Annotated in this window: 59 protein-coding genes (1 of these 59 cut by a window edge); 35 read left to right on the forward strand and 24 right to left on the reverse strand. The window is 62.7% G+C overall.

Going from position 1 to position 55,798, the window contains the following annotated elements; translation table 11 throughout:
* The first annotated feature begins 357 nt into the window (after positions 1-357).
* The 4 genes from F2P46_RS27140 to F2P46_RS27155 all read left to right on the forward strand — a co-directional run bounded on the left by F2P46_RS27140 (position 358) and on the right by F2P46_RS27155 (position 4,400).
* Positions 358-585 carry a sulfurtransferase TusA family protein gene (locus F2P46_RS27140; RefSeq protein WP_054268154.1) on the forward strand — a complete coding sequence of 76 codons (228 nt, stop codon included), beginning with the start codon at positions 358-360 and terminating at the stop codon, positions 583-585.
* A gap of 205 nt (positions 586-790) precedes the next feature.
* Positions 791-1,540, forward strand: coding sequence for an electron transfer flavoprotein subunit beta/FixA family protein (locus F2P46_RS27145; RefSeq protein ID WP_166896127.1), 750 nt, complete (start codon positions 791-793; stop codon positions 1,538-1,540).
* 40 nt (positions 1,541-1,580) lie between these two features.
* On the forward strand, positions 1,581-2,513 hold the full coding sequence (locus F2P46_RS27150; protein WP_166896129.1) for an electron transfer flavoprotein subunit alpha/FixB family protein: 933 nt from the start codon (positions 1,581-1,583) through the stop codon (positions 2,511-2,513).
* Between the two features lie 96 nt (positions 2,514-2,609).
* A complete protein-coding gene (locus F2P46_RS27155) occupies positions 2,610-4,400 on the forward strand; it encodes an acyl-CoA dehydrogenase (RefSeq protein WP_166896131.1) in 1,791 nt (596 codons plus the stop codon).
* A 162-nt stretch (positions 4,401-4,562) separates the two neighbouring features.
* Here F2P46_RS27155 and F2P46_RS27160 read toward each other — a convergent pair whose 3' ends face one another.
* On the reverse strand, positions 4,563-5,147 hold the full coding sequence (locus tag F2P46_RS27160) for a glycine zipper 2TM domain-containing protein (RefSeq protein ID WP_166896133.1): 585 nt from the start codon (positions 5,145-5,147) through the stop codon (positions 4,563-4,565).
* 170 nt (positions 5,148-5,317) lie between these two features.
* Between F2P46_RS27160 and F2P46_RS27165 the strand changes: the two genes are divergently transcribed.
* The gene (locus F2P46_RS27165; protein ID WP_166896135.1) at positions 5,318-7,342 is read left to right on the forward strand and encodes a hypothetical protein; all 2,025 of its coding nucleotides are present in this window, start codon (positions 5,318-5,320) and stop codon (positions 7,340-7,342) included.
* Here F2P46_RS27165 and F2P46_RS27170 read toward each other — a convergent pair.
* Positions 7,333-7,749, reverse strand: coding sequence for an NINE protein (locus tag F2P46_RS27170; RefSeq protein WP_166896137.1), 417 nt, complete (start codon positions 7,747-7,749; stop codon positions 7,333-7,335). The genes F2P46_RS27165 and F2P46_RS27170 overlap by 10 nt on opposite strands.
* A 243-nt stretch (positions 7,750-7,992) precedes the next feature.
* Here F2P46_RS27170 and rpsP point away from each other — a divergent pair, with 243 nt between their 5' ends.
* The 10 genes from rpsP to F2P46_RS27220 all read left to right on the forward strand — a co-directional run bounded on the left by rpsP (position 7,993) and on the right by F2P46_RS27220 (position 17,085).
* A complete protein-coding gene (gene rpsP, locus F2P46_RS27175) occupies positions 7,993-8,253 on the forward strand; it encodes a 30S ribosomal protein S16 (RefSeq protein ID WP_166896139.1) in 261 nt (86 codons plus the stop codon).
* A gap of 33 nt (positions 8,254-8,286) precedes the next feature.
* Complete coding sequence (gene rimM / locus F2P46_RS27180) at positions 8,287-8,829, forward strand: ribosome maturation factor RimM (protein ID WP_166896266.1); 543 nt, start codon at positions 8,287-8,289, stop codon at positions 8,827-8,829.
* A 23-nt stretch (positions 8,830-8,852) separates the two neighbouring features.
* On the forward strand, positions 8,853-9,599 hold the full coding sequence (trmD, locus tag F2P46_RS27185; protein ID WP_166896141.1) for a tRNA (guanosine(37)-N1)-methyltransferase TrmD: 747 nt from the start codon (positions 8,853-8,855) through the stop codon (positions 9,597-9,599).
* Positions 9,600-9,864: 265 nt separating this feature from the next.
* Complete coding sequence (rplS, locus tag F2P46_RS27190; protein ID WP_054266855.1) at positions 9,865-10,251, forward strand: 50S ribosomal protein L19; 387 nt, start codon at positions 9,865-9,867, stop codon at positions 10,249-10,251.
* Positions 10,252-10,318: 67 nt separating this feature from the next.
* The gene (locus tag F2P46_RS27195; protein WP_166896143.1) at positions 10,319-10,984 is read left to right on the forward strand and encodes a CoA pyrophosphatase; all 666 of its coding nucleotides are present in this window, start codon (positions 10,319-10,321) and stop codon (positions 10,982-10,984) included.
* A 228-nt stretch (positions 10,985-11,212) separates the two neighbouring features.
* Entirely contained in the window at positions 11,213-12,190 is a 978-nt protein-coding gene (locus F2P46_RS27200) for a CobD/CbiB family protein (RefSeq protein WP_166896145.1), read from the forward strand.
* 309 nt (positions 12,191-12,499) lie between these two features.
* Positions 12,500-12,844, forward strand: coding sequence for a DUF3579 domain-containing protein (locus F2P46_RS27205; RefSeq protein WP_166896147.1), 345 nt, complete (start codon positions 12,500-12,502; stop codon positions 12,842-12,844).
* 124 nt (positions 12,845-12,968) lie between these two features.
* Positions 12,969-13,418, forward strand: a complete 450-nt coding sequence (locus tag F2P46_RS27210) for a CBS domain-containing protein (protein ID WP_166896149.1) — start codon at positions 12,969-12,971, stop codon at positions 13,416-13,418.
* A gap of 82 nt (positions 13,419-13,500) precedes the next feature.
* Positions 13,501-16,206: a pitrilysin family protein gene (locus tag F2P46_RS27215; protein WP_166896151.1), complete on the forward strand. Its 2,706-nt coding sequence runs from the start codon at positions 13,501-13,503 to the stop codon at positions 16,204-16,206.
* Between the two features lie 99 nt (positions 16,207-16,305).
* Positions 16,306-17,085 (forward strand): SDR family oxidoreductase, encoded by a 780-nt coding sequence (locus F2P46_RS27220; RefSeq protein ID WP_166896153.1) that lies wholly within the window; start codon positions 16,306-16,308, stop codon positions 17,083-17,085.
* 214 nt (positions 17,086-17,299) lie between these two features.
* On the opposite strand, the gene F2P46_RS27225 is transcribed toward F2P46_RS27220, so the two are convergent.
* A complete protein-coding gene (locus F2P46_RS27225) occupies positions 17,300-17,635 on the reverse strand; it encodes a transposase domain-containing protein (protein ID WP_166896155.1) in 336 nt (111 codons plus the stop codon).
* A 93-nt stretch (positions 17,636-17,728) separates the two neighbouring features.
* Here F2P46_RS27225 and F2P46_RS27230 point away from each other — a divergent pair, with 93 nt between their 5' ends.
* On the forward strand, positions 17,729-18,445 hold the full coding sequence (locus tag F2P46_RS27230) for a hypothetical protein (RefSeq protein WP_166896156.1): 717 nt from the start codon (positions 17,729-17,731) through the stop codon (positions 18,443-18,445).
* 220 nt (positions 18,446-18,665) lie between these two features.
* Here the strand turns inward: F2P46_RS27230 and F2P46_RS27235 are convergent, their stop codons facing one another.
* Entirely contained in the window at positions 18,666-19,406 is a 741-nt protein-coding gene (locus F2P46_RS27235) for a GntR family transcriptional regulator (protein ID WP_166896158.1), read from the reverse strand.
* A 390-nt stretch (positions 19,407-19,796) separates the two neighbouring features.
* Between F2P46_RS27235 and F2P46_RS27240 the strand changes: the two genes are divergently transcribed.
* From F2P46_RS27240 to F2P46_RS27255, 4 genes are all read left to right on the forward strand, one after another.
* A complete protein-coding gene (locus F2P46_RS27240) occupies positions 19,797-22,577 on the forward strand; it encodes a TonB-dependent receptor (protein ID WP_166896160.1) in 2,781 nt (926 codons plus the stop codon).
* Positions 22,578-22,680: 103 nt separating this feature from the next.
* Positions 22,681-23,181 (forward strand): hypothetical protein, encoded by a 501-nt coding sequence (locus tag F2P46_RS27245; protein ID WP_166896162.1) that lies wholly within the window; start codon positions 22,681-22,683, stop codon positions 23,179-23,181.
* A 24-nt stretch (positions 23,182-23,205) separates the two neighbouring features.
* Complete coding sequence (locus F2P46_RS27250; RefSeq protein WP_166896164.1) at positions 23,206-23,436, forward strand: hypothetical protein; 231 nt, start codon at positions 23,206-23,208, stop codon at positions 23,434-23,436.
* 451 nt (positions 23,437-23,887) lie between these two features.
* The gene (locus F2P46_RS27255) at positions 23,888-24,541 is read left to right on the forward strand and encodes a hypothetical protein (RefSeq protein ID WP_166896166.1); all 654 of its coding nucleotides are present in this window, start codon (positions 23,888-23,890) and stop codon (positions 24,539-24,541) included.
* Between the two features lie 124 nt (positions 24,542-24,665).
* Here F2P46_RS27255 and F2P46_RS27260 read toward each other — a convergent pair whose 3' ends face one another.
* From F2P46_RS27260 to F2P46_RS27315, 12 genes are all read right to left on the reverse strand, one after another.
* A complete protein-coding gene (locus F2P46_RS27260; protein ID WP_166896168.1) occupies positions 24,666-24,956 on the reverse strand; it encodes a type II toxin-antitoxin system RelE/ParE family toxin in 291 nt (96 codons plus the stop codon).
* The gene (locus F2P46_RS27265) at positions 24,944-25,228 is read right to left on the reverse strand and encodes a hypothetical protein (RefSeq protein ID WP_166896170.1); all 285 of its coding nucleotides are present in this window, start codon (positions 25,226-25,228) and stop codon (positions 24,944-24,946) included. Before F2P46_RS27265 ends, F2P46_RS27260 begins: the two co-directional genes overlap by 13 nt.
* A gap of 235 nt (positions 25,229-25,463) precedes the next feature.
* Entirely contained in the window at positions 25,464-26,792 is a 1,329-nt protein-coding gene (locus F2P46_RS27270; protein WP_166896172.1) for a tetratricopeptide repeat protein, read from the reverse strand.
* A gap of 185 nt (positions 26,793-26,977) precedes the next feature.
* The gene (locus F2P46_RS27275; protein ID WP_166896174.1) at positions 26,978-28,084 is read right to left on the reverse strand and encodes a sn-glycerol-3-phosphate ABC transporter ATP-binding protein UgpC; all 1,107 of its coding nucleotides are present in this window, start codon (positions 28,082-28,084) and stop codon (positions 26,978-26,980) included.
* 1 nt (position 28,085) lies between these two features.
* On the reverse strand, positions 28,086-29,402 hold the full coding sequence (locus F2P46_RS27280; protein WP_166896176.1) for an MFS transporter: 1,317 nt from the start codon (positions 29,400-29,402) through the stop codon (positions 28,086-28,088).
* 17 nt (positions 29,403-29,419) lie between these two features.
* Complete coding sequence (locus F2P46_RS27285; RefSeq protein ID WP_166896268.1) at positions 29,420-30,238, reverse strand: carbohydrate ABC transporter permease; 819 nt, start codon at positions 30,236-30,238, stop codon at positions 29,420-29,422.
* Complete coding sequence (locus tag F2P46_RS27290; RefSeq protein ID WP_166896178.1) at positions 30,238-31,104, reverse strand: carbohydrate ABC transporter permease; 867 nt, start codon at positions 31,102-31,104, stop codon at positions 30,238-30,240. The genes F2P46_RS27285 and F2P46_RS27290 overlap by 1 nt, the downstream gene beginning before the upstream one ends.
* Positions 31,104-32,363, reverse strand: coding sequence for an ABC transporter substrate-binding protein (locus F2P46_RS27295; RefSeq protein WP_166896179.1), 1,260 nt, complete (start codon positions 32,361-32,363; stop codon positions 31,104-31,106). The genes F2P46_RS27290 and F2P46_RS27295 overlap by 1 nt, the downstream gene beginning before the upstream one ends.
* A 16-nt stretch (positions 32,364-32,379) precedes the next feature.
* Positions 32,380-33,390, reverse strand: coding sequence for an SIS domain-containing protein (locus F2P46_RS27300; RefSeq protein ID WP_187362586.1), 1,011 nt, complete (start codon positions 33,388-33,390; stop codon positions 32,380-32,382).
* Positions 33,383-34,495 (reverse strand): N-acetylglucosamine-6-phosphate deacetylase, encoded by a 1,113-nt coding sequence (gene nagA, locus F2P46_RS27305; RefSeq protein WP_166896181.1) that lies wholly within the window; start codon positions 34,493-34,495, stop codon positions 33,383-33,385. Before nagA ends, F2P46_RS27300 begins: the two co-directional genes overlap by 8 nt.
* Positions 34,492-35,226, reverse strand: coding sequence for a GntR family transcriptional regulator (locus F2P46_RS27310; RefSeq protein WP_166874143.1), 735 nt, complete (start codon positions 35,224-35,226; stop codon positions 34,492-34,494). Before F2P46_RS27310 ends, nagA begins: the two co-directional genes overlap by 4 nt.
* Positions 35,227-35,228: 2 nt before the next feature.
* Positions 35,229-36,101, reverse strand: a complete 873-nt coding sequence (locus tag F2P46_RS27315; RefSeq protein ID WP_166896183.1) for a BadF/BadG/BcrA/BcrD ATPase family protein — start codon at positions 36,099-36,101, stop codon at positions 35,229-35,231.
* Between the two features lie 520 nt (positions 36,102-36,621).
* On the opposite strand from F2P46_RS27315, the gene F2P46_RS27320 reads away from it, so the two are divergent.
* Positions 36,622-36,852, forward strand: coding sequence for a hypothetical protein (locus tag F2P46_RS27320; protein WP_166896185.1), 231 nt, complete (start codon positions 36,622-36,624; stop codon positions 36,850-36,852).
* Between the two features lie 43 nt (positions 36,853-36,895).
* Here F2P46_RS27320 and F2P46_RS27325 read toward each other — a convergent pair whose 3' ends face one another.
* From F2P46_RS27325 to F2P46_RS27335, 3 genes are all read right to left on the reverse strand, one after another.
* Positions 36,896-37,798, reverse strand: a complete 903-nt coding sequence (locus F2P46_RS27325) for a head GIN domain-containing protein (protein ID WP_166896187.1) — start codon at positions 37,796-37,798, stop codon at positions 36,896-36,898.
* A gap of 291 nt (positions 37,799-38,089) precedes the next feature.
* Positions 38,090-38,335, reverse strand: a complete 246-nt coding sequence (locus tag F2P46_RS27330) for a hypothetical protein (protein ID WP_166874133.1) — start codon at positions 38,333-38,335, stop codon at positions 38,090-38,092.
* Positions 38,336-38,493: 158 nt separating this feature from the next.
* A complete protein-coding gene (locus F2P46_RS27335; RefSeq protein WP_166896189.1) occupies positions 38,494-38,754 on the reverse strand; it encodes a hypothetical protein in 261 nt (86 codons plus the stop codon).
* Positions 38,755-38,940: 186 nt separating this feature from the next.
* On the opposite strand from F2P46_RS27335, the gene F2P46_RS27340 reads away from it, so the two are divergent.
* From F2P46_RS27340 to F2P46_RS27390, 11 genes are all read left to right on the forward strand, one after another.
* Complete coding sequence (locus F2P46_RS27340) at positions 38,941-39,858, forward strand: LysR family transcriptional regulator (protein WP_166896191.1); 918 nt, start codon at positions 38,941-38,943, stop codon at positions 39,856-39,858.
* Positions 39,859-40,164: 306 nt separating this feature from the next.
* Positions 40,165-40,350 carry a hypothetical protein gene (locus F2P46_RS27345; RefSeq protein ID WP_166896193.1) on the forward strand — a complete coding sequence of 62 codons (186 nt, stop codon included), beginning with the start codon at positions 40,165-40,167 and terminating at the stop codon, positions 40,348-40,350.
* A 154-nt stretch (positions 40,351-40,504) separates the two neighbouring features.
* The gene (locus F2P46_RS27350) at positions 40,505-41,035 is read left to right on the forward strand and encodes a hypothetical protein (RefSeq protein ID WP_229509479.1); all 531 of its coding nucleotides are present in this window, start codon (positions 40,505-40,507) and stop codon (positions 41,033-41,035) included.
* A 27-nt stretch (positions 41,036-41,062) separates the two neighbouring features.
* Complete coding sequence (locus F2P46_RS27355; RefSeq protein WP_166896195.1) at positions 41,063-42,679, forward strand: ExeA family protein; 1,617 nt, start codon at positions 41,063-41,065, stop codon at positions 42,677-42,679.
* 1 nt (position 42,680) lies between these two features.
* Complete coding sequence (locus F2P46_RS27360) at positions 42,681-43,481, forward strand: general secretion pathway protein GspB (protein WP_166896197.1); 801 nt, start codon at positions 42,681-42,683, stop codon at positions 43,479-43,481.
* A 53-nt stretch (positions 43,482-43,534) separates the two neighbouring features.
* Positions 43,535-44,050 carry a molybdopterin-guanine dinucleotide biosynthesis protein B gene (gene mobB, locus F2P46_RS27365; RefSeq protein WP_166896199.1) on the forward strand — a complete coding sequence of 172 codons (516 nt, stop codon included), beginning with the start codon at positions 43,535-43,537 and terminating at the stop codon, positions 44,048-44,050.
* Between the two features lie 58 nt (positions 44,051-44,108).
* Positions 44,109-44,300 carry a YjfB family protein gene (locus tag F2P46_RS27370; protein WP_166896201.1) on the forward strand — a complete coding sequence of 64 codons (192 nt, stop codon included), beginning with the start codon at positions 44,109-44,111 and terminating at the stop codon, positions 44,298-44,300.
* A 200-nt stretch (positions 44,301-44,500) separates the two neighbouring features.
* Positions 44,501-44,779: a DUF2282 domain-containing protein gene (locus tag F2P46_RS27375; protein ID WP_166896203.1), complete on the forward strand. Its 279-nt coding sequence runs from the start codon at positions 44,501-44,503 to the stop codon at positions 44,777-44,779.
* 12 nt (positions 44,780-44,791) lie between these two features.
* Positions 44,792-46,450: a DUF692 family multinuclear iron-containing protein gene (locus F2P46_RS27380; protein WP_166896205.1), complete on the forward strand. Its 1,659-nt coding sequence runs from the start codon at positions 44,792-44,794 to the stop codon at positions 46,448-46,450.
* Between the two features lie 116 nt (positions 46,451-46,566).
* Positions 46,567-47,088 (forward strand): hypothetical protein, encoded by a 522-nt coding sequence (locus F2P46_RS27385; protein ID WP_166896207.1) that lies wholly within the window; start codon positions 46,567-46,569, stop codon positions 47,086-47,088.
* A complete protein-coding gene (locus F2P46_RS27390; RefSeq protein WP_166896209.1) occupies positions 47,049-47,468 on the forward strand; it encodes an NTF2 fold immunity protein in 420 nt (139 codons plus the stop codon). Before F2P46_RS27385 ends, F2P46_RS27390 begins: the two co-directional genes overlap by 40 nt.
* A 66-nt stretch (positions 47,469-47,534) precedes the next feature.
* Here F2P46_RS27390 and F2P46_RS27395 read toward each other — a convergent pair whose 3' ends face one another.
* The 3 genes from F2P46_RS27395 to fumC form a co-directional block, all read right to left on the reverse strand.
* Positions 47,535-47,819 carry a DUF883 family protein gene (locus tag F2P46_RS27395; RefSeq protein WP_166896210.1) on the reverse strand — a complete coding sequence of 95 codons (285 nt, stop codon included), beginning with the start codon at positions 47,817-47,819 and terminating at the stop codon, positions 47,535-47,537.
* 158 nt (positions 47,820-47,977) lie between these two features.
* Entirely contained in the window at positions 47,978-48,211 is a 234-nt protein-coding gene (locus F2P46_RS27400; protein ID WP_166874095.1) for an RNA-binding S4 domain-containing protein, read from the reverse strand.
* A 129-nt stretch (positions 48,212-48,340) separates the two neighbouring features.
* Complete coding sequence (fumC, locus tag F2P46_RS27405) at positions 48,341-49,732, reverse strand: class II fumarate hydratase (RefSeq protein WP_166896212.1); 1,392 nt, start codon at positions 49,730-49,732, stop codon at positions 48,341-48,343.
* Positions 49,733-49,848: 116 nt separating this feature from the next.
* On the opposite strand from fumC, the gene F2P46_RS27410 reads away from it, so the two are divergent.
* Positions 49,849-50,958 (forward strand): hypothetical protein, encoded by a 1,110-nt coding sequence (locus F2P46_RS27410; protein WP_166896214.1) that lies wholly within the window; start codon positions 49,849-49,851, stop codon positions 50,956-50,958.
* A gap of 359 nt (positions 50,959-51,317) precedes the next feature.
* Entirely contained in the window at positions 51,318-52,541 is a 1,224-nt protein-coding gene (locus F2P46_RS27415; RefSeq protein WP_166896216.1) for an aminotransferase class I/II-fold pyridoxal phosphate-dependent enzyme, read from the forward strand.
* 334 nt (positions 52,542-52,875) lie between these two features.
* Here F2P46_RS27415 and F2P46_RS27420 read toward each other — a convergent pair whose 3' ends face one another.
* A complete protein-coding gene (locus tag F2P46_RS27420) occupies positions 52,876-53,154 on the reverse strand; it encodes a flagellar protein FliT (protein WP_166896218.1) in 279 nt (92 codons plus the stop codon).
* A gap of 124 nt (positions 53,155-53,278) precedes the next feature.
* The gene (locus F2P46_RS27425; protein ID WP_166896221.1) at positions 53,279-54,106 is read right to left on the reverse strand and encodes an HDOD domain-containing protein; all 828 of its coding nucleotides are present in this window, start codon (positions 54,104-54,106) and stop codon (positions 53,279-53,281) included.
* A 201-nt stretch (positions 54,107-54,307) separates the two neighbouring features.
* On the opposite strand from F2P46_RS27425, the gene F2P46_RS27430 reads away from it, so the two are divergent.
* Positions 54,308-55,798, forward strand: the 5' portion of a protein-coding gene (locus F2P46_RS27430; protein WP_166896223.1) for a M1 family metallopeptidase. It continues 1,137 nt past the right edge of the window; the window shows 1,491 of its 2,628 coding nt (coding positions 1-1,491); it begins with the start codon at positions 54,308-54,310; its stop codon lies off the right edge, out of view.

The raw sequence follows: 55,798 nt of genomic DNA on the forward strand, positions 1-55,798 counted from the left end.
CCGGGGGGGGGGGCGGGGTTGGGGGGGGGGGGGGGGGGGGGGGGGGGGGGGCGGGGGGGGTGTTTTGGGGGGGGGGGCCGGGGCGGGGGGGGGGGCGGGGGGGGGGGCACGACAGTGACAGCTTAACCATACGTCACGGTACGGCGCCTACCGATTGACAAAGTCCTTCAGACGATTCTTACACGCAGCTTACAACTTCAGTTGCAGTTCCGTTATTGTCGTTGTGACCATGCAACAAGCAATTTTAATATTGGTGCGGTGCGTCAAATTTGCGGATTTGGAGTATATTTGTTGGGTGAGTAGTCTAATCCACCCTAAGAGCAAGCGATGAGCGATACAACTTTCGACAGCGAGATCATGGAATACCAGAAGGAACTCGACGCACGGGGACTCAATTGCCCACTGCCGATCCTGAAGGCCAAGAAGGCGCTCGCGGAAATGGAAACGGGCGAAGTGCTGCGCATCGTCGCCACCGATACCGGCTCCGTGCGTGACTTCCAGGCCTTTGCCAAGCAGACCGGCAATGCACTCGTTTCCCACACCCAGAACGGCCGCGAATTCATCTTTTTGATGCGCCGCAAATAAGTGCCCGGACGGGGCAGCGCACCGGCACGCCCCGCGATTTTCCTCAGACAATTTCCCAATTTCATGACAAAGACCGATGATTAGGTGTTTTCCTCTAGCTAAAAATCGCACGATCGTGCTTAAATTTGGCGGGAAAACGGTTTTTCTCTTATAATCTAGGCCACTTTAGTCAAGTCACCCTATTCATTCTTCCAAAGGCACCCCTATGAAAGTCCTGGTTCCCGTCAAACGCGTGGTCGACTACAACGTCAAAGTGCGCGTGAAATCCGACGGCAGCGGCGTCGATATCGCCAATGTCAAAATGTCGATGAATCCTTTCGACGAGATCGCGCTGGAAGAAGCGATGCGCCTGAAAGAAGCCGGCAAGGTCACCGAAGTGGTGGCCGTGTCCTGCGGCGTGACGCAGTGCCAGGAAACCCTGCGCACCGGCATGGCCATTGGCGCCGACCGCGGCATCCTGGTCGAAACGAGCGCCGAGCTCGAACCGCTGGCCGTGGCCAAGCTGCTCAAGGCGCTGGCCGACAAGGAGCAACCGCAGCTGATCATCCTGGGCAAGCAAGCCATCGATGACGACTCGAACCAGACCGGCCAGATGCTGGCCGCCCTGCTGGGCTGGCCGCAAGCGACGTTCGCCTCGAAAGTCGTGCTCGAAGACGGCAAAGTGACCGTCACGCGCGAAGTCGACGGCGGCCTGGAAACCCTGTCGCTCACCCTGCCGGCGATCGTCACGACCGACCTGCGCCTGAACGAGCCGCGTTATGTCACGCTGCCGAACATCATGAAGGCCAAGAAAAAGCCGCTCGACGTGGTCAAGCCGGAAGAGCTGGGCGTCGATATCGCCCCGCGCCTGAAGACCCTGAAAGTCGTCGAGCCAGCCAAGCGTTCGGCCGGCATCAAGGTGCCGGATGCGGCGACCCTGGTCGCCAAGCTGCGCACCGAAGCCAAAGTTATCTGATCGCGGCCTGGCCGTCTCACCTAAAAATACAGGAAAAATCATGGTCGCATTAGTCATTGCTGAACACGACAACGCCTCCCTCAAGGGAAGCACCCACCACACCGTCACCGCTGCCATCGAGTGCGGCGGCGAAGTGCACATCCTCGTTGCTGGCAGCAACTGCGGCGGCGCAGCGGCGCAAGCGGCCGCCATCGCCGGCGTGACCAAGGTATTGGTCGCCGACGCCCCGCACCACGCCGACGGCCTGGCCGAAAACGTGGCCGAGCAGGTCCTGGGGCTGGCGCAATCGTACTCGCACATCCTGGCGCCGGCAACCGCGTACGGCAAAAACATTTTGCCGCGCGTGGCCGCCAAGCTGGACGTGGCGCAGATCTCCGAGATCACCAAGGTCGATTCGCCGGACACCTTCGAGCGTCCTATCTACGCCGGCAACGCCATCGCCACCGTGCAGTCGCTTGATAAGATCAAGGTCATCACCGTGCGCACCACCGGTTTCGATTCGGCCGCGGCCGAAGGCGGCTCGGCTGTCACCGAAGCCATCGGCGCGGTTGCCGATTCGGGCAAGTCGACCTTTGTCGGCCGCGAACTGGCCAAGTCGGATCGTCCTGAACTGACCGCCGCGAAAATCATCGTTTCCGGTGGCCGCGGCATGGGCTCGGGCGACAACTTCAAGATCCTCGAGCCGCTGGCCGACAAGCTCAACGCCGCCATGGGCGCTTCGCGCGCAGCGGTCGACGCCGGCTTCGTGCCGAACGACTGGCAAGTTGGCCAGACCGGCAAGATCGTAGCGCCATCGCTGTACATCGCGGTCGGCATCTCCGGCGCCATCCAGCATTTGGCTGGCATGAAGGATTCGAAGACCATCGTCGCGATCAACAAGGATCCGGAAGCGCCGATCTTCTCGGTGGCCGACTACGGCATCGTGGGCGACCTGTTCGACGTTGTGCCTGACCTGGTCAAGCAACTCGGCTAAGACGAAAAGCATCTGCAGCAAACACCTGTAGGGTGGGCACGGGAACCCTGTGCCCACCCTACACGTCCATTGGAAGCGCAATTTTAGGAGATCAAGGTGACTTACAAAGCCCCGCTGAAAGACATGCTGTTCGTGATGAACGAACTGGCCGGACTGTCCACCGTCAACACGCTGCCCGGTTGCGAAGACGCCACCGTCGACACGGTCGAAGCAGTCCTCGAAGAAAACGCGAAATTCTGCGCCAACGTCGTCGCGCCATTGAACTACGCCAGCGACAAGGATCCGAGCTTCTGGCACGACGGCCAGGTAACCACCTCCAAGGGCTTCAAAGAGGCCTTCAAGGGCTTTGCGGAAGCCGGCTGGCAGGGTGTGCAGCATCCGGTCGATTTCGGCGGCCAGGGCTTGCCGAAGCTGGTGGCCACGCCGTGCATCGAGATGCTCAACGCGTCGAGCATCTCGTTCGCGCTGGTGGCCTTGCTGTCGGACGGCGCGATCGAAGCGCTGCTGACCGCTGGTTCGAACGAGCAGAAGGCGACCTACCTGGAGCCGCTGGTGTCGGGCAAATGGACCGGCACCATGAACCTGACCGAGCCCCAGGCCGGGTCGGACCTGGCCGCCGTGCGCACGCGCGCCGAGCCGCAGGGCGACGGCACCTACAAGGTGTTCGGCACCAAGATCTTCATCACCTACGGTGAGCACGACCTGACCGAGAACATCGTCCACCTGGTGCTGGCGCGCACGCCGGACGCGCCTGCGGGCGTGAAGGGCATTTCGTTGTTCATCGTGCCGAAGTTCCTGGTCAACGCCGACGGCTCGCTGGGCGCGCGCAATGACGCGCACTGCGTCTCGATCGAGCACAAGCTCGGCATCAAGGCCAGCCCCACCGCGGTGCTGCAGTTCGGCGACAACGGCGGCGCGATCGGCACCCTGGTCGGCGAAGAGAATCGCGGCCTCGAATACATGTTCATCATGATGAACGCGGCGCGCTTCGGCGTGGGCTTGCAGGGCATCGGCCTGGCCGAGCGCTCCTACCAGCAGGCCGTGGCCTTCGCCAAGGACCGCGTGCAGTCGCGCGACCTGGCCGGCTCGGCCGGCCCGGTATCGATCATTCACCACCCTGACGTGCGCCGCATGCTGATGTCGATGCGCTCGCAGGTCGAGGCGGCGCGCGCGCTGGCGTATGTGGGCGCGGGCATCAGTGACGTCGCTCACCACCACGAAGATGCGGCCGTGCGCGCGTCCAACCTGGCGGTGTACGAGTACCTGGTGCCGATCATCAAGGGCTGGTCGACCGAACTGTCGCAGGACGTCACGCGCGACGGCGTGCAGGTTCACGGCGGCATGGGCTTCATCGAAGAAACCGGCGCGGCGCAGCACTACCGCGACGCCAAGATCCTGACGATCTACGAAGGCACGACCGCGATCCAGGCGAACGACCTGGTGGGCCGCAAGACGGTGCGCGACGGCGGCGCCGTGGCCAAGTCGATCATCGGCCAGGTGCGCGAGACCGAGGCGCTGCTGGCGGCGCAAGAGGGCGCCGACTTCAAGGCGATCCATCGCGCGCTGGTCGACGGCAGCGTGGCGCTCGAAGCGGTGGTGGAGTACGTCGCCGCGAACATGAAGAGCGACATCAAGGGCGTGTTTTCGGGCAGCGTGCTGTATCTGAAGCTGGCCGGGATTGTGCTCGGTGGCTGGGTGATGGCGCGCGCCGCGCTGGTGGCGCAGGCCAAAATCGACGGCGGCGCTGGCGACGCGGGCTTTTACAAGGCCAAGATCGCAACGGCGCGCTTCTTTGCCGATCACATCCTGACCCAGGCGTCGGGATTGCGCATCGCGATTGTGGAAGGTAGTGCAGGGGTACTGGCGCTGACGGAAGACCAGTTCTAAGTCAGCCCCACCGCACCCGTAACTGTCGTTCCCACCACTACCTCGTCGTTCCCGCGCCAAGGCGGCCCTCGGCGGGAACCCAAGTTCCTGCCGCAGCAACAGACGGCTCGACAAACTTGGGTTCCCGCCTGCGCGGGAACGACGGTGGCGGTGGCTTTATCCCTACGACCTGCGAATCGAATTGCCCGCATTGCGCACGCGATCCCCGCGCTGCATCCCCGGCTGGTTGTTGAACCTGAACGAGCGGCGCTGGCCGTTGTCGTACTGGACATCCACCGTCCACACCGTGCGTGCATTGGCGCGTTCCTGGATCTTCTTGCCCGCATACGCACCACCGATCGCACCGGCCACGGTGGCAACCGTGCGTCCCGAACCGCTGCCGACCTGATTGCCCAGCAGCCCGCCCACGGCGCCGCCGCCAACCACGCCCAGCGCATTGGCCTGGCCATTCTGGCGCGCGCTGCGCACCGCCGTCACCTTGCCGCAGTCGCGGCACACCGCCCGCGCGTCGTTGCGACGGTCGTCACGCTCGCCGCCGCGTGCCGCCGCCAGCGCGCGGTTGTTCTCGGCCTTCGCCGCGCGCAGGCATTTCATGCGCTGGCCGTCGTTGCGCTCGTCGTTGCAGATCTCGCGGTCCTGCGCGTACTGCGTATCGGCGGCACGCAACTGCGCCGACGACGCCTGCGCCGAGTCCGTCACGCTGCCCAGCGCCAGTACCAACGCCAGCGTCAAATTGAGTTTCATCATTTTCTTCTCCTGATCGGTTTATCGTGCTCGCCAACGAGCGGCATGCCGCATTGTAGATCACTTGGAACAGCAATTATTCGTGGCAAGGATGTGCTTCGCCCGCGCCCATCTGTTTATAATCGCAAGATGGTCTTTACATCCCACGCTCGCCTTATCCAACAGGACATATCTTGAACATTCATCAATACGCAGTGCGCCTTCCGGCAGCCCTGGCCATCGCCACCCTGTTCGCCGCCTGCGGCGGCGGCGGCGGCAATCCGAGCAACGTCCCCGGCAAGGTCGACACCCCGACGCCGACGCCGACGCCGACGCCCACGCCCACGCCCACGCCGGGCGATGTCAAGCCCGATGGCTGCAAGGCCTATATCGTGGCCGATAAAACCGTCGCTGCCGGCAAGGCCGGCGGCGCCAGCGTGCTCTCGTGCGGCGGCCCGCTGGCCGATGTGAGCTGGAGCCAGGTGAGCGGCCCGGCGGTCACGCTGCAAGCGGCGCGCAGCCCGACCGTGTCGTTCGAAACGCGCGAGAAGGGCGTGATCGTCCTGCGCGCAGATGTCACCCTGGCCGACGGCGCGCGCCTGTCGCTCTCGACCGAGGTGACCGTGGGCGACGCCCCGGCCGGCAGCTTCATCAACCTGCGCGCCGACCATTCCGTGCGTCCCGGCGTGCAAACCTCGGTGCGCGCCTGGCCGACCCTGAGCGGCGGCGACACCATCGCCAGCATCGTCTGGACCCAGGTCGGCGGCCCGACCGTGACGATGGACGCCAAGGACCAGTTGCTGATGTTCAAGGCGCCCACCTCCGGCACCGACGTGGCGCTGCGTTTCCGCGCCACCATGACCACCAGCAGCGGCGTGAAGGACAGCGACGACGTGTTGATCAGCCTCGACCAGCAGGTGCCCGGCAACGCCGACACCCTGTTCAACACGCCCACCGCGCGCGTGCATCCGTACCGCCAGGCCAGCGCCTACGCGGGCGTGCTGGCCAAGTGTGCTTACGACGTCAAGGTGTACTACGATACGTCGTCCAACAATACCCTGTGCCGCGCGCAGGAGCTGCCGCCGCTGCAGACCGAAGCGGGCGTGGGCGTGGTGCCGAGCGTGGCCCAGATCATGGGCCGGGTGCTGGTGTCGCACGACTTCCTGGGCGCCAATTTCGAGCAGTTCCTGCTGACCCAGGACCCCAACAGCGACTTCCGCCGCCTGCTGGCGAGCACGTCCGCCATCGTGATTGGCTCGCATGTGCGGCCGAGTTTCTACAGCGCCGGCACCGGGGCGATTTACCTGGACGCCAACAACCTGTGGCTGAGCGCCGAGCAGCGCGACGTGGTCACCGAGGTGCCCGACTACCGCTCCGCCTTCGACGACGACCTGAACTTCATTCCGCTGGGCCGTTCGGTGAAAAACAACGAGCAGGCGCGCCGCAGCTATCCATCCACCACGCGCGTGACGCGCACCACGGAAGACTTGCTGTACGACCTGGGCCGCTTGCTGTACCACGAGCTGGCGCACGCCAACGACTTCCTGCCGTCGGTCAACCGCGCCGTCAATCCGCAGCGTTCGATCTGGGAAAACATCGCCGAGCGCGTCGGCAGCCGCACGCTGCCGTCGGACGCGCTGGCGGTGCAGTATCCGCTGCAGTCGGCCGAAATGCTGGCCATGGGGCAGGTGCTGTACCAGGGTGAGACGGCCACGGCGGCGCAGAAGTCCTACACGGCGGCCGAGATCGGCGGTTTCTTCGGCGCCGACCGCGCATCGGACGACTACGCCTACTCGGTCAACAAGGGCGACAGTTCGCGCGAGGACCTGGCGATGCTGTTCGAGGAATTCATGATGAGCTACCGCCATAACGTGCGCTACGACGTGGCCTATGCCAACCAGACCACCGGCAGCGAGCCGATCATCGGCTGGGGCCAGCGCGGACGCATCGGCGAGGCGGCCATCAGGCCGCGCGTCAAGCTGGTGTTGGAGCGCATTGCGCCGTGGATCGACGTCACCGCCGTGGACCGCCTGCCGGCGCCCCTCATGATGAAGCCGGGCGCGAGCTGGGAAGCGAATCTGGTGCTCAATCCATCGAGCATGGCCAAGCGCTCCGCCTTGCGGATCGAGTCAAGCGAGGAGCGCGCGGCGCGCCTGAAAGGCGACATCAAGCGGCGCGAGCGGCACGGCAAGATGACGCCGGATGCGCGTCAGCCGTAGGCGCCGCCGGTGCTGAGCAGGTCGAACAGGCGGGCGAGGGTGGAGATGCCCATCGTCGCCGCCACCAGCATTGTGCAAACCAACAACACTGCCAGTGGCCAGTTCGATTCCGACTTGCGGCCTGAGCCGGCGTTGAAGGCGGCGTCGAACTTCTCGTCGGGCATCAGGCCGATCACCAGCGCTTCGATGCAGCCGACGATGGCCGAGACGACCAGCGGCAGGATCTTGAAGAACCAGTTGGCCTCGGGTACGAGGCCAATGACCAGCCCGGCAACGGGCAGGCTGGCCACGTGCAGCAGGCCCAGCTTGTCGAGGCTGCCCCGCAGGTAAAAGCGGTGCGCGCCGAGGGCGCCCAGGATCAGGGCGAGGAAGCTGGCGAAGGTTTTGTTTTTGTGCGATGGGGACATGAGGCGGTAGACGGATGCGGGAAAGCTGGCAGTATCGGTCAATTTCGCAAGGAACGCACGGCCCGATGCCCGATGGTTCCGACGATACCCCCACGATGCAGTTGGCGGTTCGCCCCAAAATAAGCGATAATCTTCAATTCGCCCCGAAGTGCGCGCCCTGTTGTCACTAACGCTTGCTGCTGCGCGGCATTGCGCGCTATAATTGTCGGCTTTTTCCGCCCAGCACAACTTTTTGGAATTATTATGGTCGTTATTCGTTTAGCTCGTGGAGGCGCCAAGAAGCGCCCGTTCTTCAACATCGTTGCAACGGACTCGCGCAATCGCCGCGACGGCCGCTTCATCGAGCGCATCGGTTTTTATAACCCGATGGCAGCTGGTGGCGAAGTCGGCCTGCGTATCACCGCAGACCGTCTGGCTTACTGGCAAGGCGTTGGCGCACAATTGTCGCCAACCGTTGCACGTCTGGTGAACAGCCAGCCAGCAGCTCCAGTAGCAGCAGCCTAAGCAGGTCCGGGTTTGAGCGGTACAGCATCCGGGGTGCAAGTCCCTGACGACCTGACGCAAGTCGGGTACGTATCTGGCGCTTTTGGCGTCACCGGTTCGATTCGGGTCACCCCGTTTTCCACCGACGCGGATGGGTTGCTGAGCGTGAAAACCTGGTGGCTGGATAAACCCAGCCTGCAATCCGTCTCCGTACGGACTGCGAAAATGCACGGCGGCGACGTCGTGGCCCAGTTGGCAGGTACGCTCGGGCGGGATGCTGCGGAGGCGCTGAAAGGCGCCGCTGTTTCCATCCCGCGCAGCCAATTCCCGCAACTGTCGGCCGATGAATTTTATTGGTCCGATCTGATCGGGCTCAATGTAGTGAACCTGCAAGGCGAGGCCTTGGGGCTGGTGTCCGACATGATGCATAACGGCGCGCAATCGATTTTGCGCATTACGCCGGTGCCGGATAGCGCGTCGGGTACCGCAGACGATGCAAAGGCGCCCGAGCGCCTGATTCCGTTTGTGGACCAGTTTGTCAAAACAGTTGACCAGGCAAGCAAGACCATCACGGTGGACTGGGGTCTGGATTATTAAGACCGCAACAAGGCGGGAGCGCCATGCAATTTGATGTCGTGACCTTGTTTCCCGAGATGTTTGCCGCGCTGACGCAGTCGGGTGTGACCCGCCGCGCGTTCGAGCAAAAACGCTGGGGCCTGTCGACCTGGAATCCACGCGATTTCACGACCGATAAGCACCGTACCGTCGACGACCGCCCGTATGGCGGCGGACCGGGCATGGTGATGCTGGCCAAGCCGCTGGAAGCGGCCATTGGCGCCGCCAAGCAGCGCCAGGTGATGCTCGACCTGCCGGTGCCGCGCGTGGTGTTCATGTCGCCGCAGGGCAGGGCGCTGACGCACGACCGGGTGATGGATTTAAAGGATGAAGCGGGCTTGATCGTGCTGTGCGGACGCTATGAAGCGGTCGACCAGCGCTTGCTGGACCGCTGCGTCGACGAGGAAATCAGCCTCGGCGACTTCGTGCTGTCGGGCGGCGAACTGCCGGCGATGGCGCTGATGGATGCGGTGGTGCGGCAGTTGCCGGGCGTACTGAACGACGACGCCTCGGCGCTCGAAGACAGTTTCGTCAACGGCCTGCTCGATTCGCCCCATTACACCCGTCCCGATACGTATGAAGGCGTGGCGGTGCCGCCGGTCCTGATGGGCGGCAACCACGCCGAGATTATCAAGTGGCGGCGCGAGCGCATGCTCGAAGCGACCGCCCAGAAACGGCCCGATCTCCTGGCCCGTGCGCGCAGCGCCGGACTGCTGAGCAAGGCCGATGAAAAGTTTCTTGCAGGTTTGTAAATCTGCTAAGTAAGTGTGCAGAAATTATTGTGATTTATAGCGAACAGAAGCGGATGCCTTGCAAGGCGCCCGCCGCGACGCAGTGCGAGCACTGCTAGCGGTGGGCAACGCAGCAAGGCGCCGCTTATGGAAGCTAGAAATTACAAGAATTTATGCGCACTTACTAAGTGCAGTACCACTGTGCAGGCAATGTCGCCCGCATCAGTAACCCCATCCTCTACTGGGCGAATGCAGCGCCAGCAAGATGGTTATCGGAGTCCTAAAAATGAATTTGATTCAGCAACTTGAGCAAGAAGAAATTGCCCGTCTGGGCAAGACTATTCCTGATTTCGCACCTGGCGATACCGTTATCGTCAACGTCAACGTGGTCGAAGGCACCCGCAAGCGCGCCCAGGCATACGAAGGCGTCGTGATCTCCCGTCGTAACCGTGGCCTGAACTCGAACTTCATCGTTCGCAAGATCTCGTCCGGCGAAGGCGTCGAGCGTACGTTCCAGCTGTATTCCCCGCTGATCGCATCGATCGAAGTCAAGCGTCGTGGTGATGTTCGCCGCGCCAAGCTGTACTACCTGCGTGAGCGTTCGGGTAAATCGGCACGTATCAAAGAAAAACTGCCAAACCGTCGCGCTGCAACTCCAGCCGCTGCCAAGTAATCGGCATCTGCGTTGCAAAAAAGGCATCCTGTCCGGATGCCTTTTTTCGTTTTGAAGGACAATACCCTTGCCCAAGATTATTTTCGATCCAGAAAAACTACCTGTTCAAGCCCTCGGTGGCGAAGCGGCGCTCCCCCCCGAGCGCCTCACGCCGGCGTGGCTGCGCCAGCGCTTCGCCAGTCCGCCCGACTGGCAACCTGAACCGCCGGGCGAATCCTGGGGCGGGCGCAAGGAATTGATGCCGGCCTCGGTGCTGCTGCCGCTGGTGCAGCGCCCCGCCGGGCTGAGCATGTTGCTGACCGTGCGCACCGCGCATCTGTCGGCGCACGCGGGCCAGATCAGCTTTCCGGGCGGACGCGCCGAAAGTTATGATGCCTCGGCCATTGCCACGGCGCTGCGCGAGAGCGAGGAAGAAATCGGCCTGCAACGCCGCCATGTGGAGGTGATCGGCACCTTGCCCGACTATATTACCGGCACCGGTTACCGGGTCACGCCCGTGGTGGGCCTGATCGCGCCTCCATTCGAGCTGGCCGCCGACGCCAACGAAGTGGCAGAAATCTTCGAAGTGCCCTTGCACTTCCTGATGGACGGCATGAACCACCAGCGCCTCTCGCTGGAACTGCCCGAAGGGGCGGGACAGCGCAGCTTCTACGCCATGCCGTATGATCGCTTCTTTATCTGGGGCGCCACCGCCGGCATGCTGCGCAATCTGTTTCACTTCCTGCGTGCCTGAACGGAGCAAGGCTTTTATGCTCACTTCTCGCCAAAAAATGTAGTGCCGTCATTCCCGCCTGCGCGGGAATGACGGCTCCGAATTTAGCGCTACTGCGTGGGTCTGGGAGCAATCCCCTGCCGGCTCGCAGCGCCAATATGTTTGATTCCATCGGTGCTCTGCGCTATCGTAGCGGGCATTGATGAATTGCTCTGCTGCTTCATTTCAAAAAGTACAAAAGGACCGTCGATGACATTTCTCTCCATTCTCTGCGCGCTGCTGATCGAACAGCTCAAGCCGCTGCGGGCAGACAATCTGATTTATGCGGAGATCAAGAGTTTTGCGATGCGCATGGAGGGCTGGTTCAACGCGGGCGACGCCAGCAATGGACGCATGGGCTGGGTGCTGGTCATCCTGCTGCTGGTCGGCCCGACCGCCCTGATTTCCTGGCTGCTGTACAACTACCAGCTGGTGTTCATCGCGTTTGCGTGGAATGTGCTGATTGTGTACCTGACCCTGGGTTTCCGTCATTACAGCCATTATTTCAGTTCGATCCAGGCAGCGCTGAGCGGCGGCGACGAGGCCGGCGCGCGCTCGCTGCTGGCGGAGTGGGCGCGCATCGACACGGTCGGCATGGAAGCGTCGGAAGTGGCCCGCATCGCGGTCGAAAAGTCGCTGCTGACCACGCACCGCAATGTGTTCGGGGTGTTTTTCTGGTTCTTGATCCTGGGGCCGGCCGGTGCGGTGATGTACCGCGTGTCGGAATACCTGGCGCGCGCGTGGAATGAACCCGATCACATGCGCAATGAAGCGTTCGGCCAGTTCGCCGCGCGCGCGTTTTACTGGATCGACTGGCTGCCGGTGCGCTTGACGGCAGTCGCGTTCGCGGTGGTGGGCAATTTTGAAGATGCCATTTATGCATGGCGTAATTTCGCGCATCGCTGGAGCGACGAAGCGCGCGGGATTATCTTGTCGGCCGGCGGCGGCGCCATGGGCGTGCGCCTGGGCACGCCGAACGAGAATGCCTCCAAGGTCTTGCCGCCGGATGCGGCGACCGTGGACAGCACCTATAGCGAGGTGGAAGTGATGCCGGGGGAAGAGCCGAACGCGCGTGCGCTGCAAAGCACGGTCGGATTGGTGTGGCGGGCGTTGCTTTTATGGATGCTGCTGCTGTTGCTGTTGTCGGGTGCGGTTGGTTTGGCTAATATTGGGCAGGTGGCGACGTAATGCCGCTCCCGACTTTTCGGAATTGACCACAGAATTGAAAACCGTCGTTCCCGCGCCAAGGCGGGAACCCAAGTTTGTTTATCCGCTAGTGGCGTCAGCACGACATTGGGTTCCCGCCTGCGCGGGAACGACGTGGTGATGGTGGGGGGGGCGACATTGGAGGGCGCCTCCCGCATCCAGGCTGCATCATTCTGCAAGTTCAACTCTTCTATAAGATATAATACTCGCGTTGCACAGCAGCACCTGATTCACTGGCCCGGCGCTTGCGCCTTCGTCTCCACGCATCTTCTTGTTCCCACGACCCGCCCTATGGCCGAGTTATCCGAAAGCAAGAAAAAACTCGCCGACGAGTTTTTCATTCTTGGCCTCACCAGCGATGGCAGGCAGTTCCGCCCCAGCGACTGGGCCGAGCGGCTGTGCGGCGTCATGTCCTGCTTTCGCCCGGAAGGCTCGGGCGGGCGCAATGCCCACCTCCAGTTCTCGCCCTACGTACGCCCGACCATGCTCGACGGCGTCAAGGCCGTGGTGGTCAACAACGACCTCCAGAAACTCGAACCGCTGGCCTACCACTTCGTCCTCAATTTCGCCAAGGACAATGATCTCCAGATCATCGACGCCTGTATCCTGCCCGAACCGGGCGAGCTTAAAATCTGAAAAGCATCACCGGTGTTTTGAGCAAGATCAAACCGGCAATAGAAAGAGCGCGTTAGTTTAAGTCTTTTGCGCGCCCATCTGTGCGCGCGTAAGTAACGAGCGCCGAGCCGCTCAGGAGACCATCATGCGCGTATGCGAAATCTGCACTGTCCCATCCAGTTACTGCAAGGGTGACGAAACGGTCCAGGCCGCAGCCTTGTTGATGCGCAAGCATCACGTTGGCGACCTTGTTGTCATTGATCAAATCAACGACGAACGCATTCCGGTCGGCATTCTTACCGACCGCGACATCGTGGTGTCCGTCATCGCGCTCGGGCTCGATCCGGCCAGCCTGCTGGTGGGCGACATCATGAGCGCCGACCTCCTGACCGCGTCGGAAGACGACGACGTCTACGAAACGATCGAACGGATGCGTTTTCGCGGCATCCGGCGCGTCCCCGTGGTCAACAACGCCGGCGGCCTGACCGGCATTGTCAGCGTCGACGACCTGCTCGAATTCCTGGCCGAGGAAATGGGCGAACTGTCGCGTATCAGCTCGCACCAGCAAAGCGACGAGAAACGCGCGCGCCAGTAGCCCGGCTGCGCGATTGGCGCCCTCTGGTATGATGGCTCGCGCCGGGGACGGCAAACCGTGTCCACTCTATCAAAAAGACCTCATGACTCACATTCGCTGGATCTGCGCTGCCGCTTACCTCGTTACGGGCGCCGCGCTCGCCCTGCCGTTGCCGAAAGGCGTGGTGCAGGGCCCTTCCGTCGAAGGCATCACCGAGTATCGCCTGCCGAACGGCCTGAAGGTGCTGCTGTTCCCCGACTCGTCCAAGCCGACCGTCACCGTCAACGTGACTTACCTGGTCGGCTCGCGCCACGAGAATTACGGCGAAACCGGCATGGCCCACCTGCTCGAACACTTGATGTTCAAGGGCGCGCCCAACAACCGCAACATCGCGCAGCAGTTCTCGCAGCGCGGCATGCAGTTCAACGGCACCACGGCGCTCGACCGCACCAATTACTACGAAGTGTTCCAGGCTGGCGACGATAACCTGAAATGGGCGCTGCAGATGGAAGCGGACCGCATGGTCCATTCCTACATCGCCAAAAAAGACCTCGACTCCGAAATGACGGTGGTGCGCAACGAGTACGAAAGCGGTGAAAATTCGCCCGCCGAAGTGCTGATGAAGCGCATGCAGAGCCTCGGCTATGACTGGCACAGCTACGGCCGTTCGACCATCGGCAACCGCAGCGACATCGAGAACGTCAAAATCGAAAACCTGCAAGCGTTCTACCGCACCTGGTACCAGCCCGATAACGCGGTCCTGCTGGTGGCCGGCAAATTCGATCCGGTCCGCGCGCTGGGCTGGATCAGCAAGAGCTTCGGCGCCATCCCCAGGCCGAAGCGCGCCTTGCCGCAGTTCTGGACGGTGGAGCCGACCCAGGACGGCGAGCGCAGTTTTACCGTGCGCCGCCAGGGCGACGTGCAGATGATTGCGGTCGGCTACAAGGTGCCGGCGGCCCTGCATGACGACAGCGATGCCCTGAGCTTCGCCTCCGAAGTGCTGGGCGCGGCGAGCACCGGGCGCCTGCACAAGCTGCTGGTCGAGCCCGGCAAGGCCAGCGACGTCTTCGCCTACGCCGAAACCGGCTACGCGCCCGGGATGCTGTATTTCGGCGCCGTGGTGAAGAAGGGCGACCCGATCGAGCCGGTACGCGAGGCCCTCACGGCCGCCGTCGAAGATTTCGTCAAGACCCCGCCCAGCGAAGCGGAGATCGAGCGGGTGCGGCGCAACTACACCAACAGCATCGAGAAAAGCCTGAACGACCCGCAGCAGGTCGGGGTGGCCTTGTCCGAAGTGATCGCGCTGGGCGACTGGCGCCTGTTCTTCGTCGGACGCGAACGCATCGCCAGCATGACCCCGGCCGAAGTGGCCGAAGCGGCGGGGCGCTACCTGCGCCGCGACAACCGCGTCACCGGTCACTTTTTGCCGGACGACGCCCCGCGCCGCGCCGAGATTCCACCTGCGCCCACCCTGGCCAGCGTGATGAAAGACTTCAAGCCGAAAGAAGCGAGCCAGAAGTCGGAAGACTTCGACCCGAGCCAGGCCAACATCATGAAGCGCACCACCCTGGCCACCGTGGGTGGCGTGAAGCTGGCGCTGCTGCCCAAGAAGAACCGCGGCGAAGCGGTGTCGGTCGACCTGAACCTGCACTGGGGCGACGAGAAAACCCTGTTCGGCAAAGGCGTGCTGCCGGCCATGACCGGCGCCATGCTTCAGCGCGGCACCACCAAATACACGCGCGAGCAGTTGTCGGACGCCTTCGATAAACTCAAGATCAGCGGTGGCCTGATGGAGTTCGAAACCACGCGCACCCACCTGAACGAGGCGCTGCGCCTGATGGCGCACGTGCTCAAGGAGCCAACCTTTCCGGAAGCCGAATTCGAGCAGCTGCGCCAGCAATGGCTGGTCAGCCTGGAGTCGGGCCGCAGCGAGCCGCAATCGGTGGCCGCGCGCACGCTGTCCGAACACTTCGACCATTATCCGAAGGGTGACGTGCGCGCCACCCGCACGCTCGACGAGCAGATCGCCGAGGTCAAGGCGGTGCGCCTGGACGATGTGAAGGCTTACTACCGCGATTTCTACGGCGCCTCGCATGGCGAACTGGCGATCGTGGGCGACTTCGACGCCGCGCCGGTGGCGCCGCTGGTCGAGGAATTGTTCGGCAAGTGGCACAGCCGCGCCGGCTACGCGCCGGTGTTGCGCACCAACGCCCCGGTCGCACCCCTGAAGAAAACCGTCAACCTCGCGGACAAGGAAAACGGCGTCGTCATGGCGCGCCTGAACCTCGACCTGCAGGTCGACGATCCGGCGTATCCGGCGCTGATGCTGGCCAATTACATTTTCGGCGACGGCGGCCTGGAATCGCGCCTGATGAACCGCATCCGCCAGAAAGATGGCTTGTCCTACGGCGGCGGCTCGCAACTGGGCGCGGGCGACCTTGACCGCGCCGGCGGCCTGACCATGAGCGCCATCGCCGCGCCGCAGAACCTGGCCAAGCTCGATGTGGCGATGCGCGAAGAACTGGCGCGCGCCGTCACCAAGGGGTTTACCGCCGGCGAACTGGCGGCGGCCAAATCGGGCCTGCTGCAACAGCGCGCGCAAAACCGCGCCGAAGACAGCGTGCTGGCGAGCGGCTGGACCTCGCTCCTGTACCTCGGCAAAACGTTCGAATGGAGCGAGCGCTTCGAGCAAAAGCTCGCCGCTGTATCGTTAGAGCAACTAAACGCCGCCTTCCTCAAGGCCATCGACCCGGCCGCGCTGAGCGTCGTCATAGCGGGTGACCAGGAAAAAGCCAAGCCCAAGAAGTAAGGAGAACAATACTTGCTGGCGGGATAGCAACGTTTACGGTATTCTGTTGCTTCGAGGAAGTATTTGCTTCCTCCGCAGAACATACGGAGATGTGGGATCATGGCCAGGGAGAAGCAGAAAGAGTCGTCGTTCGAGGGGAAAGTCGTTCTCGTGACGGGCGCGGCGGGCGGTATCGGACGCGCCGCCGCAGTCGCATTCGGGCGCGCGGGTGCGTGCGTGGTGGTGGCCGATACGTCGGTCGACGGCGGGCATGCGACGGCGGCGATGATCGTCGAACACGGCGGCAAGGCGCTGTTCGTGCAGTGTAACGTGACGCGCGCATCGGAAGTCGAGGCGCTGATCGACAAGACGGTGGCCTATTACGGCAAGCTCGATTGCGCGTTCAACAATGCGGGCATCGAAGAAGAGCATTTGCCGCTGGCGGACGCCGACGAAGCGCTGTTCGACCGCATCATGAACGTCAACGTCAAAGGCACCTGGCTGTGCATGAAGTACGAAATCCGCCAGATGCTCAAGCAGGGTGGCGGGACGATCGTCAACACCGCCTCGGTGGCCGGCCTGGTCGGCGCGCCGACACAGTCGATTTACGCGGCCAGCAAGCACGCGGTGGTGGGCATGACCAAGACCGCGGCGGCCGAGTATGCGCGCGAGGGGATTCGTATTAATAGTGTGTGCCCTGGCGTGGTCAATACGCCGATGATGGGCCGCGCGCTGGAACGCGAACCGCTGCGCGAGAAAAAGCTGCGCAATGTGCATCCGATGGGCCGCTTCGCCGAGCCGGTCGAGATTGCGAATGCGGCGATGTGGCTGTGTTCCGAACAGAGTTCGTTCGTGACCGGGCATCAGTTGGCGGTCGATGGCGGCTTGACGGCGATTTAAGCAATTACCTTGGTTCCGCCATCGGTGGAACCAATAACTACGTGCAGCAGCACGTAGTCCAAACGGTGGCGGCCACTTCTCAACGGGCTCGCGGCTGAGCGTCGACGCGTGGGATGTAACTGCGCCGTCAACCCATGCTACCCGGAAAAGCCCTCCCTTGGCTAAATCCGGGGTACGCAAATGCTTCATATTCCATGGCGGCAGTGCCGCGACGTCATCTACGGTTCCCCGCCGGCAAATCGCGCAGCACCCGGCGCAGCCACCTGTAAAGCGCCAGGCTGTTCGCCTTGGCCGTTTCCAGCAGCAAATAAATCACTGCGCTTGCCATGGCGCTGGCTGCGGAATTCCAATGCATCGGCGCTTGATTTTTCACACTGCGGCAGAGGTGCGGATCTCCTATCCTGAACCTCACAGGACGCGCCGGTGCGACGGCCTCCTTTTGTCCACCGCCAATAAAGCAACGATTTATGTCGGAAGAAACGTGACCGATATCAGCGTTGGGATAGTTATCGGAAATTTCTCGTTCGGCCCGGGGGACGACGATTTTCATATTCTTGACTGGTCAGGCTCTGTTGCCTTTTGGCCTGCAGGAACAGGGAAAATTGATCGCAACCCACACACCCAAAACGGAAGGAAATGAATCATGTCCATACCTATCCAATGCCAAGCGCTGGCTCAAGAGATTCAAGAACTGCAGCAAGAAAGAGCCGATCTACAGGCCGAACTGCAGACCGCGCCAACGGGGATGAAGGCTGCTCTGGCGAGTCAGATCAGACGCCTCAGTACCTTGATTCGCGCCAGGCAGGCTGCGCTCAATGCGTGCGTTGTTCAATACCGTGACCCACCGCCGCCACCGCCGCCACCGCCACTCACTTCATCGTTCACCGGCACCATGTCGCTGACGACCACTAAAAATTTTTCGGGAGAGCCGTTTACAGCCGACACTAATTGGACTATTTTGTTCGACGGTCTACGTACGCAAGCGTTCGTGACTGAATTTTCACCAACGCCGATGAACACGACCTCGGCTGCGCCCCCACTCCCATGGCCGTTTGAAAATCTGTTCGGGCCGAACGTCACCACAATCTCGAAAAACCTTGGCGGCGGCGGCACCTACTCAAAGGCTGATGGCAATTTGAGCTTGACTTTGCCACTGCGCTTTGATCACAGCCGTGAATTCAGTCCGTTCTATGACGATGCCAATCTCTCTATCGTCCTTTCGACGACGTTTGAATCGGGTACCCCGCTCACCGCCGACGGACTGGTGAGACTCGCCGGTCGTGGTGTCTTTTCCGGAGGGTGGCTCAACGGAGTAGGCTGCACCATGGTGGTAACGGGGACGCTGACACCTGTTCCCTGATCCGGGACCTGAGCTTGAGCAATCCCCCGTCCTCTCCCTGAAGGCGCATCGCACTGCATGCGGCGAAGGTAGAAATTGTCGTTGAGGTAAAGATCGGGGCGCAGGGGATTTTTTTGACGGCTCTGCACGTGAGGACGCGCGCCGGATCGTTTGCAGTGATTGTGAGCCGAGACCGGCATAAAACGCGAGCGCGGCCATTTTCAAACGCGAGCCGCTACGACTACGCCGTCGTCAACTCCGCCACGAAATCATACATATCTCCCCTGAAGTACGAGCGGCAAAACTCCACCGCCCGGCCGTCCCGCAAGAACGCCAGCCGTTCCACGCACAATCCCGCATCGCCTTCCTTCGACTGCAGCAGCTTGGCCTGTTCGGCGTTGAGCAGCAGCGCCGATAAGCGTTGCAGCGCGCGCGTGGGCCGGTTGCCGGCCGCTTCCAGCGCCTCGTACATCGACACGCCCACCACATCGAGCGACGGCAGGCAGGACGCCACGATGGTTGCGTACTCCAGGCACATCGGCAGTTCGTCCGCGTAGCGGATCCGGTTGAAGCGGTACACCGGCGCGCCCGGCGACAAGCGCAGGCGCAACGCTTCTTCCGGCGTCACCGTGCCCTCCGAGCGTTTGAGCCACACGCTGCGCGGCGTGCGTCCGCGTGCCCGCATATCCTCCGAAAACGAGGTCAGCTTCGCAAAATTCTTTTCGATCCGCGTATTGATGAAGTTGCCCGAGCCCGGCCGCTTGACCAGCAAGCCCTCGCTCACCAGCCCGTCAATCGCCTTGCGCACCGTGATGCGCGAGATCGACAGGTCCAGCGCCAGTTGGCGCTCCGCCGGCAAGGCTTCGTCCGGCCCGAACAGGCGCTGGTCGATCGCTTCGCGCAAGGCGCGCTGCAATTGCTGGTACAGCGGCTGCGAGCTGGTCTGCGCCAGCGTCTGCATGATTTGGGCGAGCGATGTCATACCAATGGCGCTTTCTCTTGTAAGGATGGGACCACTTTTCCCGGTCAATGGCGTCATTTCGCCACATCATCCAGTTGTCGTATTTGCATATAACGATAATACCAAAAAAAGACCGGCGGAATACCCCTCCCTCTTGTAACTAGGCCAAATTCCCCCTCAATGACCAGACCACTTACCCAAAATGCCAGTCCACCCGTGTATTAACGAAACAACATATGAAAAAAATCACATAACTGGTAGTGTTCTGGTATTAAAGAGGAGTATATTGGCGTTAGATTGGTTTTAGACGTGGTGGTACCCGTAGCACATAAAAAGTCGTTGTTAAAAATGAACTGGCTTACTCACGGAGCCAACATCAAGGGGGAAGTAATGAAGCGCAATCAGTCAGTAGTGAATAAGAACGCAGAGCGTCCTGTATCGACCAGCCTGACGCCGGTAGCGTCGGCGGCAGCTATTCTGGTGTTGAGTATCGCGATGTCGGCCCAGGCGCAAGCCCAGGCGACGGCCGCCGCAACCGTGCCGGCCGTGGACCCGGACGCCAAGACCGAAGTGGTGGTCGTGACCGGTATTCGCGCGGCCATGCAGCAGTCGCTGAACCAGAAACGCAATTCGGACACGATGGTCGAAGTCATTACTGCTGAAGACGTGGGCAAGATGCCCGACAAGAACGTCGCCGACTCCCTGCAACGCTTGCCGGGCGTGAGCGTGGCCGCGGCCGGCGGCTCGGAAGGCAGCTTCGGCGAGAACGATCGCGTGGCCCTGCGCGGCACCCCGTTCGGCCTGACCCTCACCACCCTCAACAGCCACACCGTCTCGAGCGGCGACTGGTTTGCCGATAACATCATCGGCGGTGGCCGCAGCGTCAGCTTCTCCCTGTTCCCGTCCGAGCTGATCGGCCGCGTCACGGTACACAAAGGTTCGCAGGCCAATCTGCTCGAAGGCGGCGCCGTCGGTGTGGTGGACATCGAAACGCGCAAACCGCTGGACTTCAAGAAGGGCATCAGCGCACAGGTCAGCCTGGGCGCCGTGAACTCGCAAAACTCGGGCAAGAACGATGGGCAGTTCAACGGCCTGGTGAACTGGAAGAACGAAGCCGGCAACCTGGCGGTGATGGTCCAGGGCTTCCATGAAAAACGCACCCTGAGCCGGGTCGGCCAGGAAAACGGCCTCTGGTACGATCCGGTCGATGCCGGCTCGTCCATCGACAAGGGCGTGCCTGGTTCCTCGACCGCCATCAAGACCGATCCGGTCAAGGGCGCCAAGGCCAACTACCTGGGCGGCACCGCCTGGTTCGAACAGGAGCGCACCCGCAAGGGCGGCCTGATCGACGTGCAGTTCAAGCCGACCAGCGACATCATGCTCGACCTTTCCGTGTTCCGTTCGCACCTCGACGCACCGAACATCAACCACAACTTCATGCAGTCGCTGGGGCGCTTCCTGGCGCCGAACTGGACGGCCAAGGATTTCCCGGCCGGTAACGTGAGCGGTACTGTCAACAACGGCGTGCTGACCCAGCTGACCGGCGCCGTGCCGGCGAACTGTGGCGCGGTCTGCGGCACCATGTCGAGCGCGGTGCAGGAAGAATTTAGCCGTCCGGTAGCCGAGAGCCAATCCAAGTTCGTCAACCTGGACGGCAAATGGCGCGTCAACGACAAGCTGACCCTGGCCGGCAAGGTCGGCTCGACCAAAGGCCTGGGCAATACCAAAAGCGGCGCGCTGGGCGTCTGGATGCCGTACACCGGCGGCAGCTACACCATGAATGGCGTCGACAAGGCAGTCACCTACGTGATCCCGGGCGCGGACAAGTTCTCGATCGGCGGCGGCCCTGACGGCACCGGTAATGTGCCTTATACCTACGGATCGCACGTGACCGCGATCGACAAGGAAGTCTACGGCCAGATCGACGGCACCTACAAACTGGACCTGGCCAGCGTGCAGTCGATCCAGTTCGGCGTGCGCGGTGCGGAGCACAAGCGCGACCTGACCGCCATCGGCATCAACGCCTTGCCAAGCCTGAGTTTGGTCAGCAACCTGCCGATGGGCGGCCTGACCTCGTTCCCGACCGAGTTCAACGACCTCGACGCCAACGGCGCCGGCTGGTGGACCTTCTCGCGCGAAGCGGTCAACAACTGGCTGAGCACCCATGCCAAGTACGAAGGCCACCTCAAGCAAAACGAATTCAAGATCAAGGAGCCGACCCGTTCGGCCTACGTGATGGCGAACTTCGGCGCCGAAGGCATTTCGGGCAACATCGGCGTGCGCGTGGTGCACACCAAGGAATCGGTCGAGCGTAACGAAATCGCGCCATCCGGCACTTTCGAGCCGCGCCAGTACACCAATACCTACCTCGACTTCCTGCCAAGCGCAAACTTCCGCATGGACCTGTCGAAGAACCTGGTGGCGCGCTTCTCGACCAGCCGCACCATGGCGCGTCCGGAGCTGGGCCAGATGGCCGGTACCGACCTGCTCGATGTGCAGGGCACCGGCAAAGCGGGCAATCCGAACCTGCGTCCGATCCGCGCAAATAACTTCGACCTGGGCGTGGAGTGGTATTTTGCCGAGAAGTCGCTGCTGGCGGCCGGCGCGTTCTACTCGGCGCTGGACGGCTACGTGACCTACGGTTCGGGCACGGCGACCTTCTACAACCAGCTGCAGAAGAAGAACACCGAGTACAAGATCGACACCCCGCTCAACACCACGGCGGAAGTGAAGGGCCTGGAGTTCTCGTATCAGCAGGCGCTGCCGGCCGGCTTCGGCGTGAACGCCAACTATACCTACACCCTGGGTAAAGAGACCGGCAAGGCGCCGGGTTCGATGTGCGGCGCGCTCACGTATGCCGATTGCACCCTGATCGGAACGTCCAAGAACGCGTATAACGTCGGCGCTTTCTATGAGCAGAACAAGATCAGCGCGCGTTTGACTTACAGCTGGCGCTCGGGCTTCCTGAATGGCACGAGCCGCAGTTCGGCCTCGTACCAGGCGTCGGTCGGTTCGCTGTCGGCGTCGCTGGCCTACCAGATCAACGAGAACTTCAGCGTGACCCTCGATGGCAAGGACCTGAACAATCCGATGGTGCGTTCGGTGATCCACACCGCTGGTGCAATGGATGTGCCAGGCTCGCTGTACAAGAACGGCCGCCAGATCTACCTGGCGCTGCACGGCAAATACTAAGCCTATGATGGAGGGACTTCGGTCCCGCCACAAAACAACGGGACGCTTGTGCGTCCCGTTAGTTTTTTGAGAGGCCCTTGTGCAGGATCGACGCCGGATCGACTTGGAGAATCGCTATCGGGTTCTGAAAAATGCGGCTCGGATCGCCGTAATGGCTGAGTTTGCCGGAACGGACAAGTCGTTTGTCAGACTTGCAGAAATAGGGGAGGAAGCTTTCGATGCAAGCCAAGGTTGGCAACATCGTCGTGTGCATTGGGATTGGCGACAGCTCGTGCGCAAGCTTCGTGGAAGGCACAGGCGTATCGAGTTGGCGATCTGGGCGGATCCAGTGTTGTGTGGATTGGCTATCGGAAAAATTAGTGACGGAAGAGTGATCGCGCGAATCGATTATTTAGCGCGCGCCCCAGGCAATCATCCGCTCGTCGGAGTGATCGCCGAAATCACAACCACCTACTTACAGACGCTTGGTGTCCTGGCGGGGTGCCGGGAAGCGGTGCTTGCGTCACCACTGGAGGCGCTGCTTGATTTCTATCGGGCGTTGGGCTATACAGAAGACATAAGCAGTAAAGGCAAGGTCATTGGGCTGAAGAAGAAATTATCTTAGCCGCCATTGATGATTGGAGTCGACATGAAAAAATCTGTTCTGAATCGTCGCGCCAGGCAGGCTCTTTCGAGTGTTGCGCGCTCGAATCGGACTGGAGAAATTCCTCCAGCCGACCTTGAAACGGAAGTGGCCCGCGCACGCGCTTATCTGGAAGAAAATCGCGCGGACTTCCTGATTCGATCAGCGAAGGCAAGACTCATGTTGCCGGACTGTGAGGTCACTGCCATGATTGGACCGATACCTCAGCAAGATTGAATCTCCTCGGTATCGTCGCTCGCGTACCAGATCAACGAGAACTTCAGCGTGACCCTTGATGGCAAGGATCTGAACAGTCCGATGATGCGTTCGGTGATACCTACGGATGGAATAGGAACTGGCATGGGAAAAAGGACACGTGCTGGTCATGTTGAGCAAGTTATCTCAGGCACGTCGCTTCCACGTCGGAGCCGGATGGCTCCTGCCGTCGACATGGACGTCGAACTTGCGCGAGCGCGTGCTTATCTGGCCGCCAATCGGGCTGACTTCCTGGTTCGCTCGGCAAAGGCGCGACTTGCATTGCCAGATTACGATGTGACCGTGATGGCTGGACCGCAGCCGCAGGACTGAAGCTCGCGGTCCGCTGAGGTGAGTCGCCGGATGTTGCATAATCATGCACATGGGACGCAAAACGTCACCGCTTACCGGCCACGAGTTTGATTGGAAGAAAATGAAATTTACCGATGAAATGGCAGCCGCGTTTCCAAAACGCAATCCGCTGCCCGAAGTGTTGCGGCAAGCCCTGCAATTCATGGAAGAACACGGCTGCGTGCGGACGCGCCGCGACGGGGTCCGCTATATGACCGTGTACCCTGAGCCCGAATATGGCGATGTCACGGCAAACGCTTTCCATGTTCCGGACCCTGCCGCTACCGCCGGCTGGACCCACTGTGACGATCCCGAGGTGAACGACCGCCTGGTCATATTCTTGAGAACCGGCGGAGATGGATCCTGGGCCGGACTGTGGCTGGGCGACGATGGGCAACAGCGGATCGTGCATTTGGGCTCGGGTTCCGGGTCGGTGATGCTTTGTGTGCTGACAGAAAATATGGAAGACCTGTTGCGTCTGCTTGCAATTGGTTATACCGAACTCTGTTGGCCCGATGATTTTGAGCGAACGCCAGATGAGGTATTTGAGGAGCAATGCGACGACGATGACGATGACACTCCGCCACCTCTGCTGTTTCAAGACTATGTGAAAGAGAAACTAGGACTAAGCATTCCAGAGCGCGCGTCGGAGATCGTTTCAAGCACCGTCAGCATGGACGAAGTGGAATCGAGTGATCCATTCTGGAACTGGATCAAGCGCCTTAACGATCAGTGATGGGCCGCCATGTGCGTGCAAATCGTTGGCGGTTTGGCGGGAAGCGGCGCGTATCCGGCCCTGATCGCGCGCATGTCCGCCTGCTTCTCAAGCGAGTCCACAGTTGCTAAGTTTGCTGAATGAACTATGTCCGGAAGCCCACTTCGCGTTGATGCCTGATGGATAATATTTGAACGAGGTCATGATGCGCATCGTAGTTGTACAGCGCGAGGTAGCCGCTCTTCCCTTGTGAAATGACCAGTTCATGCATCCCCGTTTCGGCTGGCCGGCCAACGAAAGGATGACGGCCAAGAATACTGATGGCTTCGTCAATCAAATCGAGCGTCCCGGAAACGTCTGCATTATTTGTGACAAGAAAATCACTGATACGTTCAAGGTCGGCAATGGCGCGGTTCGTGTAACTTACTTTCGCCATGGCTTGGCCTCGGGCCTTGCTGTGTCAGGATTGCTAAGGCGCTCCCGCAGATAGGCGCGTACGTCGTCGGCATCGTAGCCCATTCCTGTTTCCCGCATGTCGGCGAGTGCAGCTTGAGCCTGAGCAACGAACTCCGCTCGTTGCTCAGCCGCATCTGCAGCTTGGCTGATCGCCCCGATCATGAACGCGTGGGTGCTTATTCCCAATTTCTCGGCTGCCGCAGCGGCGCGCTCTTTGAGTTCCGTAGAAAGTTTTAGTGAGGTGGTTGACATGATCAAAGACTCCATAAAAGGTGTCACTAGAGTAGCACCTTTTTTGCCCACGGGTTTACCTCGCTTCAAGGACCGCGATGAGCAAGGCGGCAATCAAGGTCAGATGGCGTCAACATGTAATTGGTTCAACACGCCTTCATCCTGTTTGACTTCGATTAAGCTCTGGCTGCGTTAACGACAAAGGGCGGGCCCGGCTTGCGCCGGAACCCGCCCCCTCACACGGCCATGCCGCGAATTACTTGGCCGCTGGCGCTGGCGCTGCCGCCGCGGCCGTATCGGCAGGACGCTTCAGCCACATCACCCAGTAACGCGCCAGGTCGCCGATGCCATCGGTGCCCTTGATGCCTTCGAAGGTCTTGATCGCATCGTCCTTGCGGCCGCCCTTGGCCAGCGCCATGCCCAGCTTGAGCTTGGCTTCTTCCGGACGCTTCAGGCCGCCTTTGGCGATGCCTTTTTCGATCAGGTCGATACCCTTGGCGTGCTCGTCCATGGTCGAGTACGCGTAACCGAGGTTGACCAGGCCGGTGCCGTCTTTCAGCTTGGACGCACTGGCTTCGCCCGAAGCGATGTTCTTGACGTCGTCCGCGGCGTTCTTGTTGGCGCGCTCGCGCAGCGACTTGTGCTTGGCGGCGTTCGCGCCGGTGCCCAGCACATTCGCGGCGAAACCGGCGTCAACCGCCTTTTTCGCTTCGATCGGGAAACCGGCCAACAGCGCCAGTTCGGCCATCTCGACATACTGTTCCGCTTCCATTTGCTTGAGCACGGTCGTCTCGAGACGGTACGCGTCCAGCTGCAGTTTGCTGTTGAAGCTGGTCTTGCCGTACATGCGGTGCAGCAGGTCGGCCCACAGTTCTTCGGTCGGATACGAGGCCACCAGCTTCTCGACGGTGGCGGTGTAGGTCGCCATGTCCTTCTGCTTGCCGGCGATCGTGGCCAGCAGGCGCAGGTCGTCCGCTGGCGGCACCTTGCCGGCTTTTTCGGATTCGGCCAGCATGGCTGTCACTTCGGTCTTGGCCGCTGCGAAATCGTTGTTCAGGAAGTAGGCACGCACGATCGAGCCGCGCACGCGCGTCGGCGAGCCGCCGTCGCTGATGTAGCGCTTCATCCATTCAATCGCCTTCGGATAGTTCTTGGCGTTGAACTGCATGTTGCCCATCGCCAGGATGAATTCCGGCTTGTCGGCCGCCGGCGTGCTTGGCGAGTTGATGATCGCTTCGAGCGAGCTCATGGCCAAGGCATCGTTGCCGCTGGCCGAGGCCAGCGCGAACTTCATGCGTTCGATGACGTAGGTTTCGTACGGGGTACGGTTGGCAAAGGCTTCGGCGGCGGTGACTTTTTCCTGGACTTCGGCGAATTTCTTACCGTCGATCAGGCCTTTGATCATGCCTGGCTCGAGCAGCTTGTACAGATCCGGGCGAACGGTGTCGGGTTTGGTCGGCGCGGCGCTGGTCGCAGGCGTTGCCGGGGCGGTTTGTGCGCTGGCGCTGGTCATCAGGGCGGGGGCGGCGTTGAGGCCAATGGCGGCCAAGATCAGGCTGATACGAGCGAGACGAAACTGGGACATGGAGAATCCTTCAATCAAAGACATAAAGACAGCCTGACGCTATAACGCATCAGAGCGCCGAACCGTGGACACGTGACCTGCAAATGCGACATCCGACTCAGGGGGATCTCGGATGCGAATTTCGGACGAAGCGCATATTGTTACATAAACTTTATCTTTGCACGCTGATTTCCGTGCGGACCGGTTTATGCACGGGCAAACGCGCGTCCGTGGGCGTCGAACAGATGGCAGTGCGCGGGCGGCAAATGCACCGCGATGCGTTCGCCCGCGCGTAGCATGGCGCCACCCTGCGGCTGGCGCAGCGCGATCAGGGCCGGGTCGCCCGGCATGCTGGCGTAGACGATGGTCTGGTCGCCCAGGTACTCCACATGGCCGACCACGGCGGCGACCACATTGGCTTGCTGGGTGGCCTGCGGCAGCACCGTCATGTGCTCGGCACGCACTCCCAGCGTGACCTTGTCGTCGATCAGCGCCTCGCTGCCGTCGGCGTCGGCGTCGACCAGCGTGCCGTCGGCCAGGCGCACACGCACCCCGATGGCGCCGATATGGGCCACTCCGGCGGCGATAAAGTTCATTTTCGGCGCACCCAAAAAGCCGGCCACGAACAGGTTGCCCGGATTGTTATACAGCTCGTAGGGCGTGCCCACCTGCTCGATGCGCCCGCCGTTGATGACCACGATGCGCTCGCCCAGGGTCATCGCCTCGACCTGGTCGTGCGTCACGTAGATCATGGTGGTCTTGAGTTCCTTGTGCAGGCGCGAGAGTTCCACCCGCATCTGCACGCGCAGGCTGGCGTCGAGGTTCGAGAGCGGTTCGTCGAACAAAAACACCTCGGGTTTGCGCACGATGGCGCGCCCGATCGCCACGCGCTGGCGCTGCCCGCCCGATAATTCCTTCGGCCGGCGCTGCAGCAGGTGGGTGATCTGCAAGATCTCCGCAGCGCGCCCGACCTGGGCCTTGAGCTCCTCGCCCTTGTGGCCGGCCAGCTTGAGCGCGAACGCCATGTTCTCGAACACGGTCATGTGCGGATACAGCGCGTACGACTGGAACACCATCGCCAGCCCACGCTTGGCCGGCGCCACATCGTTGGACAGCAGGCCGCCGATATGCAGCTCGCCGCCGCTGATCTCTTCCAGCCCGGCGATCATGCGCAGCAAAGTCGACTTGCCGCAGCCGGACGGTCCCACGAAGACCACGAATTCGCCATCGGCGATGGCCAGGTCGATGCCGTGGATGATGACCTGCTTGTCGTCGTAGCGCTTGACGACGCGCTTGAGGGTGACGGCGGCCATGTCAGTTCGCCGCCGCCGGCTTGGCGGCCGCCAGGTCGGCCTGCTGGCGTTCGCTCGCGCTCATCGGAATGATCTGCGACAGGATCGCCACCGGCACCGCGGCGGCCAGCACCCACAGGAAGAAGTTGTGGTAGCCGAGCGCGATCTGGATATCGCCGCTGATCCATTTGAACAGCGAAAAACCGAGCTGCATGATCCCGGTGGCAAACGCATAGTGCGCGGTCTGGTATTTGCCCGGCGCGACCACCTGCATCATGTACAGGATCAGGCCCACGAAGCCGAAGCCGTAGCCGAACATCTCCACCGCCAGCGCCGCGCCGATCAGGGTCAGGTCGGTCGGCAGGGTGGTCGACAAGAAGTAGAACACCAGGTTGGGCAGGTTCACCGCCAGGATCAGCACCAGGATGGCGCGCTTGAGGCCCAGCCACGAGGTGAAGTAGCCGCCGGCGATGCTGCCGATGACGAAAGCGACGGTGCCCGCGGTACCGTACACGGCGCCCACTTCGATGGTTGTCAATCCCAGTCCGCCCAGGTTGCGCGCCTCGCGCAGGAACAGCGGGCCGATGGTCTGTACCTGCGCTTCGCCGGCGCGGAACAGAATGATGAACAGGACCGAGACCCAGATGCCAGGCTTCTTGAAGAAGTCGATGATGACTTCCTTGAGCGTGCGCGCAATCGCGCTTGCGGTGATGTCGGCGCTGACCGGATTTTTTGCCAGCGGCAGCGCCCAGCCGTTGTACAGGCCGAGGGTGACCATCATCACCGCCAGGATGCAGAACACGATGGTCCAGGCCGACGTCACGCCAAGGGTTTTCTCGAAATACCCGGCCAACAGCAGCAGGCCACCCGACGAAATGAAGCGCCCGGCGTTGAAAAAGGTGCCGGTCCAGCCGGCGTAGGCCGCTTGCTGCGTCTGCGTCAGGCTGGAGATATACAGGCCGTCGCAGGCCACGTCGTGCGTGGCCGATGAAATGGCGACCAGGGTGAGCATGACCACGCAGGCGGCAAACCAGAACGGCATGTGCAGCGCCAGCGCCACCAGCCCGAGGCAGGCGCCGCCGATCAGCTGGAAGCTGACCACGACGATCTTTTTGCTGCTCGCCAGTTCCAGGAAGGGACTCCAGAGCGGCTTGAAGATCCAGGCCGACATGATGGCGGCGGTCCAGTGGGCGATGTCGTCGTTGGCCACGCCCATGCTCTTGAACATCTGGCCGGCCACCATGGCGACTGCGAAGAAGGGCAGGCCCTGCGCCAGGTATAGGCTGGGGACCCAGGCCAGTGGGCTGCGTTCTTTTTTCGTTGTTTTAGTCAGTTCCATCGACATCCTTGGGTGGGTTACTTCACTGCGCCGTCCATGCCGCGCATGAAGAAGCGCTGCGTGAACAGAAAGGCGGCCAGCGTGGGCAGGATCGTCAGCACGGTGCCGGCGGCGATCACGCGGGTGCTGCTGCCGAAGGTGCCGCGCAAATACAGCACGCCCACCGACAGCGGAAATTCATCGGGTTTGCTCATCACGATCGACGGCCAGATGTACTCGTTCCAGGCTTCGACCGCAGTCAGGATGCCGACCGTGGCCAGCCACGGCGCGATCAGCGGCAGCATGATCTTGCTGAAGATGATCCACTCCGAGGCGCCGTCCACGCGTGCGGCGTCGATCAGGTCTTGCGGCACTTCCTCGAAGGCTTGCTTGAGCAGCAGGATGGCGACCGCCGTCACCACGTTCGGCAAAATCACGCCGGTGTAGGTGTCCACCAGCGACAGCTTGGTGACGGTGATGAAGTTCACCAAAAAATTCACTTCGGACGGCAGCACCAGCGTGGCGAGGATGATCCCGAACACCAGTTTGCGGCCACGAAAGTGCATGCGCGCCAGCGGGTATGCCGCCAGCGAACACAATGCCAGCTTCCAGAACACGGTGCACACGGCGATCAGCACCGAGTTCTTGAAAAACGCCAGGATCGGAATCGCGCGGAACACCTCCGCAAAGTTCTCCAGCGACGGCTTGCGCGGCCAGAAGGTGGGCGGGAAGGCGAACACATTGCCTTCGGTTGAAATCGCCGTGACCAGGGTCCACCAGAACGGGAACACGCACACCACCGCGAGCACGCACAGGATCAGGTAATGGCCGAACGTGGCCAGCGCACGGGCGCGCATCAACGGTGCTTCGGCTTGAGGTAGCGCAGGCACACCAGCGCGATGCCGATGCAGATGCTTGACACCACCAGGCTGGCGGCCAGCGCGCGCGGCAGCTTGAGGTGCTTGAGGCCCTGGTCGTAGGCGTAGTACAGGGCGGTGAAGGTCGAATTCATCGGCCCGCCCTGGGTCAGTACATCCACTTCCTGGTAAGCCTTGAGCGCGGCCAGCACCGACAGGATGGTGCACACGGCGATCGTGGGCCTGAGCATCGGCACGGTGATCTTCCAGAACTGCTGCCAGCGGTTGGCGCCATCGAGCATGGCCGCTTCCTGCATGTCCGCCGGAATCGATTGCAGCGCGGCCAGGTACATCACCATGTACCAGCCAAGCCCGCGCCAGAGCGTGACGAACATCACCGCGAACAGGGCCAGGGTGTCGTCGGTCAGCCAGCCGATGGGCGCGTTCGCCAGGCGCAGTTGCATGAAGACGTAATTGAGCGTGCCCTGTTCATGGAACATGAAGCCCCACATGATGCCCACCACCGACACGGTCGTCACCACCGGCACATAGAAGGCGGCGCGAAACCAGCGGATGCCGGGCAACTGGTTATTGACCAGCACCGCCAGCGCCACCGCGCCGACCTGCACGAACGGCACCATCACCAGGAACAGCAGCGAGTTTTTCAGGCCCGTGACAAACATCTCGTTATCGAAGATGTAGCGAAAATTATCCAGTCCGACGAACGAGGTTGGCCGGATCAGGGAATAGTCGGTGAACGCGAGGAACGAGCCGTAAGCCACCGGCCAGAACGAAAACACGGCCAGCAGCACCAGTGCCGGTGCCAGGAACATCCATGCTTGCAGGGTGTGGCGCCGTGTCTTCATCAGTGCAGCCTCTGTTTGGAGAGCTTCTTGTTCCAGATCGCGACCGCCTGGTCGAGCGCTTGTTGCACGTCCTGCTTGCCGGTGACGCCCGCTTCGACCGCCTTGACCAGCGAACGACGCAGTTCGTCGTAGTCGTCGATGCCGGCCACGTACAAGGTGTGCGAGTGCGCCATCGAGCGTGCTCCCGCTTCCACGGCTTTTTCGGCGGCGCCGGCGCCCACCGGCAGCGCCAGGAAATACGGATCGGCGGCCGCCTTGACGGCGGTGGGGAACACGCTGGCCTGTTTGGCAAAGGCGAGTTGGTTGGCGTCGCTGGTCAGGTACAGCGCGAACTTGCCGACCGCCGGCAGCAGCTTGGTGTCGACTCCCTTGGGGATCGCGAAGTGAATCAGCCAGCCGCCGTCGGCGATGCCGGTGGGGCCGAGCGGCGCCGGCGCCACGCCGGTAATCGCATAGATCTCTTTGGCATCGGCCTGGATGCGTTTCAAGGCTGTCGGCGGGGCGAGCAGCATGCCGAGGCGTCCGCCCTTGTAGGCGTCGACCACGGCCGGGAAGTTATCTTCGGCGAACAGGCTTTCTTTCAGCAGCCCGCCGGCCTTGTAGGTCGCGGCGAGTTTTTGCACCAGCGCCACATGCTGCGCCGAATTGAACACCGCCTTGCCATCCTTGATGACGGCCAGCCCCTGCCACATGAACAGGCCATCGATTTTCGACAGCGCCGGGGCAATGCCGGCCTTGCCGGTGCGCGCCGCGATCTGGCGCGCGAACGCCAGTTGTTCGTCGAAGCTTTGCGGGCCGCGCGTCAACCCCGCCTCCTTGAAAATGAGCTGGTTGTAGGCGATCACGGCGACGTTGCTGTACATCGGGAAGCCGTAGGTCTTGCCCTTGAAGCGCAGGTCTTCCAGGGTGCTGGGAATGTAGCTGGCCCTGGACGCGCCGAGCAGGGCGTCGACCGGCGTGAGCAGTTCATCGCGCGCGTATTCGTCGGCCCAGGGCACGTTCAGGTTGACCAGCGCCGGCGGCGTGCCGGCCACGATGCGCGTGACCAGCTTGGTCTGGATGACATCCCACGGAAAATCGATCCACTCGATCTTCACGCCCGGATTGGCCGCCTCGTAATTGCGCGCCACCGAGTCGAAGAAGGGCGTGAACTTGGGCTTCATGCTGAAGGTCCAGAATTCGATTTTCGTCTCGGCGGCGGCGGCGGCGGGCGCGGCCAGTCCAAGTGCCATCAATGCCGTCAGCAGTATCGTTTTCATCGATGGCGGGGCCGGCTCAGTTGGTCTTGGTGACTTTGCTGAGGTGGCGCGGACGGTCCGGGTCCATGCCACGCGCTTTCGACAGGTGCGCCGCCATCACGTAAAAGGCCTGCACCGCGACGATCGGGTCCAGGTCCGGCGTGGCGGCAATCGGCAGGGTCAGGTCGCGCTCCGCTACGTCGGCGGGCGCCGCCAGCAGCACGCGCGCGCCGCGGGTGCGCATCTCGGCGGCGAGCGCGATCAGGCCGGCCTGGGTCGGTCCGCGCGTTGCGAAAATGAGCAGCGGGTAGCCGTCTTCGATCAGGGCCATCGGGCCGTGCTTGATTTCGGCGCCGCTGAAGGCTTCGGCCTGCAAGGCCGAGGTTTCCTTGAACTTGAGCGCGGATTCGAGCGCGATCGGAAAACTGATGCCGCGTCCGACCACCATGATGTTGCGCGCCGGCGTGAGCACGTCCAGCGCCGCCGACCAGTCCAACTCGGTGGCGCTGCGCAATGCATCGGGCAGGGCGGCCAGGCCTTCGGTCAGTTCCGGGTCGTTCTGCCACTGCGCCACCAGGCGCGCACCGGCCACCAGGCTCGTAATGAAGCTCTTGGTGGCGGCCACGCTTTGCTCTTTACCTGCGCGCAGCGGCATGGCCCACTCGGCGGCGGCGGCCAGCGGCGAATCGATATCGTTGACCAGTGCGATGGTGGTGGCGCCGCCGTCGCGGAAGTACTTGATCGGTTCGACCACGTCCGGGCTCTGGCCCGATTGCGAGATTGCGATGGTAAGCGTGTCGCGCGTGACCAGCGGCGACTTGTACAAGGTCACCAGCGACATCGGCAGGGAGGCCACGATGCGCCCCATGCGCGCCATGATCAGGTAGGCGCAGTAGTTGGCGGCGTGGTCGGAGCTGCCGCGCGCCACCGTCAGCGCGGTGTTGAAGGTGGTGGTCCTCAGCTTGCGGCCCAGTTCCGCATAGCGTTCGACGTCGTTTTCCAGTTGCAGGGCGACGCAGTCGGCGGCGGACAGGGCTTCTTTAAGCATCAGTGAGGTCACACTTTTCTCCTTCGATATAGACAGCTTTGATTTTCAAATCGCGGTCCAGCACCACCATGTCGGCAAAGGCGCCCGGCGCCAGGCGTCCGCGTTCGGTTTCGCCAAGGTAATCGGCGGCATACGTCGAGACCCGGTGAGACGCGTCTTCCAGGCTCAGGCCCAGGCTCACCAGGTTGCGCAGCGCCTGGTCCATGGTCAGGGTGCTGCCGGCCAGGGTGCCGTCGGGCAGGCGCACGCCGCCCATGCATTTCTGCACGCTGTGGCGGCCAAGCTTGTAGTCGCCGTCGGGCATGCCGGTGGCGGCGGTGGAATCGGTGACGCAGTACAGGTGCGGGATCGCGCGCAGCGCCACCTTGATGGCGCCCGGGTGCACGTGCAGCAGGTCGGGAATCAGTTCGGCGTACTGCGCATGCGCCAGCGCCGCGCCGACCATGCCCGGCTCGCGGTGATGCAGGCCACTCATGGCGTTGAACAGGTGGGTAAAGCCGGCCGCGCCGTGCTCCAGCGCGGCCACGCCATCTTCGTAGGAACCGAGCGTATGCCCGATCTGCACGCGGATGCCGGCGTTACTCAGTTCCCTCACTAAATTCAGGTGGCCGGCGATTTCGGGCGCCACGGTAATGAGGCGCATCGGCGCCAGGGTGCCCAGTTGCTGCACTTCGGCCAGGGTGGCGGCGCGCGCGTAGTTCGGCTGCGCCCCCAGCTTGCCGGAGTTGATGTACGGGCCTTCCAGGTGCACCCCGAGGATGCGCGCCGCGCCCGGACGGCGGTCGGCGCAGGCCGCGCCGATGGCCTTGAGCGCACGCGTGATTTCGTGCGGCGGCGCCGTCATGGTGGTGGCCAGCAGGCAGGTGGTGCCGTGCCTGGCGTGCATGGCTGCGATGATATGGGGCGCGTCGCCGGCCTCCATGATGTCCTTGCCGCCGCCGCCGTGCACGTGCAGGTCGATGAAGCCGGGGATGACGTAGTCGTCGCCGTTGACCGCCGGATCGACCGCACCGCCATGCATGCCGGTGACGCGTTGGCCGAAGCTGATCGCGCCGTTGATCCAGCCGCTGCTGGTCAGGATATTGCCCTTGATTGCATCGCTCATCGGCGCGACTCCGCTACAAATTCATAATAATCACTGCGGCAGAACGAGTGGGTCAGTTCCACCGCCGCGCCGCTGTCCAGGTAACTCACACGGGTAATGTGCAGCATCGCCGCACCCGGCGCCAGGCCGGCCAGGCGCGCCTGCTCCGCATTGGCGTTGACGGCGCGGATATGCTGCAGCGCGCGCATCGGAATGGCGCCGCGCGCCTCAAGGTAGCCGTACAGCGAATCGGTCACGCCGTGCGGGTCGGGCATGTGGATGGCCGGGATGGTGGTCGTTTCGATCGCCATCACCACATCGTCGGCGGTGCGCAGGCGGCGCAGGCGCGCCACCGGCATGTTGGGCGAGAGCCCGAGCGAGAGCAGTTCCAGGGGCGCGGCCACGCCGATCTCGCGTTCCAGCCAGCGCGAGCCGGCGGTAAAGCCGCGCTGGCTCAGTTCTTCCGAAAAGCTGGTCAGGCGCGAGAGCGGCTGTTCCAGCTTGGGCGTGATGTAGGTGCCGGAGCCGCGCCGGCGCGTCAGCATGCCGCGCTCGCACAGCATGTCGATGGCTTTGCGCGCGGTCACGCGCGAGATGTCGAGCATGTCCGAGAGCATGCGCTCGGATGGCAGCGCTTCGTTGGCGCGCCAGTCGCCGCTGGTGATGCCGGCCGAGAGCTTGTTCGCCAGCTGCATATACAGCGGGGTGACGCTGTCGGCGTCGGGCTTGAAATCGCTGAGCTGCGCAAGCATGGTTAGTGTCCTCTCACGTGGAGTTCGATCATGCGCAGCGCGCCGCTGGCGGAGTCGCCCAGGGGAGCGACGCTGCGTGCCAGCAGGTCTGGCGGCAGGTAGGCGCGCAGCGGCGCGCCAAGGCCGCCGCACAGGGCCAGCGGCAGTTGGCCGGTGGGGTCGAGCGCGTGCGCCATCAAGGCCACTTCGCGCCCGGCGTCGGCCAGGATGGCGCGCGCGGTGTCGCACGTGTCCGCGTGCGCCACCACCAGTGGCGCCAGCGAGGCGAACACGGTCTGGGTGGCGCTGCCGATCCAGACCTGGATCGCATTGCGTTCGCCGCCGCAGGCGTCGATCACCGCTTGCGCAAAGGCGCTGTGCGGCGCGCGCCCGTCGATGACTTTTTCGATATGGGCGATGGCGCGCAGGCCCATCCAGCCGCCGCCGGCTTCGTCGCCGGTCGGAAAACCCCAGCCGCCCACTTCGCGAAAGCTGCCGTCGGCCAGCAGGGCCTGGCCCACGCTGCCGGTGCCGATGGCGACGATGGTGCCGGGATTGCCGCCATGCGCGCCGATCAGGGTGGTGTGGCCGTCGTTTGCCAGGCGCATGCCGCCGAAGCCCGGATCGGCGCTGATAAATTGTTCGGCCCACAGCCGATTGTGCACGCCGGCCATGCCGAGGCCAATGCCGATGGCGGCGTTGGGCGGCTGCGCGATGCCGGCCGCGCCGAAGGCCGAGGCGATCGCTTCGGCGACCGAATTCCACGCCTGCGCAATGCCGAGCGAGAGACCGGACGGTCCGCCCTGGCCTTGTGCCAACTGGCTGCCGTCGGCGCGCGCCAGGCGCACTCTGGTACCGGTTCCACCGCCATCGACGCCGATGAGATATTCGATCATGTTTGCTGTTGTCCGGGTTCAGAAGTGGGGAAGGTGTGGGCACTATATGGTCGCCTAACCACCTTGTCAACAGGTATTTAAGTGGTATTATAAAATACCGAATTGGCATGGTGTCAGAATCCCTCCATATCATCATAAGCCGTTGTTTAATAACGTTTTATAAAATGCCGGCAATGGTATTGATCTGGCTTTGGTTTAGTGCCAATTTGGTATGGAAGAGAATGTCGCCGGGCGCGTGGGATGCGCTGTGGGCGGCGCCGCGCAAGGAGGGGGAAGCGCTGGCGCTATTCCTCGGAGGACAGCAATCCCTCATCCTGAGGGGGCGACAGGGATGGCGCCGCAAAAGGTGTCAATCGGATTGCGTTGATGGTAAGCTATGCAAGTTCCCGCATCGAAATAATACGGGCAACATCCCACTCCAGATATCCCTGTCCTTTTTCCGTAGGCTTGAATGACTTGCCCAGTTTGCAATGCCCAAAATTCTGCAATGAGTGTACGTTGCCTCGACTGTGGAACCACCTTGATTCAAGAAGCATTTCCCCGTTCTAAAGAGGCGCAGCGCGCCGTGAGCGTGATCGACTATCGTACGTATACGGGCTTTGGCAGCCTGGCCGGCTGCGTCCTTGGCTTCGTAGGCTGGTTTGTCGTTTCCAGGAACGAGAGTGACTTCAAAAACTGCTTAGTCGTGTGTTCCTTGATCGGGACGGCACTGGGCGCCGTGCTTGCATGGCGTGAACGCAACACGCTTTGACGCCACTACAGGGGCGGGCAATCCCGCCCCCAAGGAAGGTGCATCAGCCGCGCGACGCTTTGGCGCCTTTGCGGTCATAGCGCATCAGTTGCGCGGCGCCGTTGCCGGCCGCTTTGACGCGCACTTCCACGTTGCCCGAGCCGCGCACGGTTACGTTGGGCTGTTGCACCACCAGTTCTTCGGCGTCGATGCTGCCTGAACCATTCAGGTCGGCGACGAGCGTGCCGACCGCGCCGTCGATGTCGATCTCGCCGGAACCGGTCACCACCAGGCGCGCCTTGTCGGCTTGCAATTGCTTGACAGTCAGCTCGCCCGAGCCATGCAACTCACCCAGGAATTCCTCGCTGCCGCCGGGGACGCAGACTTCCCCCGATCCGCGCAGCACAGCGCTGGCGCGCTTGAGGTTCATGCTGCAGGCGTCGAAGCTGCCTGAGCCGTTCACATTGGCCTGCAAGACGCCGACGTCGCCGCCGAGGTCGACGTCGCCCGAGCCTTGCATGCTCACGTTCAGCTTCTCGGTTTTCAGTTGGAACATTTCCACATCGCCCGAGCCGCTCACGTTCAACGCGAATTGCGCGCTCTCGACATCGCGTGCCGACACGTCGGCGCTGCCGGCATTGGACAGGCTGCGCAGGCCGGGCGCCCTGATCTTGATGGTGACGCGTTCCTTGCGGTTGAAGCGGATGTTGATGCCGCCGGGCGAACGCGGGCGCACGATCAGGGTATCGCCCTTGACGATGGTTTCGATGTCGTCGAGTTCCTTGCGCGGGCCCGACAGGGCGAGTTCTTGCTGGCCCAAGCCTTTGATCTCGACTGTGTAAGGACCGGACACTTCGATCGCGTGGAAGGGCGCGACCTTGCGCACATCGTAGATGTCCTCGGCATGGGCGGTCGCGGCGGCGCACAGGAGGGTGGCGCAGGTGGCGTAGTTGAATAAGGTGGTCATGGCATGTGGCCGCTGGGCGGCGTTGAGTACGGAGCATGAACAATACGGCCATCCGGGCGCGCACGCGAGTACCAGGCGACGAACTGACGAATCGGCGGCGTGAACGGTCGGGAAGCGGCTGTGCGCGGGCGGGCACTGGCGCAACGGGATGCGGGCACGAAAAAAACGGGGGAGGGGAGGTCGGAAAACCCGAGGGGGCGTCGGGTTTTCCGGTGTGAACTGTGCTGCGAGGGTGTTGCGCGCGTGCGGCCGGGGCTGGCCGCCGCGCTTTGATGCTTGCTTCGTGTTTGATTAGTTCTTGTACTGTTCCAGCTGGACGGCGAAAGCGGTCTTGTAGTTCTTGACGAATTCAACAGCTTCGGCGCTCACGTCGGCGCGGTTACGGCTGGTCGACTGGCTGATGGTGACAGCTGGCACGCTCAGGCTCGATGCGGCGGCAGCGGAAACAGCGGTGCTGGCGGCAGGGGCGTCGGCGGCAAAGGCCGAACCACTCAGGACCAGGGCTGCTACGGCGGTAAACAATGTCGATGCTTTCATAATATTTCTCCAGTATTAATTCAACGTCGCATTTGTCTGCGGCGGCAAGAGCGGTGCTCTTTGATTAAGGTCAGTGTATTGCGTCTGATTGATTCGAAAAAGACCGAATGACGCAATGCACAATTGCTAAATTCGGAATAATCGATGTCAATCCGAGCTTAGTTCGCGCTCAGGTCGAGCTGGGTATTGAGGGTTGGACGGGCATTCTTGGCCGCCGCCAGCGCTTCGGCGCGCACCTCGGCGCGGCTGCGGGTCGACGACACGGCCAGTTCCGGCACGTTCAGACGGGTGGCGGTGATGCTGCTCGCCGCCGCACTGACGCTTGCGCTGGCCACGGTGGCATCGGCCGCAACAGCGGTAGCAGCGAAGTTTCCAACAGCAAACACTGCAACAGCAGCAATGAAGGACAATGATTTCATGGTGTTTCTCCAGTAATTAAGTGGAAACTGCGTGGACGTCGCTGTGACCTGGCGGCGCTGACGAGTTGCTTGTTTGCGTTTGCTGGTCCATGTGAAGCAGTCTATACGTTGCGGTATCCGCAAAAAAGGCGAATACTCGCAATGCAACGTTGCGCAATTTGGGATAATCCACAGTCGGAGGCGGGGATGGACAGGCTTCAATCAATGCGTGTGTTTGCCAAAGTGGTCGAGCAGGGCAGCTTTGCCCGTGCGGCGGAGGCGATGGAGATGTCGAACACTGTGGTGACGCGCAACATTGCCGACCTCGAAGCCCACCTCGGCACGCGCTTGCTCAACCGCACCACGCGCAAGCTCTCGCTCACCGAAACCGGCCGCCAATACCTGGAGCGTGTACGCCAGATCCTGGCCGATATCGACGATGCCGACGCGGTCGCGTCCTCGTCGTCGCGCAAGGCCAGCGGGACCTTGCGGATGTATTGTCATCCCGGCTTCGGCCAGTACCAGTTGGCCAGGCTGCTGCCGCTGTACGCCGCCACCGTGCCCGACGTGGTGCTCGACGTCACCCTGGCCGACCACGCGGTCGATATCGTCGAAGAAGGTTTCGATGTCGGCATCTTCATGGGCTTGCAAAAATTCGACGCCAGCCTGATCGCGCGCCGCCTGGCCACCTCCAACGTGGTGCTGTGCGCCTCGCCCGACTACGTTGCGCGGCGTGGCGAGCCGCGCACGCCGGTCGACGTGTCGTCGCACGATTGCCTCAATTTCGCCTTCGAGCAGTTGCGCCACAGCTGGCCGGTGACGTGGGAGAACAAGCGGGTCGATGTGCCGATCACCCCACGCGTGATATCGAACAATATCTCGGTGTTGCGCCAGGCGGCCATCGCCGGCATGGGCATCATGGTGCGCTCCTCGCTGACCCTGGAAGACGACCTGAGCAGTGGGCGGCTGGTGCAGCTGCTCAAGGGCCACCATCTGGGCCGCCTGGAAGTGTCGCTGGTCTATCCGAGCCGGCGTTTGCTGTCGTACAAGGTGCGCAGTTTTGTCGATTTCATGACGGCCCAGTTTCCGCGTCCGGAAAGCGACCCCTGGCTGGCCCATGTCTGAAGCGTTTCTTTCTCGCCACACTCGCTGACATTTTGTTCATGTCATGTCAATGTCATGTGCTATATTTCTAGTCGGAATTTAGTGATTCCAGAGTGGCATGAACGATATGCTTTCTGGCAAATTTTACAAAAGCAAGAAGTTTCACGGGCACTAGCGGCCCATCTCGAAAGCCCGCCTCCGTGCGGGCTTTTTTTCGTCCGCGATTTCCGCCCCGGGTAGCGAAATTGCGCCGGGCAGTGTCATAATGTGGCGATGTGAGACAACAGAGGTTTTATTCGCTCCGCTCACGGATTAACAGGAGGAATAATGATTCGCTATATGGGCACACGGCAGACTGACGACGGTGCCGTCGTATATGTGTTTATTATCAACGGTTTGCAGAAAGAAATCCGCGAGCACGCGCTCAAGCAGTATCCCGGCTGTTACGAGATGCTGCCGGCGTCGGCCAAGCAGAAAATCGCTGCCAACCGCAATTGGCTGTCCAAGCTATAAATCGTTATCAGGAGCCCGCAATGAGTAAAGCGCAAGACAACAAGAAAGAAACCAAAAAAGAGCCCGCCAAGTCGGTGAAAGAGAAAAAAGAAGCCAAGAAGGTCAAGAAGGAAGAGCGCGCGCGTCAGTAAGCACGTTCTCCCGCGGAGGTCGGATGCGCCTGGCGATCGGTTCGAAGCAGGTTTTACCTGGTGCTGCCCGCTTGCGCGCACTGCCCGGGCGAAGCTGCGCCATGGCCCTGCTGGCGCTGGCCGCCGCCGCGCCGCTGGCCGCGCGGGCGGCGCCGTCGACCTTCGGCCCCGTGATCGGCAGCGCCATCCTGTGCCGCAGCCATCTCGACAATGCTTACTTCCACGATTACCTGGTGAGCGCCTTCGGCCCGTCCTACAAGCATGAGGGCGGCGCCTACTGGTTCAAGGCCGAGGGCACCTTGTGGGGCGCGCCGGTGACCGACATCATGATCAGCGACGATACCAGCGAACTGGTGTTCGTGGCCGCCGTGGCCGACACCACGCCCGACAAGCTCGAAGAATCGATCCGCAACGCCGTGGGCGTGCGGCACCTGTCGGTGGACAACTCGCCTTATCCGGTGCGCGCGTCCAATCCCGGCAGTAAAATCGTCTACTTCAAGACCAAGTCCAAGATTTACTGCGCCAAATACAAGCCGCTGCCCGTCGGCCGCTAGCGCGGGTGATGCACTTCCAGGGAATCCATGTACAAGCAATTCTTCAGCCTGAAGCAATCACCGTTTTCCATCGCCCCCGATCCCCGTTACCTGTTCATGAGCGAACGCCACCGCGAGGCGCTGGCGCACCTGCTGTACGGGGTCGGCAGCGGCGGCGGTTTCGTGCTGCTGACCGGCGAAATCGGCGCCGGCAAGACTACCGTGTGCCGCTGCTTCATCGAGCAGATTCCCCCCGACTGCCGCCTGGCCTACATCTTCAATCCCAAGCTGACGGTCGAGGAACTGTTGCTGTCGATCTGCGATGAATTCCGCATCGACCTGCCGCCGGCGCCGGCCGGCGCGGTCAGCGTCAAGAGCTATGTGGACGCCATCAACCGCTACCTGTTGCAGAGCCACGCGCAGGGCAAGAACAATGTGCTGATCATCGACGAGGCCCAGAACCTGTCGGCCGACGTGCTCGAACAGTTGCGCCTGCTGACCAACCTGGAAACCAGCGAGCGCAAGCTGCTGCAAATTATCCTGATCGGCCAGCCGGAGCTGCGCGCGATCCTGGCCCGGCCCGAACTCGAACAGCTGGCCCAGCGCGTCATCGCGCGCTATCACCTCGGCTCGCTCACCGAAGCCGAAACCGCCAGCTACGTCGCGCACCGGCTGGCGGTGGCCGGGGGCGGGGCATCGCGGCCGTTTCCGCGTTCGCTGATGGGACAGGTGTTCCAGTTGTCGCAGGGCGTGCCGCGCCGCATCAACCTGCTGTGCGACCGCGCGCTGCTGGGAGCGTATGTCGAAAACAGCCGCGAAGTGACGCGCCAGATCCTGCGCCGCGCCGGCAGCGAAGTGTTTTCGGGCGGCGCCACGGCGGCCGCGTCCAGGATGCGCTGGCAGTATGTTGCGGCCGGCGTGCTGGCGAGCGCCGTGATCGGCGCGGCAGCGGCATGGCAGCTGCGCCCGCCCGCCAGGGCCGTGGCGGTGCAGGCGGCGGCGCCAGCGCCGCTCAAGGCCGTGGCCGCCGTCCCGGCGCCGACGCCGGCGCCGCGTGCGCCCGTCGCGCCGCTCACGCACGCCAGTGAAGCCGCTGCGCTGCACGCCTTGTCGGCGCTCTGGGGCGTGGCGCTGCCCGCCGGCGCGACCTGCGACGATGCATTGAAACTGAACCTGCGCTGCCATCAGGGCAAGGGCGGCTTGTACGAACTGCGCCTGCTCGACCGTCCGGCCGTGCTGACCTTGCGCGATGGGCCGGTGGTGAGCTACGCGCTTGTGACCGGCATGGACGAGAGCACCGTGCGCCTGAACGTGGACGGCAGCGAGCAGACGCTCGACCTCGGCGCACTCGCTACCCGTTCGGACGGCAGCTTCGTGACCTTCTGGGTCATGCCGCGTTACTTCCGCGACCAGGTCAGCGCGGGCGAGCAGGGGGGAGATGTAGACTGGATCGCGTCGCGCCTGGCCAAGGTCAACGGGCTGGCCCCGCCGCCGGCCGATCGTCCGCTGGGCGCGCCGACCCTGGAACTGCTGCGCGCGTTCCAGGCCCGTCAAAACCTCAAGGCGGACGGCGTGGCCGGTCCGCGCACCTACATGCGCCTGAACCAGCTGACCGGCGTGGCCGAACCGCGCTTGCTGGCGGCCGCTGCAACGGGGAAACCATAAGATGTCCTATATTCTCGAAGCACTGAAAAAGGCGCAGGCCGAACGCCAGCTCGGCAACGCTCCAACCATCCACGCGAGCCCGATGCATGTCGCCGAGCCGGAACGGGCCGGCGCCGGCGCCAGCCCGGTCGTGATCGGACTGGCGCTGCTGGCATTGGGCGCCACCGGGGCTGCCGTGTATGCCTGGAAGCAATCGGCAACGCCGCCGGCGCCGCTGGTGCAGGCGACCGCGTCGGCTACCGCGTCGGCTACCGCGCCAGTCGCGCAGGTGGCGCCTGCACCCTTGCCTGTACCGGTCGCGCCGGCTCCCGTGCCGGCTCCGCCGCTGGCGCCAGTGGTGCAAGCCGCGCCGCCGCCCAAGGCCGAGCCGGTCAAGGTCGATCCGCTCAAAGTGGCCGAGGTCAAGCTTCAGCCGGTCAAGAAGGAAGAGTCGGTGAAGAAGGAAACGCCGGTCAAGAAGGAAGAGCCGGTGAAGAAGGAAGCGCCGCTCAAGAAGGAAACGCCGCTTAAGAACGATGAGCCGGCCAGGACCGGGACGGTCAAGGCCGACAAGCCTGTTCCCGCTCCGGAAGAGGCCCTGCGCACCCTGCGCGAACTGCCCGAGGCGCTGCGCAGCGAGATTCCGCCGATCGCGGTCGGCGGCTATATCTATTCCAAGAATCCGGCCGATCGCCTCTTGCTCATAGATAAAGTCTTGCGCCGCGAAGGCGAGGAAGTGGCGCCCGGCCTGGTGCTGGAAAAATTGCTGCCCAAGTCCGCCGTGATGAGCTACAAGGGCCAGCGCTACCGCCATCCGTATTGATGGCGATGACCTTTGTATAATGACGATCTCACTTCACGGCGGAAAGGCCGCGCATGCACAACTTACTCGGTGTAATTGGCTGGTCCGGCAGCGGCAAGACGACCTTGCTCGAAACGCTGGTCCGCCAGCTGGCCGCCGATGGCCTGCGCATCAATGTCGTCAAGCACAGCCATCACGACGTGATGCTCGAACCGCCCCACAAGGATAGCGCGCGCCTGCGCATGGCCGGGGCGGCGCAGGTGATGATCGCCTCGCCGTTCCGCGTGGCCGTCATTCGCGAGCTGCGCGGCGAGCCGGAACCGACCCTGGCCGAGCAGTTGGCGCTGCTGGGCCGGGCCGACCTGACCCTGGTCGAAGGCTACAAATGGGAAGCCATCCCCAAGCTGGAGGTGCAGCGACCCTCGCTGGGGCATCCGCCGCTGTATCCGAACGATCCGCATATTGTCGCCGTGGCATCGGATGCGCCGCCGCCAGGTGATCTGCCCGACAATCTCGCCTGGCTCGACCTGAACGACCCGGCCAGCGTGCTGGCATGGCTCAAGGCCAGAATTAATCCGGCGCCAGCCTAAAGTTCGGGCGCGCCGTGTCGTTAACATCCCTGATAGCCAATCAAACGGGAGGACTCTCATGGACGTTTCATCAATTGCATCACTGGCCACCAGCATGGCCGAAACGGGTATCAAGCAGGAAGTGGGCTACGCCGTGTTGAAGAAAGCGCAACAGATGGACGGCCAGGTTGCTGCCCAACTGATCGACGCGCTGCCGCAACCGCAGCGCCTGCCGGCCAATCTCGGCAACAGGATCAATACGACTGCCTGATCCGGCGCCCAGCACGCGCCGCGCCGCCCGGTGACCTCCCATCGACGGAGGAGCCGGGCGTTTTTGCGTTAAAATTGGCGGCGCACGGGACAAGTTGTAAGGAACTGAAAGGCACGCCGGACAATCGCGTGGGCCGCTTTACAATCGCCTTCAACCCGGCAGTTCCTGTTCCACTTCCATCATACTCAAGGAGATTCACGATGAACAAACGTCAAGCCCTGATCGCCGCCGCCCTCGCCGGCGTGTGCGCTGTTTCCTCCGGCATGGCCGCCGCACACGATGCGCCCATGTCCAAGGGCGACAAGGCCGACAAGGAGAAGTGCTATGGCATCGCCAAGGCCGGCCAGAACGATTGCGCCAGCGCGACCGGTTCGCACGGCTGCGCCGGAGCATCGACTGTCGACAAAGCCCCGGAAGAGTGGAAATGGGTGGCCAAGGGCACCTGTGAAAAAGCCGGCGGCAAACTGTCCGGCAAGTAAGCCGGCTATTTCATGACGTGCGGGGCCTTACCGGTCGATCCTGTTGCCGGTCCCGCCTCGCCGGGCGCCGGGGTCGGCTTGCGCGCCCCCCATTACCGCCAGTTTCTCGAGCAACGGCCCGCAGTCGGCTGGCTTGAAGTCCACACCGAAAACTTTCTCGACCGCGCGGGCTGGGACTGGCATGTATTGCAGGAACTGCGCCGCGATTATCCCATCAGCCTGCACGGCGTCGGCCTCGGCCTCGGCTCGGCGCGCGGGTTTTCAACGTCCCATCTGGACCGTGTCTGCGCGCTGGTCGAGCGGGTCGAGCCCATGCTCGTGTCCGAACACCTGTGCTGGGGCGCCGTCGCCGACCGCCAACTGAACGATTTATTGCCGATGCCGCTCAGCGGCGCCGCGCTCGATTTGCTGTGCGCACGGGTGGAGCAAGTGCAAGACCGGCTGCATCGGCGCATTTTGCTGGAAAATGTCTCCACATACGTGCGTTTTAACGACGATACCATGAGCGAAGCCGAGTTCATGGCCGAGCTGGCCAGCCGTACCGGCTGCGCCTTGCTGCTCGATGTGAACAATCTCTACGTCAACCAGTGCAATCACGGTGAAGACGCGCTGGCGGCAATTGCGGCCATCGCCCCCGGCAGCGTGGGCGAAATCCACCTGGCCGGCCATCTGGTCACGCCGCAGGCAGTAGTCGATCATCATGGCGACGTGGTGGCCGCGCCCGTGTGGGCGTTGTATGAAGCGGCGCTGGCGCGCTTCGGCCGCCTGCCGACCCTGATCGAATGGGATACCGACGTGCCCGCGCTCGACGTGCTGCTGGGCGAAGCGCGCAAGGCGCAGCGCATCGCCAGCGCTTACCCGGTGAGCAAGGTCGCCAACCCCTGGCGCGGCCGCCACGGCCAGGCGCTGGTCCCGGACGCCCTGGCCGATACCCAGCAACGTTTCGCGCAAGCCCTGTTCGACTACGACCACGAAGCCGAGGCGCTGGCGCAATTCAGGGGCGGCCCCAATGCCGACCGCTTCGGCCTGTATCGGGGCAACCTCGGCGTAACCTGGAACAAAGCCTTGTCGGCCGCCTGCCCGGTGCTGCGCCAACTGGTCGGCGAGGAGTTTTTTGGCGCGCTGGCACGGGCCTACGGCATGGCCCATCCATCGCTCGACGCCGACCTGAACCGTTTTGGCGCCAGTTTTGCCCGCTTCCTCGACGGTTTTCCCCATATCGCCGATTATCCTTACCTGCCGGACATGGCGCGACTCGAGTGGGCGGTGCACCGCGCCCATTACGCGCCTGACGCCGAACCCATCGGCGCCGACGCGCTGGCCGCCCTCACGCCGGACCAGTTCGAACAGGCGCGCTACGCCCTGCATCCGGCCTGCAGCCTGATCGCGTCAAGCTGGGCGGTGGTGCCCCTGTGGCAAGCGCACCAGCCCGACAGCGGCGTCGACTTTCCGGCAGCCATGGATCGCCCCAGCGCAGCCCTGGTCGCCCGCCCGCGCTGGAAGATCGAACTGCTCGCGCTCACCCCCGCGCACGCAGGCGCGCTCGCCACGCTGGCCGGGGGATATACAATGGGTGAGGCGCTCGATGCCGCCTTCGCCCTCGATGAGCAATTCGACATCGGGGCGCATCTGGCGCAGTGGATTGCGCTCGGCATCCTGCTGGCGCCCTGAATCCCGGACTGCCTGTCTTTCTGTGCGGAAGCTGGTCATTTTTCCAGGGCGCGGCCCTCGTGCAAAAGGGTTGCGTTTTACTCACGCTATAATCATTCTTTATATCGATTTCATTCATGTCAATGAGCGCTGATCAAGTTATCGCCGAGTACCAGAGCAATGGCAATGCTGTTTCCCCCGCAGTCGCAACAGCGCTGCTCGCGCCGGAAGTGCGCCGGGCGATCTACAAGCAACTGGTCGATGCCACCCTGGCGCCGTACCGCGCCCTGCTGATCGAGTTGCTCGACGAGGAAATCAACCTGCGCACAGCCCTCTGGGACCACATCGTGCAAGACGATATGGATTACTACGAAGGCATCTACCAGTGCGCTTTCCTGCTGTACCGCGCCGGCGACGTGGCCGACAGCTTGCTGCTGTGGAAAGCCAAGCACATCAACATGGATGTCGGGACCTTGCTGGGGGCCGAGTATTTTGTCGGCGCCGGGCTGGACGCCACCATGGCCTACCTGTCGAACTCGCCGATGCCCGAAGCGGCCGAGCTCGCCGATTACCTCCAGCAATGGTTCGAAAAGCCGGGCGCCATTGCATGGCAGGAAGCGTGGGAGCAGGAGCGCGCCTCCGCCATCGCCAACGCCTGAGCGCGGGCCATGCTCGACCCAGCGCCGCCTGGCCAGTCGCACGCCCCGGCGCGGGCGAGGAGGGCGCCGCGCTCGACAAGGCGACAGGGCCGCTCTTCACCGGCTGGCGCCAGCCGGTCCGCAGCGCCATTTTTGCGCAATATTGCACGCCCAGGCACAGCACGTCGGGGCAGGCCGTCGCGTCCGGTTTCGGCATGCCGCTCACGTATGCGCGGCACAGCGTCATCGACGTCGAGTGGCTGACGGCGCGCAAGGTGTGCGTGTACGCCATCGACCACGCTCACTTGCAGTGCCGCTTCGTGCTCATGAAAAAAGGCAACACTTGCTTGCTCGATCACATGCAAAACTTGTTCGATGGATGGAAAAAGGGGTATTTGTAGCAGCCCGATGAGGCGCGCGGGCGAGGACCGAAGCAGCGGCGCTCGGGGAAGACGCCGCTGGCTTGCTTAATTGAAAGCACGCATGATGCGCGCTTCGCCGGACAGGTCGGCATTGTCCGCATTGGCGGTTTTGCTCGCTTCGATCATGCGTCCGAGTTGCTCGTCCTCGAATCTGGCCAGTTCTTCGGTGGCCGCGTTCAGCGCCAGCGCCAGCTTGGCGCGGGCACTACGGTATAACACGCTGGTGTACTGGTCCGTGTTCTTCAGCAACTCTTCCGCATTTTCGATGACGAGCCGCAGGTCGCCGATCAATCGTTCCTGCGTTTGCTGGTTTTCTTCAGGGTTATCCATGGTGGCCACCTTGAATCGGTTAATCACGTCTTAGAATATATACAAAACATGCAATTTTGTGTTTGTCGCCGCGCAAGAACGCCCGTGCCGCCGCCGTCCTCACTCAGCATATTTCTAATATTGCCCGATTACAAGGTGTTTATACTGCGCTGGCGCAATCAGGCGCCGTCAGTCCCGCTGCTGCGCACGCTGATGCGCACGTCGCCGATGCCGACCACCTGGCCATCGCGGATCTTGGCGGTCTTGCGCAATTCCTTTTTGCCATCGACCGATACCACGCCCGTGGCGACCAGGTTCTTGCCCGCGCCGCCGCTGTCGCACAAGCCCGACAACTTCAATAACTGGTTCAGTTCGACGAACTCGCCTGTGAGGTCAAAAGTGACTTTCTGCATTTACCGCTCGTCCTAAAAATAGATGAAAGAAGCGCAGTGTGGCGGCATCGGCGCGGCGCGTCAACGTTGCCCGCGCCGCGCCGCGCCCACGCCGTACCTTACACGCCGTACGTTACACGCCGTACGTCCTTACAAGCCGGGCCGGGTCATCTCAAGCGGCACGATCCACTCCTCGAACTGTTGTTCCGTCACAAATCCGAGCGCCAGCGCCGCCTGCTTGAGGGTGGTGCCCTCGTGCTGCGCCTTTTTGGCGATCTGGGCCGCGCGGTCGTAGCCGATGTGCGGCGCCAGGGCCGTCACCAGCATCAGCGAGCGTTCCATCAGTTCGCCGATGCGTTCGCGGTTCGGCTCGATGCCGTGCGCGCAATGCTCGTTAAACGAGCGCATGCCGTCGGCCAGCAGGCGCGCACTTTGCAAAAAGTTATGGGCGATCATCGGCTTGAATACGTTCAGCTCGAAGTTGCCGGACGCGCCGCCCATGGTAATGGCGACATCGTTGCCGAACACCTGGCAACACAGCATGGTCAGCGCTTCGCACTGGGTCGGATTGACCTTGCCCGGCATGATCGAGCTGCCTGGCTCATTTTCGGGAATGCTGATCTCGCCCAGGCCCGAGCGCGGGCCGGACGCCATCCAGCGCACATCGTTGGCGATTTTCATCAAGGCCGTGGCCAGGGTTTTCAGGGCGCCGTGGGTGCCGACCAGCGCGTCGTGCCCGGCCAGGGCCGCGAACTTGTTGGGCGCGGTCTTGAAGCTGAGCGCCGTGCGCGAGCCGATTTCGGCCGCGATGCGGGCCGCAAAATCCGGGTGCGTGTTCAGGCCGGTGCCGACCGCCGTGCCGCCGGCGGCCAGTTGCAGCAGGCCGGGCAGGGTGGACTTGATCGCGTGTTCGGAGTATTCCAGATGGGCCACATAGCCCGAGAATTCCTGGCCCAGGGTCAGCGGGGTCGCGTCCTGCAAATGGGTGCGCCCGATTTTGACAATGTCGGCGAACTCGCGCGACTTGATCTCGAACGTGGCGCGCAGGCGCGCCAGGGCCGGCAGCAGCGATTGCACCACGGCCTGGGCCGCTGCAACGTGCATCGCGGTCGGGAAAATATCGTTGGACGACTGGCCCAGGTTCACATGGTCGTTCGGATGCAGCAGGCGGCCTTCGCCGCGCGCGCCGCCGCTCAGTTCGGAAGCGCGGTTGGCCAGCACCTCGTTCATGTTCATATTGCTTTGCGTGCCCGAGCCGGTCTGCCACACGACCAGCGGGAATTCGTCGGGATGTTTGCCGTCGAGCACCTCGTCGGCGGCCTTGACGATGGCGTCGGCCTTCTCGGCCGGCAGCAGGCCGAGCGAGCGGTTGACGGCGGCGGCGGCACGCTTGACCTGGGCCAGCGCGGCCACCAGCTCGGGCGCCATGCGCTCGCTCGAGATGGCAAAGTGCTCCAGCGAGCGTTGCGTCTGCGCGCCCCACAAGCGTTCGGACGGGACCGCGATCGGGCCAAAACTGTCTTTTTCGATTCTTGTTTCCATTTAGCTGCCTGTTTATTTGGGATTGCGATTAAAGAGTTTATCTCGGCGTACGTTAATTACGGTAGGGCTACAGATTTCTCCGCTCCTTCGTCATTAGCTTAACAACATTACCATATATGCACCATTCGCGAATCGCCCGGCTGGCCCGGTCCGGCATTATCTTGATTCTCGGCCTGATACTGGCCGGCGCGCTTGCCAGCTCCCACGCCGCCGAGCTGGGCGAGGCCCAGGTGCGTTCGTACATCGGGCAGCCGCTGGTGGCCGATGTGGAACTGACGGCGCTGGCCGAATCGCCCGAGCGCGGCGCCAGCGTGCAGGTGCGCCTGGCCGACGCCGATGTGTGGCGCGGCGCGAATGTGCGCATGCATCCGGTGCTGTCGAACCTGACCTTGTCGGTGATGCGGCGCGACGGTCGCCAGTTTCTGCACATCACCTCGGTCAAGCCGGTCGAGAGTGATTATGTGCATCTGTTCCTCATGCTCGGTGAAGGCGGCAAGCGCGAAGTGCGCGCAGTGACCTTGTGGCTCAGCCATGATCCGCAGCCGGCGCCGCCTCCCGCGCCGGTTCCTGTTCCTGTTCCGGTCGCGCTTCCGGTCCCGGTTCCGGTCCCGGTTCCGGTCCCGGTCCCTGCGTCGTTGCCTGCCGCGCCCGCGAGGGTTGCGTCAGCGCCAGCGCCGCGCCCGGTGCGGGTCTTGCAACTGCCATCGGCCGCATCGTCATCCTGTCCCCAGATCAGTGAGGATCAACTCAAGACGTGCGTCGATCTCGACCGCAAGAATGGCGTGCTGTCGGCCCGGATTGTGGAGCTCGAAGAAAAGGTCAAATTGCTGCAACGGGCCATCGAGGGCAAAAGTGCCGTCGCCAGCCATGCGGCGGCATCGGCCGGGCATGATGCGGCTTCCTCCAGCCATGCGGCCGCGCCGGCCGCGCCGCCGCCGATCCTCTCGCGCGCGGCCCTCGCCAAAAAGAACGCCGCCAAGAAAGGGGAGGAGTTTCCCTGGATGCTGATCGGCGCCGGCGCGGGCGCGACCCTCGTGACCGCCCTGGCCGTCTGGTTCCTGCTACGCCGGCGCAAGCGCAAGGCCGCGCTGTCCACCGAGGGCGCCGCACCTGCCGACGCGCCGGCAGCGGCCAAAACGGGCATGTTCGCCGGACTTGCCGCGCGCTTCAAACGCAAGCCGAAAGCGCCCGCGCCGGCGCTTCACGTCGAGCCCGATGCGAGCTGATTTCGTTGTATATATAAAAATATTGAAAAAAGATGCGCACGCGCACGAAGTCGTCTACACAACTTTCAAAACTGCGCTATACTGGTTTCCGTGGTCCTGCGGGACTGCAAAAACGGGCCCAGGATCTGGCGCAGCCACCAACGATAGCGTGGCGCGGCAAGCAGATAATCGTTGAAGAAACGCCTGTCCCCGGAAGCGGTCCGCCAGCCAACGATGCGCCAGCGGACGCCGGATGCAACCGGCAAGAGGCGACACCAGGAGATACCTGGTGATCGCTCTCCAGAATTCTTTCCTCCCCCAGCGATCAATTTGCCTTCAAGCTATACTCTTTGGTGACCCTAACCACTGAAGGCAAGCACATGACGACGGCAACACACCCGGCACAAGCGCAATACGAGCTGTTCCTGCAACGCGGACTCAAGCTCGACATGTCGCGCGGCAAACCATCTCCCGAACAACTTGACCTGTCCAAGGACCTGCTCGATGCCTTGCCCGGCTTCAGTGCGGCCGATGGCGCCGACGCCCGCAATTATGGCCTGGGCGTGGGCTTGCCCGAAGCGCGCGCGCTGTTCGGCAGCCTGCTCGATGTCCCAAGCGCCCAGGTCGTGGTCGACAGCAATGCCAGCCTGTCGCTGATGCATGATGTGATCGTGTTTGCGCTGTTGAACGGCGTGCCGGGCGGCCAGCCCTGGGTTGGCCAGCAGAGCGTGTTCTTGTGCCCGGTGCCGGGCTACGACCGCCATTTTTCGATCTGCGAAGCGCGCGGCATCAAGATGATCAATGTGCCGCTCAACGACGACGGGCCGGATATGGATGTCGTCGAGCGCCTGGTGGCCAGTGACGCCAGCATCAAGGGCATGTGGTGCGTGCCGAAGTACAGCAATCCGTCCGGCGCGGTCTACTCGGACCAGGTGGTGCGCCGCCTCGCCGCCATGAAAACCGCCGCGCCGGACTTTCGGCTGATGTGGGACGACGCCTATCGTTTCCATCACCTCACCGACGAAAACGTGCGTGTCGCCGAGCTGGTTGGCGAATGCGCCAGGGCGGGCAACCCGGACCGGGCGATCGTGTTCGCATCGACCTCGAAGGTGAGCTGGGCCGGGTCGGGCATTGCCGCGCTGGCCTCGTCGCCGGCCAATATCGCCTGGTGGACCAGGCATGCGGGCATTCGCAGCATCGGCCCGGACAAGATCAACCAGCTGCGCCACGTGCGCCTGTTGAAAGACCGCGCAACCGTGGAAGCGCTCATGAGGCGCCACGCGGCGCTGCTCAAGCCCAAGTTCGACGCCGTGCTGGCGCAGTTCGGGGCGCACCTGGGCGATGTGCCGGGCGTGTCGTGGACGGTGCCGAAAGGCGGGTACTTTATCGACTTGGTGACGCCGCCGGGTGCGGCCAAGAAGACGATCGCGCTGGCCAGGGAAGCCGGGATTACGCTCACGCCGGCTGGCGCCGCGTATCCGTACGGGGTCGACCCGCAGGACAGCCATATCCGCATCGCCCCGAGTTTTCCGTCGCTGCCGGAGATTACCCAGGCGGCCGAGGGGATTGCGCTGGCGTTGAAACTGGCTGTGGCGGGGTATTAGCGCGCGCACCACGTGCATCGCTAGTCGCCCAAGGCATAGCTCCGTCATTCCCGCGAAGGAGGCTGTCTCAAAACGCTAAAATCACCGCTAGGCGGTAGACTCTTATCCGTCATTCCCGGCCTGGGCGGCCCTCTTGGCGGGAATCCCATTCCGTGGCATAGCAGCGAACTTGGATTCCCGCCAAGGGGGCCGCCGAGGCCGGGAACGACGGTGCTGGAGGTGGTAGTCGTTGAACGCGTCCCTTTTGAAACAGCCTCCTTCGCGGGAACGACGACGTAAAAAAGCGCCCTCGGGCGCTTTCGTTCACATCTTTTCGTTCACATTGTTAAGCAGCTCAGTGCGTCGCGCACATCACATCGGACAACTGCCACGGTTCGGTAATCTCGCGCACCGCGCGGTCATTGGCCATGATTTGCTTGAGCAAGTCGATCTTGCGCATGCGGGGCGCGCCATCGAGTGCGGGCACGCCGGTCTTGACCGCCGCCGCATGTTGCTTGCACTGCGTTTCCAGCTTGGCCATGCCATTCCAGTCGCCTGCTTTTGCCGCAACCGCCATCTTGCCAGTCAGGCCAGCAATATTTTCGTACATCGAGAGAACTTCGTTGGAGGTCATGCGCTCACCTGGCCAAAAAATTTATAAAGATTACCGCGTGTCCTTCCATAACGTCGGGATTGCGCGGAACTTTAGGTCTTTTTCAAAAAAACCTGAAAATATTTTTAGCCAGGTTGAAAAATACTTAATTGATAAGCTCTTCCAGCCCGCCACTGAGCTCCCCGAGCGGCGGAATCCCCGCGAACAAGTCCTCCGGCGCCACGCCCAGCCCGGTCGCCAGCGCTTGGGTGAAGCATGCCGCCAGTTCCTCATCGTTCGGCTGGCGCTCTTCATAACGCGCGCGCAGCACGGCCAGGTGAATCACCGACGCCATCCGGTACGAGGGCGACTCCGGGGTCGGCTCGGGAAAGTGGCGCAAGGTCTGGTGAAACAGGTCGGGGAATTTCCAGCGCAGCGCCAGTTCCGCCCCCACCATGCCGAAATCGTAGCCGAACAGCGCCCGCTCGGCCGCGATCCGGCCGTTGTCGTACGGCCCTACCGTTTGATCGAGCTCGCGCGCCTGCTGCGCCACGCCCGCGTGCATCACCAGCTGCCCGATCCCGTGCATCATCCCGATCGTGAAGGCCAGGTCGGTATTGGCGCCGATCTGCTTGGCGATCCACTTGGCCGCCACCGCCGTGTGCAGGCTGAAACGCCAAAAGCGCTTCAGGTCGAGTCCCGGCACCGTCTTGAAACTGCCCACCAGGCCCGAACTGATGACCAGTGTGCGCACCGTCACAAACCCGAGCATGCGCACCGCGTCGCCCACATTGCCGATCCGGCGCGAGACGTGATAGTAGGCCGAGTTGGCCAGCCGCAGCAGCTTGGCGCTCAGGACCGGGTCGAGCGAGAGCTTGCGCGCGACTTCTTCGACCGCCACATCCGGGTCGTCGAAACTGCTGATCAGTTCCGCGACCACTTTCGGTGCGGAGGGCAGGGCGTTGGGATTTTGCAGCAGGGCTTCAAGGGTCATCGTGTCTCCTGGTTGTCGCGGGCGCGCGGCAGGGTGACTATATAGAAAACCTCAGGGTAGCGCTACGGTTCGCGTTTTACGCACTCTGGCGGCAAATCGTGCAGTTTGTCGCATTTGATCAGCATTTCACCCCGCGCTCGATTAAAGTGCAGGCTGGGAAAAATGCGCCGGCCCCGGCGCCGCCACGAAAAGAGAACACAGATGACATTATTGAAACAGCGCCGCTTCGCCGCCGCCATCGCGCTGGCCTGTACCGCCTTTGCCGCCCACGCCGAAGCCCCGTACGCCTTCGCCACCACGCCGGGCAAGCTGCCCAAGGATATCGTGCCGGTGCAGTACGCCGCCCACCTGATCCCCGACCTGGCCGCCAACACTTTCCTCGGCTCCCAGACGGTCGAAATCGAAGTCCTCAAGACCACCTCGCGCATCATGCTTAACGCGGTCGACATCGAGATCGACGCCGCCAGCCTGTCCGGCAAAAACATCGGCGCACTCAAATTGACGCCAGTCGTCGACAAGGAACAAGAAACGCTCAGCTTCGCGCTCGCGCAGCCGCTCGCGCCGGGCCGCTACAACCTGGCGCTCAAATTCCATGGCCTGATCAACCGCGAAGCGCGCGGCATGTTCCACATGAAGTACAAGGCCGGCAGCGCCGCCCGCACCATGATCGCCACCAACATGGAGCCGACCGACACGCGCCGCCTGCTGCCGACCTGGGACGAACCGGCCTTCCGCGCCGCCTTCAAGCTCACCGTCGACCTGCCGGCCAGCTTCAAGGCTTACTCGAACACCCCGCTCGAGCGCCAGGAAAAGCTCGACGGCGGCCTGCAGCGCTTCCATTTCGGCGTCACCCCCAAGATGCCGAGCTACCTGTTGGTGCTGGTCGCGGGCCAGCTGGAACGGGTCAGCGCCAAGCAGGACGGGGTGGAGATCGGCATCGTCACCACCGAAGGCAAGCTGCCCTCGGCCGCCTACGCGCTGGGCGCCACCAAGGACCTGCTGCGCTACTACAACAACTACTTCGGCGTCCCTTACCCGCTGGCGAAACTGGACCAGATTGCGATCCCCGGCGGCTTTAACGGCGCCATGGAAAACTGGGGCGGCATCGTCTACAACGAATCGACCCTGCTGGTCGACCCGCAAAAGAGTCCCGACAGCGTGCGCCAGACCTCGTTCGGCATCAACGCCCACGAAGTGGCGCACCAGTGGTTCGGCAACCTGGTGACCATGGGCTGGTGGGACAACCTGTGGCTCAACGAAGGCTTCGCCTCGTGGATGGCGACCAAGGCCACCGACCATTTCCATCCCGAGTGGCGCGTGCAGCTGGGCGCCCTGGCCGAGCGCGAAAGCGTCATGAACCTGGACGCGCGCAAGACCACGCACCCGATCCAGACCCCGGTGCTGACCGAAGCGCAGGCCGCCGACGCCTTCGACTCGATCACGTACGGCAAGGGCCAGGCTTTCCTGCGCATGCTCGAAGCCTACCTGGGCGAAGAACCCTTCCGCAAGGGCATCCGCGCCTACATGGCCAAGCACCAGTACGGCAACACCACCACCGCCGACCTCTGGTCCGCGCTCGAAAAAGCCTCCGGCAAACCGGTCGAAAAGCTGGCCTCCGACTGGACCACCCAGTCCGGCTTCCCGCTGCTGAAGGTCGAGCAAAGCTGCGTCGACGGCAAGCGCAAAGTGACG

The sequence above is a fragment of the Massilia sp. CCM 8734 genome (assembly GCF_011682155.1).
GTDB classification, from domain to species: Bacteria; Pseudomonadota; Gammaproteobacteria; order Burkholderiales; family Burkholderiaceae_D; genus Telluria_A; species Telluria_A rubra.

Coding starts and splice junctions, on each gene's coding strand:
- F2P46_RS27150 (WP_166896129.1), top strand. CDS start 1,581: ATGGTCGCATTAGTCATTGCTGAACACGACAACGCCTCCCTCAAGGGA.
- F2P46_RS27330 (WP_166874133.1), bottom strand. CDS start 38,335: ATGAAAGCATCGACATTGTTTACCGCCGTAGCAGCCCTGGTCCTGAGT.
- F2P46_RS27280 (WP_166896176.1), bottom strand. CDS start 29,402: ATGGAACTGACTAAAACAACGAAAAAAGAACGCAGCCCACTGGCCTGG.
- F2P46_RS27335 (WP_166896189.1), bottom strand. CDS start 38,754: ATGAAATCATTGTCCTTCATTGCTGCTGTTGCAGTGTTTGCTGTTGGA.
- F2P46_RS27145 (WP_166896127.1), top strand. CDS start 791: ATGAAAGTCCTGGTTCCCGTCAAACGCGTGGTCGACTACAACGTCAAA.
- F2P46_RS27325 (WP_166896187.1), bottom strand. CDS start 37,798: ATGACCACCTTATTCAACTACGCCACCTGCGCCACCCTCCTGTGCGCC.
- F2P46_RS27235 (WP_166896158.1), bottom strand. CDS start 19,406: ATGACATCGCTCGCCCAAATCATGCAGACGCTGGCGCAGACCAGCTCG.
- F2P46_RS27415 (WP_166896216.1), top strand. CDS start 51,318: ATGACGACGGCAACACACCCGGCACAAGCGCAATACGAGCTGTTCCTG.
- F2P46_RS27260 (WP_166896168.1), bottom strand. CDS start 24,956: ATGGCGAAAGTAAGTTACACGAACCGCGCCATTGCCGACCTTGAACGT.
- F2P46_RS27265 (WP_166896170.1), bottom strand. CDS start 25,228: ATGTCAACCACCTCACTAAAACTTTCTACGGAACTCAAAGAGCGCGCC.
- F2P46_RS27300 (WP_187362586.1), bottom strand. CDS start 33,390: ATGCTTAAAGAAGCCCTGTCCGCCGCCGACTGCGTCGCCCTGCAACTG.
- F2P46_RS27290 (WP_166896178.1), bottom strand. CDS start 31,104: ATGAAGACACGGCGCCACACCCTGCAAGCATGGATGTTCCTGGCACCG.
- F2P46_RS27310 (WP_166874143.1), bottom strand. CDS start 35,226: ATGCTTGCGCAGCTCAGCGATTTCAAGCCCGACGCCGACAGCGTCACC.
- F2P46_RS27160 (WP_166896133.1), bottom strand. CDS start 5,147: ATGATGAAACTCAATTTGACGCTGGCGTTGGTACTGGCGCTGGGCAGC.
- F2P46_RS27375 (WP_166896203.1), top strand. CDS start 44,501: ATGAACAAACGTCAAGCCCTGATCGCCGCCGCCCTCGCCGGCGTGTGC.
- F2P46_RS27250 (WP_166896164.1), top strand. CDS start 23,206: ATGAAAAAATCTGTTCTGAATCGTCGCGCCAGGCAGGCTCTTTCGAGT.
- trmD (WP_166896141.1), top strand. CDS start 8,853: ATGCAATTTGATGTCGTGACCTTGTTTCCCGAGATGTTTGCCGCGCTG.
- F2P46_RS27205 (WP_166896147.1), top strand. CDS start 12,500: ATGGCCGAGTTATCCGAAAGCAAGAAAAAACTCGCCGACGAGTTTTTC.
- F2P46_RS27360 (WP_166896197.1), top strand. CDS start 42,681: ATGTCCTATATTCTCGAAGCACTGAAAAAGGCGCAGGCCGAACGCCAG.
- F2P46_RS27140 (WP_054268154.1), top strand. CDS start 358: ATGGAATACCAGAAGGAACTCGACGCACGGGGACTCAATTGCCCACTG.
- F2P46_RS27285 (WP_166896268.1), bottom strand. CDS start 30,238: ATGCGCGCCCGTGCGCTGGCCACGTTCGGCCATTACCTGATCCTGTGC.
- F2P46_RS27395 (WP_166896210.1), bottom strand. CDS start 47,819: ATGGATAACCCTGAAGAAAACCAGCAAACGCAGGAACGATTGATCGGC.
- F2P46_RS27270 (WP_166896172.1), bottom strand. CDS start 26,792: ATGTCCCAGTTTCGTCTCGCTCGTATCAGCCTGATCTTGGCCGCCATT.
- rplS (WP_054266855.1), top strand. CDS start 9,865: ATGAATTTGATTCAGCAACTTGAGCAAGAAGAAATTGCCCGTCTGGGC.
- F2P46_RS27410 (WP_166896214.1), top strand. CDS start 49,849: ATGCACCATTCGCGAATCGCCCGGCTGGCCCGGTCCGGCATTATCTTG.
- F2P46_RS27275 (WP_166896174.1), bottom strand. CDS start 28,084: ATGGCCGCCGTCACCCTCAAGCGCGTCGTCAAGCGCTACGACGACAAG.
- F2P46_RS27355 (WP_166896195.1), top strand. CDS start 41,063: ATGTACAAGCAATTCTTCAGCCTGAAGCAATCACCGTTTTCCATCGCC.
- F2P46_RS27345 (WP_166896193.1), top strand. CDS start 40,165: ATGATTCGCTATATGGGCACACGGCAGACTGACGACGGTGCCGTCGTA.
- F2P46_RS27210 (WP_166896149.1), top strand. CDS start 12,969: ATGCGCGTATGCGAAATCTGCACTGTCCCATCCAGTTACTGCAAGGGT.
- F2P46_RS27295 (WP_166896179.1), bottom strand. CDS start 32,363: ATGAAAACGATACTGCTGACGGCATTGATGGCACTTGGACTGGCCGCG.
- F2P46_RS27170 (WP_166896137.1), bottom strand. CDS start 7,749: ATGTCCCCATCGCACAAAAACAAAACCTTCGCCAGCTTCCTCGCCCTG.
- F2P46_RS27220 (WP_166896153.1), top strand. CDS start 16,306: ATGGCCAGGGAGAAGCAGAAAGAGTCGTCGTTCGAGGGGAAAGTCGTT.
- F2P46_RS27380 (WP_166896205.1), top strand. CDS start 44,792: ATGACGTGCGGGGCCTTACCGGTCGATCCTGTTGCCGGTCCCGCCTCG.
- F2P46_RS27370 (WP_166896201.1), top strand. CDS start 44,109: ATGGACGTTTCATCAATTGCATCACTGGCCACCAGCATGGCCGAAACG.
- F2P46_RS27225 (WP_166896155.1), bottom strand. CDS start 17,635: ATGAAAATCGTCGTCCCCCGGGCCGAACGAGAAATTTCCGATAACTAT.
- rpsP (WP_166896139.1), top strand. CDS start 7,993: ATGGTCGTTATTCGTTTAGCTCGTGGAGGCGCCAAGAAGCGCCCGTTC.
- fumC (WP_166896212.1), bottom strand. CDS start 49,732: ATGGAAACAAGAATCGAAAAAGACAGTTTTGGCCCGATCGCGGTCCCG.
- F2P46_RS27255 (WP_166896166.1), top strand. CDS start 23,888: ATGAAATTTACCGATGAAATGGCAGCCGCGTTTCCAAAACGCAATCCG.
- F2P46_RS27230 (WP_166896156.1), top strand. CDS start 17,729: ATGTCCATACCTATCCAATGCCAAGCGCTGGCTCAAGAGATTCAAGAA.
- F2P46_RS27200 (WP_166896145.1), top strand. CDS start 11,213: ATGACATTTCTCTCCATTCTCTGCGCGCTGCTGATCGAACAGCTCAAG.
- F2P46_RS27350 (WP_229509479.1), top strand. CDS start 40,505: ATGCGCCTGGCGATCGGTTCGAAGCAGGTTTTACCTGGTGCTGCCCGC.
- F2P46_RS27315 (WP_166896183.1), bottom strand. CDS start 36,101: ATGATCGAATATCTCATCGGCGTCGATGGCGGTGGAACCGGTACCAGA.
- F2P46_RS27425 (WP_166896221.1), bottom strand. CDS start 54,106: ATGACCCTTGAAGCCCTGCTGCAAAATCCCAACGCCCTGCCCTCCGCA.
- mobB (WP_166896199.1), top strand. CDS start 43,535: ATGCACAACTTACTCGGTGTAATTGGCTGGTCCGGCAGCGGCAAGACG.
- nagA (WP_166896181.1), bottom strand. CDS start 34,495: ATGAGCGATGCAATCAAGGGCAATATCCTGACCAGCAGCGGCTGGATC.
- F2P46_RS27215 (WP_166896151.1), top strand. CDS start 13,501: ATGACTCACATTCGCTGGATCTGCGCTGCCGCTTACCTCGTTACGGGC.
- F2P46_RS27400 (WP_166874095.1), bottom strand. CDS start 48,211: ATGCAGAAAGTCACTTTTGACCTCACAGGCGAGTTCGTCGAACTGAAC.
- F2P46_RS27340 (WP_166896191.1), top strand. CDS start 38,941: ATGGACAGGCTTCAATCAATGCGTGTGTTTGCCAAAGTGGTCGAGCAG.
- F2P46_RS27385 (WP_166896207.1), top strand. CDS start 46,567: ATGTCAATGAGCGCTGATCAAGTTATCGCCGAGTACCAGAGCAATGGC.
- F2P46_RS27420 (WP_166896218.1), bottom strand. CDS start 53,154: ATGACCTCCAACGAAGTTCTCTCGATGTACGAAAATATTGCTGGCCTG.